Origin of the sequence: Alloalcanivorax venustensis ISO4, assembly GCF_015356855.1 — a bacterium.
In the GTDB taxonomy this organism is placed as follows: Bacteria; Pseudomonadota; Gammaproteobacteria; order Pseudomonadales; family Alcanivoracaceae; genus Alloalcanivorax; species Alloalcanivorax venustensis.
This window is the reverse complement of the sequence record NZ_ARXR01000016.1, coordinates 1-54,046: the sequence shown is the minus strand read 5'-3', so window position 1 is coordinate 54,046 and position 54,046 is coordinate 1. Positions and strand designations below refer to the sequence as shown.

General features: G+C 66.9%; 53 protein-coding genes, 1 tRNA gene and 1 pseudogene (1 of these 55 cut by a window edge). 24 read left to right on the top strand and 31 right to left on the bottom strand.

Annotated elements, in window-relative coordinates:
- On the top strand, window positions 1–905 hold the 3' portion of the coding sequence (locus ISO4_RS10535) for a PA0069 family radical SAM protein (protein WP_142949104.1). The gene continues 142 nt to the left of window position 1, outside the view; 905 of the gene's 1,047 nt are visible here — the last part of the coding sequence; its start codon lies beyond the left edge, outside the window; its stop codon occupies window positions 903–905.
- A gap of 77 nt (window positions 906–982) precedes the next feature.
- Window positions 983–1,624 carry an alpha/beta family hydrolase gene (locus ISO4_RS10530; RefSeq protein WP_194856172.1) on the top strand — a complete coding sequence of 214 codons (642 nt, stop codon included), beginning with the start codon at window positions 983–985 and terminating at the stop codon, window positions 1,622–1,624.
- Here ISO4_RS10530 and ISO4_RS10525 read toward each other — a convergent pair.
- Window positions 1,599–2,072 (bottom strand): hotdog fold domain-containing protein, encoded by a 474-nt coding sequence (locus ISO4_RS10525; RefSeq protein ID WP_142949102.1) that lies wholly within the window; start codon window positions 2,070–2,072, stop codon window positions 1,599–1,601. The genes ISO4_RS10530 and ISO4_RS10525 overlap by 26 nt on opposite strands.
- A 127-nt stretch (window positions 2,073–2,199) precedes the next feature.
- Here ISO4_RS10525 and ISO4_RS10520 point away from each other — a divergent pair, with 127 nt between their 5' ends.
- Window positions 2,200–5,082, top strand: a complete 2,883-nt coding sequence (locus tag ISO4_RS10520) for a DUF748 domain-containing protein (RefSeq protein WP_194856171.1) — start codon at window positions 2,200–2,202, stop codon at window positions 5,080–5,082.
- A complete protein-coding gene (locus tag ISO4_RS10515; protein ID WP_194856170.1) occupies window positions 5,082–5,828 on the top strand; it encodes a spermidine synthase family protein in 747 nt (248 codons plus the stop codon). The genes ISO4_RS10520 and ISO4_RS10515 overlap by 1 nt, the downstream gene beginning before the upstream one ends.
- A gap of 8 nt (window positions 5,829–5,836) precedes the next feature.
- Here ISO4_RS10515 and ISO4_RS10510 read toward each other — a convergent pair whose 3' ends face one another.
- Entirely contained in the window at window positions 5,837–7,753 is a 1,917-nt protein-coding gene (locus tag ISO4_RS10510; RefSeq protein ID WP_194856169.1) for a transglycosylase SLT domain-containing protein, read from the bottom strand.
- A 158-nt stretch (window positions 7,754–7,911) separates the two neighbouring features.
- Between ISO4_RS10510 and ISO4_RS10505 the strand changes: the two genes are divergently transcribed.
- Entirely contained in the window at window positions 7,912–8,877 is a 966-nt protein-coding gene (locus ISO4_RS10505; RefSeq protein WP_194856168.1) for a methyltransferase, read from the top strand.
- Here the strand turns inward: ISO4_RS10505 and ISO4_RS10500 are convergent.
- The 7 genes from ISO4_RS10500 to ISO4_RS10470 all read right to left on the bottom strand — a co-directional run bounded on the left by ISO4_RS10500 (window position 8,874) and on the right by ISO4_RS10470 (window position 15,444).
- Window positions 8,874–9,854 (bottom strand): NAD-dependent epimerase/dehydratase family protein, encoded by a 981-nt coding sequence (locus tag ISO4_RS10500; RefSeq protein WP_142949097.1) that lies wholly within the window; start codon window positions 9,852–9,854, stop codon window positions 8,874–8,876. The two genes, ISO4_RS10505 and ISO4_RS10500, sit on opposite strands and share 4 nt — an antisense overlap.
- A 60-nt stretch (window positions 9,855–9,914) precedes the next feature.
- Window positions 9,915–10,784: a DNA ligase gene (locus ISO4_RS10495; protein WP_194856167.1), complete on the bottom strand. Its 870-nt coding sequence runs from the start codon at window positions 10,782–10,784 to the stop codon at window positions 9,915–9,917.
- 367 nt (window positions 10,785–11,151) lie between these two features.
- Window positions 11,152–11,225: transfer RNA gene (locus ISO4_RS10490), tRNA-Gly, on the bottom strand.
- 100 nt (window positions 11,226–11,325) lie between these two features.
- Window positions 11,326–11,964 (bottom strand): peroxiredoxin, encoded by a 639-nt coding sequence (locus tag ISO4_RS10485; RefSeq protein WP_194856166.1) that lies wholly within the window; start codon window positions 11,962–11,964, stop codon window positions 11,326–11,328.
- A gap of 147 nt (window positions 11,965–12,111) precedes the next feature.
- Window positions 12,112–13,575: a DUF3336 domain-containing protein gene (locus ISO4_RS10480; RefSeq protein WP_142949094.1), complete on the bottom strand. Its 1,464-nt coding sequence runs from the start codon at window positions 13,573–13,575 to the stop codon at window positions 12,112–12,114.
- A gap of 126 nt (window positions 13,576–13,701) precedes the next feature.
- Window positions 13,702–14,736 carry an AraC family transcriptional regulator gene (locus ISO4_RS10475; RefSeq protein ID WP_194856165.1) on the bottom strand — a complete coding sequence of 345 codons (1,035 nt, stop codon included), beginning with the start codon at window positions 14,734–14,736 and terminating at the stop codon, window positions 13,702–13,704.
- 6 nt (window positions 14,737–14,742) lie between these two features.
- Complete coding sequence (locus tag ISO4_RS10470; RefSeq protein ID WP_194856164.1) at window positions 14,743–15,444, bottom strand: SIMPL domain-containing protein; 702 nt, start codon at window positions 15,442–15,444, stop codon at window positions 14,743–14,745.
- Window positions 15,445–15,533: 89 nt separating this feature from the next.
- Between ISO4_RS10470 and apbC the strand changes: the two genes are divergently transcribed.
- Window positions 15,534–16,622: an iron-sulfur cluster carrier protein ApbC gene (apbC, locus tag ISO4_RS10465; protein WP_142949091.1), complete on the top strand. Its 1,089-nt coding sequence runs from the start codon at window positions 15,534–15,536 to the stop codon at window positions 16,620–16,622.
- Between the two features lie 51 nt (window positions 16,623–16,673).
- Window positions 16,674–17,243: a dCTP deaminase gene (gene dcd / locus ISO4_RS10460; RefSeq protein WP_142949090.1), complete on the top strand. Its 570-nt coding sequence runs from the start codon at window positions 16,674–16,676 to the stop codon at window positions 17,241–17,243.
- Window positions 17,244–17,249: 6 nt separating this feature from the next.
- Here dcd and ISO4_RS10455 read toward each other — a convergent pair whose 3' ends face one another.
- From ISO4_RS10455 to purM, 4 genes are read right to left on the bottom strand one after another with little or no spacing between them, the layout of a single operon-like run.
- Window positions 17,250–17,966 (bottom strand): DUF3108 domain-containing protein, encoded by a 717-nt coding sequence (locus ISO4_RS10455; RefSeq protein WP_194856163.1) that lies wholly within the window; start codon window positions 17,964–17,966, stop codon window positions 17,250–17,252.
- The gene (locus ISO4_RS10450) at window positions 17,963–18,577 is read right to left on the bottom strand and encodes a DUF3108 domain-containing protein (protein ID WP_456151256.1); all 615 of its coding nucleotides are present in this window, start codon (window positions 18,575–18,577) and stop codon (window positions 17,963–17,965) included. Before ISO4_RS10450 ends, ISO4_RS10455 begins: the two co-directional genes overlap by 4 nt.
- Before the next feature lie 52 nt (window positions 18,578–18,629).
- Window positions 18,630–19,280 carry a phosphoribosylglycinamide formyltransferase gene (gene purN, locus ISO4_RS10445; RefSeq protein ID WP_142949087.1) on the bottom strand — a complete coding sequence of 217 codons (651 nt, stop codon included), beginning with the start codon at window positions 19,278–19,280 and terminating at the stop codon, window positions 18,630–18,632.
- Window positions 19,277–20,323: a phosphoribosylformylglycinamidine cyclo-ligase gene (gene purM, locus ISO4_RS10440; protein WP_142949086.1), complete on the bottom strand. Its 1,047-nt coding sequence runs from the start codon at window positions 20,321–20,323 to the stop codon at window positions 19,277–19,279. Before purM ends, purN begins: the two co-directional genes overlap by 4 nt.
- 139 nt (window positions 20,324–20,462) lie before the next feature.
- Here purM and ISO4_RS10435 point away from each other — a divergent pair, with 139 nt between their 5' ends.
- Both ISO4_RS10435 and hda read left to right on the top strand, forming a co-directional pair.
- Complete coding sequence (locus tag ISO4_RS10435) at window positions 20,463–21,542, top strand: DUF2066 domain-containing protein (protein WP_194856161.1); 1,080 nt, start codon at window positions 20,463–20,465, stop codon at window positions 21,540–21,542.
- 6 nt (window positions 21,543–21,548) lie between these two features.
- The gene (gene hda / locus ISO4_RS10430) at window positions 21,549–22,238 is read left to right on the top strand and encodes a DnaA regulatory inactivator Hda (protein ID WP_142949084.1); all 690 of its coding nucleotides are present in this window, start codon (window positions 21,549–21,551) and stop codon (window positions 22,236–22,238) included.
- On the opposite strand, the gene ISO4_RS10425 is transcribed toward hda, so the two are convergent.
- Window positions 22,216–22,536 (bottom strand): hypothetical protein, encoded by a 321-nt coding sequence (locus ISO4_RS10425; RefSeq protein WP_142949083.1) that lies wholly within the window; start codon window positions 22,534–22,536, stop codon window positions 22,216–22,218. The two genes, hda and ISO4_RS10425, sit on opposite strands and share 23 nt — an antisense overlap.
- Window positions 22,537–22,677: 141 nt before the next feature.
- Between ISO4_RS10425 and sthA the strand changes: the two genes are divergently transcribed.
- Window positions 22,678–24,078: a Si-specific NAD(P)(+) transhydrogenase gene (sthA, locus tag ISO4_RS10420; protein ID WP_142949082.1), complete on the top strand. Its 1,401-nt coding sequence runs from the start codon at window positions 22,678–22,680 to the stop codon at window positions 24,076–24,078.
- Here the strand turns inward: sthA and smrA are convergent.
- The 3 genes from smrA to ISO4_RS10405 form a co-directional block, all read right to left on the bottom strand.
- A complete protein-coding gene (gene smrA, locus ISO4_RS10415; RefSeq protein ID WP_142949081.1) occupies window positions 24,075–24,668 on the bottom strand; it encodes a DNA endonuclease SmrA in 594 nt (197 codons plus the stop codon). The genes sthA and smrA overlap by 4 nt on opposite strands.
- A 117-nt stretch (window positions 24,669–24,785) precedes the next feature.
- A complete protein-coding gene (locus tag ISO4_RS10410) occupies window positions 24,786–24,953 on the bottom strand; it encodes a hypothetical protein (RefSeq protein WP_185956926.1) in 168 nt (55 codons plus the stop codon).
- A gap of 106 nt (window positions 24,954–25,059) precedes the next feature.
- Entirely contained in the window at window positions 25,060–25,830 is a 771-nt protein-coding gene (locus ISO4_RS10405) for a glutathione S-transferase N-terminal domain-containing protein (RefSeq protein WP_228548053.1), read from the bottom strand.
- 242 nt (window positions 25,831–26,072) lie between these two features.
- Between ISO4_RS10405 and ISO4_RS10400 the strand changes: the two genes are divergently transcribed.
- Window positions 26,073–27,284 carry an acetyl-CoA C-acetyltransferase gene (locus ISO4_RS10400; protein WP_194856160.1) on the top strand — a complete coding sequence of 404 codons (1,212 nt, stop codon included), beginning with the start codon at window positions 26,073–26,075 and terminating at the stop codon, window positions 27,282–27,284.
- Between the two features lie 24 nt (window positions 27,285–27,308).
- On the top strand, window positions 27,309–29,486 hold the full coding sequence (locus tag ISO4_RS10395; RefSeq protein WP_194856159.1) for a 3-hydroxyacyl-CoA dehydrogenase NAD-binding domain-containing protein: 2,178 nt from the start codon (window positions 27,309–27,311) through the stop codon (window positions 29,484–29,486).
- Between the two features lie 83 nt (window positions 29,487–29,569).
- Here the strand turns inward: ISO4_RS10395 and ISO4_RS10390 are convergent, their stop codons facing one another.
- Genes ISO4_RS10390 through ISO4_RS10360 form a run of 7 tightly spaced genes read right to left on the bottom strand, consistent with a single transcriptional unit; the run spans window position 29,570 to window position 35,363 of the window.
- Window positions 29,570–30,877 (bottom strand): MSMEG_0569 family flavin-dependent oxidoreductase, encoded by a 1,308-nt coding sequence (locus ISO4_RS10390; protein ID WP_142949078.1) that lies wholly within the window; start codon window positions 30,875–30,877, stop codon window positions 29,570–29,572.
- A 25-nt stretch (window positions 30,878–30,902) separates the two neighbouring features.
- Complete coding sequence (locus ISO4_RS10385; protein ID WP_142949077.1) at window positions 30,903–31,187, bottom strand: MSMEG_0570 family nitrogen starvation response protein; 285 nt, start codon at window positions 31,185–31,187, stop codon at window positions 30,903–30,905.
- Window positions 31,168–32,190, bottom strand: a complete 1,023-nt coding sequence (locus ISO4_RS10380; protein ID WP_194856158.1) for a sll0787 family AIR synthase-like protein — start codon at window positions 32,188–32,190, stop codon at window positions 31,168–31,170. The genes ISO4_RS10385 and ISO4_RS10380 overlap by 20 nt, the downstream gene beginning before the upstream one ends.
- Complete coding sequence (locus ISO4_RS10375) at window positions 32,187–32,729, bottom strand: MSMEG_0567/Sll0786 family nitrogen starvation N-acetyltransferase (protein ID WP_194856157.1); 543 nt, start codon at window positions 32,727–32,729, stop codon at window positions 32,187–32,189. The genes ISO4_RS10380 and ISO4_RS10375 overlap by 4 nt, the downstream gene beginning before the upstream one ends.
- The gene (locus tag ISO4_RS10370; RefSeq protein WP_194856156.1) at window positions 32,726–33,871 is read right to left on the bottom strand and encodes an MSMEG_0568 family radical SAM protein; all 1,146 of its coding nucleotides are present in this window, start codon (window positions 33,869–33,871) and stop codon (window positions 32,726–32,728) included. Before ISO4_RS10370 ends, ISO4_RS10375 begins: the two co-directional genes overlap by 4 nt.
- Entirely contained in the window at window positions 33,828–34,868 is a 1,041-nt protein-coding gene (locus ISO4_RS10365) for a Nit6803 family nitrilase (RefSeq protein WP_142949074.1), read from the bottom strand. The genes ISO4_RS10370 and ISO4_RS10365 overlap by 44 nt, the downstream gene beginning before the upstream one ends.
- A gap of 12 nt (window positions 34,869–34,880) precedes the next feature.
- The gene (locus ISO4_RS10360) at window positions 34,881–35,363 is read right to left on the bottom strand and encodes an MSMEG_0572/Sll0783 family nitrogen starvation response protein (RefSeq protein WP_142949073.1); all 483 of its coding nucleotides are present in this window, start codon (window positions 35,361–35,363) and stop codon (window positions 34,881–34,883) included.
- Between the two features lie 290 nt (window positions 35,364–35,653).
- Here ISO4_RS10360 and ISO4_RS10355 point away from each other — a divergent pair, with 290 nt between their 5' ends.
- The 3 genes from ISO4_RS10355 to ISO4_RS10345 all read left to right on the top strand — a co-directional run bounded on the left by ISO4_RS10355 (window position 35,654) and on the right by ISO4_RS10345 (window position 38,149).
- A complete protein-coding gene (locus ISO4_RS10355; RefSeq protein ID WP_194856155.1) occupies window positions 35,654–37,045 on the top strand; it encodes an aminotransferase-like domain-containing protein in 1,392 nt (463 codons plus the stop codon).
- Window positions 37,046–37,140: 95 nt separating this feature from the next.
- Window positions 37,141–37,557 carry a PaaI family thioesterase gene (locus ISO4_RS10350; RefSeq protein WP_194856154.1) on the top strand — a complete coding sequence of 139 codons (417 nt, stop codon included), beginning with the start codon at window positions 37,141–37,143 and terminating at the stop codon, window positions 37,555–37,557.
- Between the two features lies 1 nt (window position 37,558).
- Window positions 37,559–38,149 (top strand): 2-hydroxychromene-2-carboxylate isomerase, encoded by a 591-nt coding sequence (locus tag ISO4_RS10345; RefSeq protein WP_194856153.1) that lies wholly within the window; start codon window positions 37,559–37,561, stop codon window positions 38,147–38,149.
- On the opposite strand, the gene ISO4_RS10340 is transcribed toward ISO4_RS10345, so the two are convergent.
- From ISO4_RS10340 to ISO4_RS10330, 3 genes are all read right to left on the bottom strand, one after another.
- A complete protein-coding gene (locus tag ISO4_RS10340) occupies window positions 38,146–39,831 on the bottom strand; it encodes an ABC1 kinase family protein (protein WP_142949070.1) in 1,686 nt (561 codons plus the stop codon). The genes ISO4_RS10345 and ISO4_RS10340 overlap by 4 nt on opposite strands.
- Before the next feature lie 85 nt (window positions 39,832–39,916).
- Window positions 39,917–40,423, bottom strand: a complete 507-nt coding sequence (locus ISO4_RS10335; protein WP_142949069.1) for a hypothetical protein — start codon at window positions 40,421–40,423, stop codon at window positions 39,917–39,919.
- Between the two features lie 456 nt (window positions 40,424–40,879).
- A complete protein-coding gene (locus tag ISO4_RS10330) occupies window positions 40,880–42,415 on the bottom strand; it encodes a cryptochrome/photolyase family protein (protein ID WP_194856152.1) in 1,536 nt (511 codons plus the stop codon).
- Between the two features lie 128 nt (window positions 42,416–42,543).
- On the opposite strand from ISO4_RS10330, the gene ISO4_RS10325 reads away from it, so the two are divergent.
- From ISO4_RS10325 to ISO4_RS10300, 6 genes are all read left to right on the top strand, one after another.
- Window positions 42,544–43,584 (top strand): AraC family transcriptional regulator, encoded by a 1,041-nt coding sequence (locus tag ISO4_RS10325; RefSeq protein WP_142949067.1) that lies wholly within the window; start codon window positions 42,544–42,546, stop codon window positions 43,582–43,584.
- Entirely contained in the window at window positions 43,571–44,455 is an 885-nt protein-coding gene (gene purU, locus ISO4_RS10320) for a formyltetrahydrofolate deformylase (RefSeq protein WP_142949066.1), read from the top strand. Before ISO4_RS10325 ends, purU begins: the two co-directional genes overlap by 14 nt.
- 130 nt (window positions 44,456–44,585) lie before the next feature.
- Complete coding sequence (gene rlmM, locus ISO4_RS10315; protein WP_194856151.1) at window positions 44,586–45,614, top strand: 23S rRNA (cytidine(2498)-2'-O)-methyltransferase RlmM; 1,029 nt, start codon at window positions 44,586–44,588, stop codon at window positions 45,612–45,614.
- A complete protein-coding gene (locus tag ISO4_RS10310) occupies window positions 45,607–46,845 on the top strand; it encodes an MFS transporter (RefSeq protein WP_194856150.1) in 1,239 nt (412 codons plus the stop codon). Before rlmM ends, ISO4_RS10310 begins: the two co-directional genes overlap by 8 nt.
- A gap of 10 nt (window positions 46,846–46,855) precedes the next feature.
- Window positions 46,856–47,101: a sulfurtransferase TusA gene (tusA, locus tag ISO4_RS10305; protein WP_142949064.1), complete on the top strand. Its 246-nt coding sequence runs from the start codon at window positions 46,856–46,858 to the stop codon at window positions 47,099–47,101.
- Window positions 47,102–47,194: 93 nt separating this feature from the next.
- Window positions 47,195–47,599, top strand: a complete 405-nt coding sequence (locus ISO4_RS10300) for an MAPEG family protein (protein WP_142949063.1) — start codon at window positions 47,195–47,197, stop codon at window positions 47,597–47,599.
- A gap of 16 nt (window positions 47,600–47,615) precedes the next feature.
- Here ISO4_RS10300 and ISO4_RS10295 read toward each other — a convergent pair whose 3' ends face one another.
- From ISO4_RS10295 to ISO4_RS17015, 3 genes are all read right to left on the bottom strand, one after another.
- Window positions 47,616–48,509 (bottom strand): carbon-nitrogen hydrolase, encoded by an 894-nt coding sequence (locus ISO4_RS10295; RefSeq protein WP_194856149.1) that lies wholly within the window; start codon window positions 48,507–48,509, stop codon window positions 47,616–47,618.
- Between the two features lie 64 nt (window positions 48,510–48,573).
- Window positions 48,574–49,605: an agmatine deiminase family protein gene (locus ISO4_RS10290; protein WP_255442489.1), complete on the bottom strand. Its 1,032-nt coding sequence runs from the start codon at window positions 49,603–49,605 to the stop codon at window positions 48,574–48,576.
- Window positions 49,598–50,299 (bottom strand): hypothetical protein, encoded by a 702-nt coding sequence (locus ISO4_RS17015; RefSeq protein WP_228548052.1) that lies wholly within the window; start codon window positions 50,297–50,299, stop codon window positions 49,598–49,600. Before ISO4_RS17015 ends, ISO4_RS10290 begins: the two co-directional genes overlap by 8 nt.
- Window positions 50,300–50,510: 211 nt before the next feature.
- On the opposite strand from ISO4_RS17015, the gene ISO4_RS10285 reads away from it, so the two are divergent.
- The gene (locus ISO4_RS10285; RefSeq protein ID WP_142949060.1) at window positions 50,511–51,746 is read left to right on the top strand and encodes a lipoprotein-releasing ABC transporter permease subunit; all 1,236 of its coding nucleotides are present in this window, start codon (window positions 50,511–50,513) and stop codon (window positions 51,744–51,746) included.
- Window positions 51,739–52,417 (top strand): annotated as a pseudogene (locus ISO4_RS10280) (ABC transporter ATP-binding protein). The gene ISO4_RS10285 and the pseudogene ISO4_RS10280 overlap by 8 nt, the downstream one beginning before the upstream one ends.
- Window positions 52,418–52,518: 101 nt before the next feature.
- On the opposite strand, the gene ISO4_RS10275 reads toward ISO4_RS10280, so the two are convergent.
- A complete protein-coding gene (locus ISO4_RS10275; protein ID WP_142949058.1) occupies window positions 52,519–53,028 on the bottom strand; it encodes a DUF2062 domain-containing protein in 510 nt (169 codons plus the stop codon).
- Between the two features lie 130 nt (window positions 53,029–53,158).
- Here ISO4_RS10275 and ISO4_RS10270 point away from each other — a divergent pair.
- Window positions 53,159–54,046: ComEC/Rec2 family competence protein (locus tag ISO4_RS10270; protein WP_194856147.1), on the top strand; the 888-nt coding region annotated here is incomplete at its 3' end.

Genomic DNA, 54,046 nt, shown 5'->3' with positions numbered 1-54,046 from the left:
ACCAGAGCCCGGACCTGCACTTCGACAGCAGCATCAACCCCTACCGGGGCTGTGAGCACGGCTGTATCTACTGTTTCGCCCGCCCCAACCACGCCTATGTGGACCTCTCTCCGGGGCAGGACTTCGAGGCCGAGATTTTCTGCAAGGACAACGCCGCCGAGGTGCTGCGCGACACCCTGCGCAAACCCGGCTATCGCTGTCGGCCGCTGGTGATCGGTACCGCCACCGATCCCTACCAGCCGGTGGAGCGCGAGCGGCTTATAACCCGGGAGATTCTGCAGGTGCTGGCGGAGTGCCGACATCCGTTCAGCCTGATCACCAAAAGCGCGCTGGTGCTGCGCGATCTGGATCTGATCGCGCCGATGGCCGTCGAGGGCCGGGCCTCGGTGGCGGTGTCGGTCACCACCCTGGACAACCGCCTCAAGAATCAGCTGGAGCCGCGTGCCAGCGGTGGCCGTGAGCGCCTGAAAACGGTGCGCGAGCTGGCCCGCGCCGGGGTGCCGGTGACCGTGCTGGTGGCGCCGTTGATTCCGTTTATCAACGATCAGGAATTGGAGGATATCGTCGAGCAGGTGGCGGCGGCCGGCGCCCGCAGTGCCGGCTATGTGGCCCTGCGCCTGCCCCATGAAGTGGGGCCGCTGTGGGAGGAATGGCTGCAGCGGCATTATCCGGAGCGGGCCGAACGGGTGATGTCGGCGCTGAAGGAAATGCACGGCGGCGCCAGCTACGACAGCCGCTGGCACCACCGGCAGCGCGGCCAGGGGCCGATGGCGGAACTGCTGGCGCGCCGTTTCCAGGTGGCCTGTCAGCGCCACGGCCTGGCGCCCCGGGAAAGTTTCACCCTGGACAGCAGCGCGTTCCGGCCGCCCGGCCTGGCCGGCCAGATGCACCTCTGGGAGGCCTGATAGCGCCCGCGTTTACAGGGGAGTCGGGATCGGCCACATTGTGGCTCCGGTTTAACCGCACAAAGGAATCAACGCCGATGCCGGAACTTCTCTGGAACCGCGCGCCAGCCACGCCCGTCGCCACCCTGGTGCTGGCCCACGGTGCCGGCGCGCCCATGGACAGCCCGTTCATGGCGACCATGGCGGGGCTGCTGGCGGAGCGCGGCATCGAGGTGGCGCGCTTTGAGTTCGCCTACATGGCCCGGCGCCGCGAAGAAGGCATCAAGGCGCCGCCGGATCGTGCCCCCCGGCTGATGGCGTGTTTCCAGGCGGTGCTGGACGAGGTGCGCCGGACGGCGCCGGGCCCGGTCTGGGTGGGCGGCAAGTCCATGGGCGGACGCATGGCGACCATGCTGGCGGCGGACCCGGACACCGCCCCGGACGGGTGCGTGGTGTTCGGCTACCCCTTCCATCCCCCCGGCAAACCGGAAAAGACGCGGCTGGATCATTTCCCGGCGCTGGCGGCGCCGGTACTGATTTGCCAGGGGGAGAGGGACCCGTTCGGCAAGCCCCCGGAAGTGGCCGGCTACAGCCTGCCGTCCCGGGTAACCTTGCACTGGGTGCCCGACGGCGATCACGATTTCACGCCGCGCAAACGCAGCGGCATCGACCCGCGGGCGAACCTGGCCGGCGCCGCCGACCGGGCCGCGGATTTTATTCGCGGGCGGGTTTCTCGGTGACCCACAGGTGGATCGTGCCTTCCACCACCACGGTGCCGTCGTCGCGGTACGCGGTCACCGTCACGGGCAACTCGGGGCCGTTTTCCCAGGCGCCCGGCGCGACCTCGGCGATGGCGGTGATGTCCGAGGTGGCCTTGGCGGTATAGCGAACGTCCATGCCTTTGGGAATCCAGCGCAGGTGCTTGGGAATCGACGCTTCCGCCAGCGCCCCCATGGCGGCTTCCATGGCGTTGCATATGGCGATCACGTGCACGGTGCCGATATGGTTCTCCACCGCCCTGCGCTTCTTGAAGGTGACCTTGCAGTAATCCGGACGCAGCTCCGCGATCAGCGGTTTGATGGTGCCGAAATAGGGCGCCTTGCGGCTGAACATGATGGAAAAAAGCCGGCGACCGCGGGGCAGTTTCGCCGCTTTTTGGTACATCTTGAGTAGATAGTTGTCGCTCATGGCGGCCTCCTTGGAAAAGGCTGAGTGTGAACCTTGCCGCCGCCGGCGCAATGGCCGCCGGGGCGACCTGTTCACGGCGTTAATGCTAGACTTTGCGCTTGCGCAATCGGCCAGAGGGAACGACGACATGGACACACCGATACAATGGTGGCGCTCGCGGGGATGGGGCGCCCGGATTCTGGCGATTCTGGCCCTGTTGTATGTGTTGTACGCGCTGACGGTGTTTTTGATTCTGCCCGGCTGGGCGCGTGGGGAGATCGAGCAGCGGTTATCCGGTCTGCTGGGGCGGGACGTGACCGTGGAAGAAGTGCGGCTCAACCCGCTGACGCTGTCGGCCACCGCGGAACGGTTCCGGATCGCGGATCCGGACACCGACTTCCTGGCCCGGTTTGACCGCCTGTACGTGAATACCTCCTTCTGGGCGTCGCTGTTCCACTGGCGCCCCTGGGTCAGCGGTGTGGACCTGGCCGGCCTGGAGGTCCGCCTGCGCCGGGGCGAGAACGGCACCCTCAACCTGGACGACATCGTCACCCGCCTGCGCGAAAGCGGCGAGGAGGACACCGCCGACGAGCCCCCGCCGGAAGACGAAGCCTCCGGTCCGCCCGCGTTCACCATCAGCCATCTGCGCCTGTCCGAAGGCCGCGTGACGCTGAACGACGTGTCCGGCAGCGAGCCCAGTTCCCTGACTCTGCCGGTGGCGTTCAGCATCGAGGACCTGACCACCCGGGGCGTGGGTGAAGAAGACAACCTTTACCAGATGCACGTCGAAGGCCCCGACGGCGGCACCCTGGATTGGCGCGGCCGCTTTGTGTTCGAGCCGCTGACCGTGGAAGGCCGCCTGCAAATGGACAAGGTGGACGTGGCCGCCTTCACCCGTTTGCTGGAGCCGCATTTTCCGTTCCAGGTGCCGTCCGGCATGCTCGGGCTGGCGGCGGATTACCGCTACGGCACCGGGGACGGCGAAGGCCTGACCGTGGACAACGGCCGTTTCCAGCTGGACCGGCTGCGTATTCTTCGCGACGGTAACGAGGCGCCCAGCTTCGAGGTGCCCACCCTCAAGGTGGACGGCGTCAGCCTGGATCTCACCAAGCGCCGTGTCAGCGTGCCGGAAGTGACCTTGACCGAGCCGGCGATGCGGGCGGTGCTGACCGGCGAAGGGCTGGACCTGGCCACGTTGTTTTTGCCGTCCGATCCGGACCGGGCCCGGGAGACCCGTGAAAAGGTGCGCGAGGAAGCGGACCAATCCGCCGAGCGGATCCGCGAAGGCGAGGCCTGGGCCGTCACCCTGGACCGGTTCAAGGTGGAGAACGGCAGCGTGGTGTTCCGCGACCAGACCCTGCCCGAGCCGGTTGAAGTAACGCTCAGTGAAGGGGCTCTCAACCTCACCGATTTCCGCGTCGAGGACAGCGTCCGCTGGCAGTGGGAGGGGAGCGCCGTGCTGGCGGAAAGCGGCCGCCTGTCGCACTCCGGCACCGGGCAGCTTGCGCCGCTGAAGGTGTCCGCGGATCTCGACCTTGAGGAGTTGCCGCTGACCACGCTGTCACCCTGGCTCGCCAACGCCGTGCCGTTGACCATCGAGCAGGGCCGCGCCGGCGGCGAGCTGGCGCTCACCGTGGCCGGCGATACGCCGGATATCACCGTCACCGGCCGTGCCAGCGTGGCGGACGCCGACATCCGCGAAAACGGCCGCGAGACCCTCAGCGTGGCGCGTTTGGCCGCCGACGGTTTGAGTGTCAAAACCGCCGACCGTCGCGTAACCGTGGACGGCCTGGCCGGCCGCGGCATTGATTTTCGCCATCTTCTCGACGAGCAGGGCCGCGGCTTGATGACGCGCCTGGCCGGCGACGATGACGGCGAGGACGACGGTCCGGCCTGGCGGGTGATGCTCGGGCGCGTGTCGGTGGAAGAGTCCCGGCTGGCGCACCGGGATAACACTCTGACCCCGGATTTCGACGTCACGCTGGAGCAGTGGAGCGGCGTCATGGAAAACTTCGACACCGGCTCCGGCCGCGCCCGGCTGGAGACCTCGGGGCGCGTAAACGGCCAGGCCCGCCTGCGCGCCCAGGGGGATCTGGCGGTGAGCCCGCTGTACCTGGACCTCACCGGGCAGCTGGACGGCTACGGCATGGAAACCCTGACCCCGTTCACCACCCGTTATCTGGGCTTCGGGGTCGAGCGCGGTCGTCTGGACGTGGACACCGAAGTGTCGATCGAGGACGGCCAGCTGGACAGCACCACCAAGATCGCCGCCGACAAGTTCTACCTGGGCGAACGGGTGGACAGCGAGCAGGCGCTGGACGCGCCGGTGAAGCTGGGCCTGTCGGTGCTGCGCGACAGCTCCGGCATGATCCGCCTGCCGGTGACCATCGCCGGTGATCTCAACGACCCGGGGTTCAGTGCCGGCGGCGTGGTGCTGCGGGTGATCCGCAATGTGCTGGTGAAAGCCGCCACCGCGCCGTTCTCCATGCTCGCCAGCCTCGCCGGCGGCGGCGACGACGACCTGCAATACCTGCCTTTCCGGGCCGGCGACGACCGGCCCACGGGGGAGACGCGCGATAAGGTGGCGCGCCTGGCGGACATTCTTAAGGACCGGGATAACCTGACGGTGATCCTCACCGGGCAGGCCGGTGACGACGACCGGCGCGCGCTCGGCGAAGCCGAGGTGGTCGACGACCTGGGCGGTGACTGGCCGGGCCTGGACACCGCGCTCACCGGCGAAGACTGGCGCGAACGTATCCTCGACACCTATGAGGACCGCCTGGACCGCGACCGGGACACCCTGGAAGGCGACAGCGACGCCGATCGCGCCCGGGAAGCCTGGCGGCGGATGCTGGAACAGGCGGCCGCCGAGGTGGACGACGAGACCCTTCTGGAGCTGGCCGGGGAGCGGGCCCGGCAGGCCCGTGACCGGCTGATCGAAGAGCACGGCCTGGCCGAGGACCAGGTGCGGCTGGGCGATCCCCGCGCCGACGGTGACGTGACCGGGGTGGGCCTGGGCGTCGACTCCTGATGGCGGTGGTCTGGCAGCGTCAGGAAGACGGTGTGCTGTATCAGGTACACCGCCGCGGCGACCGCATGCGCCTGTTCGCCAACGGTGTGCAGCACTCTGAGTTCCACCCCAAGCGGCTGGTCACCGGCAGCGTCTGGGACCTGCTCTGGTTGCCGGCGCTGCTCAGTGAGCCGCAGCGCTTCCGGCGGGTGCTGATTCTGGGGCTGGGCGGCGGCACCCTGCTGCCGCCGATACGCGAACTGCTGGCCCCGGACAAGCTGATCGCGGTGGAGCTGGACCCGCACCACCTGGCGGTGGCCCGCGAGGTGTTTTCGGTGGTGGGCGAGGGCGAGCAGACCGTGCTCGGCGACGCGGTGGCCTGGCTCAATGCCTACGACGGCGAGCCGTTCGATCTGATCATCGAAGATCTGTTCGCCCCGGATAACGAGGCGGTGAGCCGGGCGGTGCCCGCCGACCGGGCCTGGGTGCGGACCCTGGCCCGGCACGTCAGCGCACGCGGCACCCTGGTGATGAATTTCGGCGATTTCACCGAATACCGGCAAAGCCACGCCGCCGACCAGCACACCATGAAAGGCTGGAGCAGCCGCTTCCGGTTATCCTGCGGCGACTGCCACAACGCGGTGGTGGCCTTAACTCGCGACCCGGCGCGCAGCGTGCATCTGCGCCGCCGCCTGCAGCAGGACGCCCGGCTGGCGCCGCTGCTGCGCCGGGGGCGCCTGGATTACCACATTCGCCAGCTCGACTGAGCCGGCGCCTAATCCATCATCGCCAGGGAGTAGGGCGTGCCGCGCTCGTCGGGCCGCAGCAGCACCAGTTGTTCCCGGTTGCCGTGCAAGCCCTGGAACAGCACCCGGTAGGTGAGCACCGCCTGCACGTATTCCCGGGTTTCATAGAAGGGAATGGACTCGATCCAGACGTCCGCCGGCACCGCGTCCTCTTCCTCGGCGAGCCAGTCGTCTACCCGGTGCGGGCCGGCGTTATAAGCGGCCAGCGCCAGTACCCGGTTGCCGTTGAACCGCTCCAGCAACTCCGCCAGATAACGGGTGCCCAGGGCCACGTTGATGTCCGGGTCCATCACCTGGCGGGCGTCGGGCGGGGTCTGGCCGGCGTCGCGCGCCACTTTGCGGGCGGTGCCCGGCATCAGCTGCATCAGGCCCTGGGCGCCCACCGGGGAACGGGCGTGGGGGTAAAACGCGCTTTCGCGGCGCGCCACCGCCATGCTCAGCCAGGGGTCCAGATCGTGGCGACGGGCGGCGTTCACGAACAGGTCCCGGTGCGCGGCCGGGAAGCGCCAGGCCAGCACGTTCCAGGCACGCGCCTGAATCGACGCCTGCACCACCAGGTCGTACCAGCCTTGCTGCAAGGCGTGCTGCGCCAGCTTGCGGCGCTGCCCCTCGCTGCTGTGCCAGAGCATCCAGTTCCACTCGTCCCAGGCCAGTTGCGGCTCGTCGATCTCCCGCAGCAGCGCCACCCGCGCCAGGCCCGGTTGGGTCGGGGCACTGTCGTCGGTGGCCGGCGAGGCATTGCTGAACACCGGGGCCTGGCCGAGCCGTTCGGCGGCCAGGAAGCCATAGAAGTTACGCTGCCCGGCGGCACGGCCCCAGTGGGCGCGGGCTGCCTCATCATCGCCGTTCTCCTCGGCGGCACGGCCCAGCCAGTACTGCCAGCGGCTGTCGTCGCGCGCCGCCGCCGGCAGGCGGGCCACCCAGTCAGGCAGCTCGTCCCAGCGCTGTTCGATCACGCTACGCCGGGCGCGCTGGTCCAGGGTGTCCGCGCTGCCGTTGTTGGCCAGCCAGCCGTCCAGCCATTGGCGGTTCTCTTCAATGCCGCGAATGGTGGAGTACCAGGCAATGCGCTCCGCGGCGCGCTCGCGCAGGGCCGGGTCCTTGAGACCCAGGTTGGCGCTTTCCTGTTCAAACAGTTCCCGGGCGCGCACCGTGTCGGTGTAGGCGAGACGGCGCAGGGCGGCGCTGAGCAGTTGTTCACGGCGTTCATCACCGATGCCCTCGGGCAGCTCGCGCAGCCGCTCCGGGTCCCGGTGCAGGCGGCCCAGCCACTCGCCGGCGGTGGCGTCCGCGCCGCTCTGCATGTCGGCCAGGTAGCTCATCAGGCCGGTGGCGCCCTGGTCGAAGGCGAGCAGCAGACGTTCCCAGATCTCCTGTTCGCCGATCACGCCCTGGTCCCGGGCGGCTTCGAACAGCGGGTCGCAACTGGACGGTCTTGAGCTGCCGGAAAGCCAGAGCTCGCGAACCTGCGGCAGCACGCCCTTGTCACCGTTTTCCCACTGGGCGCGCAGGTAATAGCAGCGCAGCTCGGTGCCCCGTGGCGCGCGGTCGTAGACCTTCAGCACGTCGCGCCAGCGCGATTCCTTGGCGTAGGCCACCAGGGCGTGCTGGCGGATATCGTCGGGCAGCGGCGAATCCGGGTAGCGCTCGCCGTATTCCACCACGCGCTGCGGTGAGAGATCGGGCAGGGCGGCGCGCAGCCGGTGGAATTCCAGGTAAGCCTGCAGCGGGTGATCGTCGGACAGGCGTTTCTGTGCCTGCGCCAGACCGTTCCAATCATCATTGCGGGCGGCGTGCAGCGCTTCTTCAAACACGCTGTCGCTGTTATCGGCGCAGGCCAGGGACGCCACTAGAATACCAATAGCCAGAACTGCGGAACGGACCATCCTTTGCCTCCACAACATCATCTGATTCGCGCATTCTAGCGGTAGGAAAGCACCCGGGGCGTGGTGTTTATGTAAAACTTCAAGCGCGCCGTGAAGGCCGGATTTATCCCCCGGGGCCGGGTTTGTTTATACTGCCCGATTTGCCGAGGCGCCAAGCGATGGAAAACAGCACACGGTTACTGTGGCGACAGGAAGAGAGCCTGGCCGGACGGCGGGTTCTGGTGGTCGACGCCAACGACCCGGAGCTGGCCGACTTGCCCGCCGAGCAGGTCTATCTGCACGCCGACGATTACACCGTCGGTGCCCACCAGTGGGCGCCTCTGCCCACGCTCCCCGAGGACACCGATCTGGTGATCCTGCCGCTGCCGAAATCGTCGGAGCGCCTGGAACTGTTGCTGCGCGGCCTTGCCGGCAGCGTCGAGGAACCGCTGGAGGTGTGGCTGGTGGGGCCGGCCAAGGGCGGCATCCGCGGCGGCGTGACGCGGCTGTCCCGGCACGCCGACGCGGTGACCCTGGTGGACAGCGCCCGTCACTGCAAAGTCTATCGCGGCGCCTTGCGGCCGGGGCCGGCACTCTCCCTGGAGCAGGTGGAAAGCGTGGTGCGCGTCGACGACCTGGACGTGATCAGCTATCCGGGGGTGTTCAGCCACGGCCGCCTGGACGAAGGCACCGCCCTGTTGCTGCAGGCGCTCGCCGAGGCGGCGCCCCGCGGCAAGGCGTTGGATATGGGTTGCGGCTGCGGGGTGATCACCGCCGCGCTGGCCCATGCCGGCTGCAACGTGACCGGCACCGATGTGAGCGCCACCGCGGTGGCCGCCGCCTGCAGCACCCTCAACCGCAACCACTTGCAGGGCAAGGTGGTGGGCGGGGACCTCTACGGCGGCGTGGAGGGGCGTTACCAGACCCTGGTGACCAACCCACCGTTCCACGACGGCCGTGACCGCACCATGTCGATCACCCGGCGCCTGATCGAACAGGCGCCGCGCCATCTCGAGGAACACGGTGAATTCTGGATGGTGGCGAACCGCGAGCTGCCCTATGTGCAGTGGCTCGACGCCGCCTTCCGGCACGTGCAGGTGGTGAGCGAAACCAACCGCTTTCGCGTCTACCGGGCGCTGCGCTAAAGGCGCCCGGTCTCGCGCATCCAGTCGATGCAGCGGCGCAGCATGGTTTCCAGCGGCACCGTGGCGTCGAACCCCAGCTCCTGCACCGCTTTGCTGCCATCCGCGTGAACCCGGCTGGTGACCAGCGCCACCTTCTCCGGGGTCAGGCGCGGTTCCTGCCGGGTGAACAGCCCGCCGACCGCGTAGACCTGCCCGGCCAGCCGCAGCAGCCAGACCGGCATCGGTTTGCGCGGCGTGGGCCGGTCGAGCAGCCGGCCGATGGTGTTGGCCAGCTCCAGAAAGCTGGCCTCGACGCCGGCAAGAATATAGTTCTCGCCGCGCACTCCTTTCTCCACCGCCGTCAGGTGCGCCCGCGCCACTTCCTCCACCGCGCAGAAGTTACCGCCGCCGGGCGGCACGCCGGGCAGCTTGCGCTGCTCGATCAGCGTGATCATCTGCGACCAGTTGTGGGTGTCACCGGCGCCGATAATGCCGCAGGGGTTGAGAATCACCGCGTCGAGACCGTGCTGCATACCGTGACGGATCTCTTCCTCGGCCAGATACTTGGTGCGGTTATAGCCGATCCAGTCGTCGGCGGCGTTGGACGGTGACGCCTCGTCGATGGCCTCGTCCTGGATGCCCCAGGCGGAAATCGAGGAGGTATGAATAAAGCGCCCGGCCTGGTTGCGCAGCGCGGCGGTGATCAACGCCCGGGTGCCCATCACATTGTCCTGGTACTGGCGCTGGTTCAGGTGCCGCCAAAGGCTGGTATTGCCCGCCACATGGAACACCGCGTCCACCGCCGGCGGCATCACCAGGGTGACTTCCGTGGCGTTGTCCATCGGCGCCTCCACCACTTTGACCCCCAGGGCGGACAGGGCCGCGCCGTCGCTGCCGGGGCGCAGCAGGGCGGTCACTTCCCAGCCGGCGTCGAGCAACTGTCGGGTGATATGGCCGCCCAGAAAACCCCGGGCACCGGTAATAAAAGCGCTGGGCATAGCGCGCACTCCTTGTTTCGGTGTGCTACTTATCGCCCAGCGGGCGCCGTCCTGCAACCCTCAGCGGATAAAGCCCGGCCCCTGCCGCCGCACCCGCAGAAAGCTGGGGAAGCGCGGCAGGCCGTGGCGCGTGCGGCCATAAAACTTGTAGGTCACCAGGCTGCCGATCGGCGGCGGCTCCGCCCGCTGGGCGTCATTGAAACCGCTGCCGAGACGAAAATGCTGCCCGCTCGCGGTTTCCACCAGCAGCGCGCCCATCTTGCCTTCCAGCCGCCCCTCGCCGGGCAGATGAGCCACCACCCGCGCCTCGGCGTCCTGGTAGGGCTTCACCTTGAGCAGATCCGCCGAGCGGTAGCTGCGGTAGGGGGCGTCGCCCCGGTGCAGCATCAACCCTTCGCCGCCGGCTTCGATCACTTTCTCCAGGCGCCGGTCGAGCGCCGCCCGGTCGGGGACCTTGAGCTGGCGCACCAGACGCAAATGCGGATTGTCATGGTCCTTGAGCAACCGGCGCAGGGTTTGCAGGCGTTCGTCGAAGGGGCCCGCCGCCCGGGGCAGGTCGAACACCATGTAATAGACATCCCGCCAGTGCTCCGGCCCGGTGTCGTGGCGATTGATCAGGCCCACCATGCGGCTGAAGGTGCCGCGCCCCATCCACAGCTCGCCGTCCAGGGGCTGCTCCGGGAAGCCCCGGGTGAACGCCGCCGGCACATCGAAGCGGTTGCCGTGGCGGGAAATCAGGTCTTCGCCGTCCCAGTAGGCGCGCACGCCGTCAAACTTTTCGCTGACCCAGTAGCGGGAAAGGTCCGCTTCCCCCTGATAGACCCGGGCCTGGGTCAGCGCCGGCACGGTGCGGCCGTGCCCGACACTGGCCACCACCACGCCGAACGCCAGCACCGTGGCCAGTACGAAAAGAAAAATTGCACGAGACATCCTTGTCCCCTCCCATCAATAAACGGAAGTGGTCAGTCTCCAACAATCGGGGACGGGGCTCTGTCGGCCAGGGCTGAAATTGCTGTAAGCCAGAACGGCAAGTTTTGAACGCGATTGATTAAGCGCTCCGGAACATTCTACGAAGCCGGAGCTTTGTGGGAGCTTGCCTTGCAAGCGAAAGGGCGGCAAAGCCGGCCGGCAGGATCCCAGAGACGTTGATGGTGCTGCCGTCAGAAATCTCTCTGGCATCCTGCCGGGAGCTTCGCTCCCTTTCGCGGGCCGGGCCCGCTCCCACAACTCCGTTTCCATTCGCAGGCAGGCGGCTCCAGACACAAAAAAAGCCGCGCTAGGCGGCCCTTCTCATGTCTGGAGCGGGTGAAGGGAATCGAACCCTCGTATGCAGCTTGGGAAGCTGCCGTTCTACCATTGAACTACACCCGCGAACGGCGGCTATTACACCGGGATTCCCGCGCCCTGTCCAGCCGGTTCCGCACAATGTGAGCGCGGGTCCGGCCGCGATAGGGCGCGAGGCCCTGGCGCATCAGCTCTTCTTCGGCTGCTTCACCATCCGCAGGTACGGCTTCTTCTCGTCCCAGCCTTCCGGGAACAGCTTGGCGGCGGCCTCGTTGTCCAGCGAGGGCACGATGATCACGTCGTCGCCGTCGTTCCAGTTCACCGGGGTGGCCACCTTGTAGCCGTCGGTGAGCTGCAGGCTGTCGATCACCCGCAGGATTTCATCGAAGTTACGGCCGGTGCTGGCCGGGTAGGTGATGGTCAGGCGGATCTTCTTGTTCGGGTCGATCACGAACACGCTGCGCACCGTCAGGGTGTTGTCGGCGTTGGGGTGAATCATGCCGTAGGCCTGGCTCACGGAGCGGTCCGCGTCGGCCAGCAGCGGGAAGTTCAGCGCCGAGCCCTGGGTTTCCTCGATGTCGCCGCACCAGGCGTTATGGTCCTCGAGGGGGTCCACGGACAGGCCGATGACCTTGGCGTTGCGCTTGTCGAATTCAGGCTTGAGGCGGGCCACTTCGCCCAGCTCGGTGGTGCACACCGGGGTGAAATCCTTCGGGTGGGAGAACAGCACCACCCAGCTGTCGCCGGCCCAGTCGTGGAATGAGATCGGGCCGTCGGTGGAATCCTGTTTGAAATCCGGGGCGGTATCGCCGAGTTGCAGTGCCATGGGTGTGTCTCCTGGTCTCAGTACGAATGCGATGTTGTTTGGCTGGTGCTAAGAACATAGAGGCTTCCGGCCGCCCTTTAAAGGGGGCCAGTCATAATCAATCGCGCTAAGCAAATAGCACCCCGCGGCGCGGGGTGCCGGTGGCGGTCAGCCGTTGGCGGCCACGCTGAGACGGTTTAGGGTGCGTTCTTCCAGGCGGTCGAGACGCTCCCGGCAGGCACGGAAGGTGCGGCTGATGCGGGTGGTGTTGTCGATCATCGCCAGCTTCGGCCAGGTGGTCTGTTCGCCGGCGCGAATGAAGGCGCGCACGTCTTCCAGCGACGGGTTGCTGAGCACGCGCAGGGCGTTGCGCGGCTGGCGCGGCGGGATCAGGTTGATGTCGCCGATGTAGCGTTGCTTGACCACGGTCTGCGCCTTGTCGACCACCAGCCCCAGGTCGTTGGAGCGCACCCGGCGGCGCACCAGGTCAAGCGCGTAGTGCAGGTTCATGGACACATTGCGGATCGCCCAGTCGCTGAGGGTGCTGAGGCTGGAATCGGTGCTTTCACTGCGCGGCAGGAAGGGCACCACATGCGGGTTGGTCTGGCTGACGATCGAGTGGTTGACGCCGAACAGCCGCGACAGGCGGCGGATCGGCAGATCGTCCTGAATCGAGCCGTCGACGAATTTGCGCCCGGGGATATAGGGCACCCGCTCGCCGTCCAGGTTCTTGGCCCAGAGGCTCACCGGCGGGTAGATGCCGGGGATCGCGCAGCTCGCCAGCGCCGCTTTACGGATCAGCACATTGGGCGAGGTGCGCCAGTTGAGCAGGCGGCTCTGCTGGTTGCGGTCGTAGGGGCTGACGGTGATGTTGATCTCGCGGCCGGTCTTTCGGTAGGCCTCTTCGAACGTCAGGTCCTTGATGTTCTCTTCCAGACAGGCTTCCAGGTGGTCGCCGTCGAGCACCGGGGTGCCGCGCAGCAGGCCTTTCCAGCCGATCGCCTTGAACGCTTCCAGGTAGATGTTTTCCGGTTCCAGCTTGGCGGCCAGTTCGTCGTTGTCGTGGGTGCCGACCACGGCGGCGACGATGCTGCCGGCGCTGGAGCCGGAGATCACCGAGGGCAGCAGGCCCTGCTCCCAGAGGGTTTTCGCCACGCCGATGTGGAACAGCCCGAGGGCGGCGCCGCCGGAGAACATCAGGCAGCTCTGCCCGAAGGCCTGGCCGGTGGTTTCGAAGAAATCGAGTTTTTGCTTGAGCCCGAACTCGGCGAAGTCGCCGTCGCAGAGGTAATCCAGGGCGGTGCACACCTCTTCCAGATAGCGCTCGATCAGCCGCTTGGTGCCGATGCGGCTGTGACCGTAGAGGGCGGGGTTGGAGATATTGCCCAGATTGCCGTGCAGGCCTTCATGCAGGTGAAAGACCAGTTTGTTGACGTCGTTGCGCTCGCGGGCCTGGCGGATCTGCCACAGGCGGTTACGGATCAATTCGTAATCGTAGTGGGGCGAGCGGTCGATGTCTTTCCACTCGTCGGCGCCGCCGAGCCGGTCGTATTCACGGCTGGCACGGCACCATTCGTCGTAGCTGCTGGCTTGCGCGATAGCGCGCTCAAGCTGCTTGAGCGTGCGTTTCATGCGGTTCTCCCTGGCGGATACTGTTTTTATCGTTGTCCCCGAGTCTAGCCTCGCCGGACCGGCCCCTGATGCCCGGATTGTCCGACAAACGCGTAATATTGCCATCAGGTAATGTAAATATTGTGGCTATTCGCCGTCGCTGTCCATGCCACGACGGTACTGCCCGGGTGTGACGCCGGTATGGCGCTTGAAACTGCGCTGGAAGCAGCGGATGTCGGCGTAACCCAGGTCCGCGGCGATCTCCGCCTGTGGGCAGCGGCTCTCCAGCAGACGGGCCTTGGCGCGCTCCAGGCGCACGCTGTCGAGGATTTCCCGCCAGCCGGTGCCTTCCGCGACCAGATGCCGGTGCAGGGTGCGGGTGTTGAGCCGCAGGGCGTGGGCCACCTGGTCGCGGTCGGGGAGGGGGCCGCCCAGCGCCGCCTGCAGGTAATGGCGCACGCGCAGCGACAGGCTGGTGGCGATGCCCAGGGTTTCCAGGTGCCGGGCGGCGTGCTCTTCCAGGGGGCCCAGCTGGTGGGGTTCGGGCCGGCGCGGCGGGCGGGCGAGCATGTCGCGGTCGCCGATCAGCGCCGAGTAGGGCTGGTTGAAATCCACCGGGCAGCCGAACAGGCGCTGGTATTCCCCGGCCTGCCGGGGATCGTCCGGGCCGGGGTGCTCGAACCACACCCGTTCCGGGTTGAGCGCTTGATCGTCGGCGAGCCAGCGGGTGTAACGCAGCCAGCCGGCGAAAACGGCCTCCACCAGATGGCGCCGCACCGGCTGGCGGCTGCAGCGGGGATACCAGAGTATCCGCGATTCATTGCCGCGCAACCGGGTTTCCACGCTGCCCAGGTCGCCGACCCGCTTCTCGTAGCGCGCCACCTTGGCGAGGGCCTCCAGCAGGGTGCTGGCGCTCAGGGCGATATAGCCGAGCACGTTGAACACGCCCGGCGGGAGACATTCACTGGCGTGCAGGCCGAACAGCGGATCACCGCTGCGCTCGGCCAGTTCCGCGATCAGGGCTTCGAAGCGATCGCCCGGCACATGCAGGTCCGGCAGATCCAGCGCCCGCGGGTCGATGCCCGCCGCCGTCAGCGCGCCGGCGCTGTCCACGCCGGCGGCCCGGCCCGCGGCAAGATAGGCGCGCAGCCCGGCCGCGGATACAAAGCCTAGCGGACCCATGGGTGATCAGTTCAGCTCGAAGGTGATCTGAACGCTGGCGGTCACGTCCTGCTCGCCGGGGCGGTAGCTCTGCGAGGCGTCTTCCTTGGCCATGGCGGCGCGCATCGGCACCGGGCCGGGCACGTTATAGCCCTGGGCGTTGATCTGCATCGCCTCGCCCAGCTCGCGGCCGGCGGCCCGGGCCAGGATTTCGGCCTTTTCACGGGCGGCGCGCACCGCCTTTTCCAGCGCCTGGTTGGCCAGCTCGTCGGCGTTGCTGATTTCACTGCCGCCCGGACGCACTTCCTTCAGGCCCAGGCCGGCCAGGCCGTCCGCCAGTTCCGCGTAGCGCTCCACTCCGGAGGTGCGGAAGCTCACTTCACGGCTCACCTGATGGCCGATCAACTTGCGCTCCGGCTGGTATTCCCACTCCGGGGCGATCTGGATGTCGCTGGCGGTGATGTGCTTGTCGTCGATTTGCAGCTGCTTGGCCAGATCCAGCATCGCCTGCACCTGCCGGTCCACTTCGTCCTTCATGGCGGCCACGTCGTCGCTGCGCTCGCGGGCCACGGCCACCAGATTAAAGATATCCGGGCGCGCCTTGATGGTGCCCTCGCCGGAGACACTGACGGTGTCGCGCTCCGCGATCGGCTGGCCGTTGTTGCCGCCGCAGGCGGTGAGGACCAGCGCGGCCAGCAGGCCGGTGAAAAGGTGGGCGGTCTTCCTCATGGGGGTTACTCCTTGTGATTAAGTGCGTACGGCCCTTGGTTGTGGACTGCGCTAACTCTATCATCCCCTCCTGAGTTGCAGGAGGTACCATGACGCGTATTGAGCAGGCGGTTAGACAGTCCCTGGGTGAAATCATCCCCGAGGAACTCGGCGTCGACCTGGTTTCCGCCGGCACGGTGACGGAAATCGAGGAACAGGAGGGGCGCGTGCGTCTGGTGGTGCACCCCGGGTACCCCTGTGCTTCGCGGTTGCCGGCGCTGCGCCGGGAGATCGAGGAGCGGGTGACCCCGCTGCTGGAAGGCCGTGAGCTGGCGCTGGACCTGTCGGTGCGTATTAAACCGCACCGGGCCCAGCACGACATGCCGGCGATGATGCAGGCGGCCAATGTGATCGCGGTGGCCTCCGGCAAGGGCGGGGTGGGCAAATCCACCACCGCCGTGAACCTGGCCCTGGCGTTGCACGCGGAGGGCGCCAAGGTGGGCCTGCTGGACGCGGATATCTTCGGGCCCAGCCAGCCGATCATGCTCGGCCTGCCCAAGGGCACCCGCCCGGAAACCCGCGACGGCAACGCCTTCGTGCCGGTAATGGCGCACGGCATCCAGACCATGTCCATGGGCTACCTGGTCACCGAGCAGACCCCGGTGGTGTGGCGCGGGCCCAAGGCCAGCGGCGCGCTCACCCAGATGATGCAGCAAACGCTGTGGCACGATCTGGATTATCTGATCGTCGACCTGCCGCCGGGCACCGGGGACATCCAGCTCACCCTGGCGCAGAAAATTCCGGTGGCGGGCGCGGTGGTGGTCACCACGCCCCAGGACATCGCCCTGCTGGACGCGATCAAAGGCGTGGAGATGTTCCGCAAGGTGGATATCGGCGTGCTGGGTATCGTCGAGAACATGGCGGTGCACATCTGCTCCAACTGCGGCCACGAGGAGCATGTGTTCGGCCAGGGCGGCGCCGACCGCATGGGCCGTGACTACGATACCCCGGTGCTGGGCTCGCTGCCGCTGTCGCTGCGCATTCGCGAGCAGGCGGACGGCGGCACCCCCACGGTGGCGGCGGACCCGGACAGCGCCGAGGCCCGCCTGTACATGGATACCGCGCGGCGCATGGCGGCGCGCCTGTCCCTGACCCGCGAGGGGCGGCGCGCGTTTCCCAAGGTGGTGATGCAGCACTGAATTCCGGGTACCATTCACCGTTTAGGGTTGCCGAACCGATAAAGGATTCCAATGAGCATCAAGTCCGACCGCTGGATCACCCGCATGGCCACCGAGCACGGCATGATCGAGCCGTTCCAGGCCGGCCAGGTGCGCGCCGATGCCAACGGTGAAAAACTGATTTCCTACGGGGTTTCCAGCTACGGCTATGACGTGCGCTGCGCCGACGAATTCAAGGTGTTCACCAATATTCATTCGGCCACCGTGGACCCCAAGCATTTCGACGAGAAAAGCTTCGTCGACATCAAGGGCGACTACTGCACCATTCCGCCCAACTCCTTTGCCCTGGCGCGCACCGTGGAGTACTTCCGGATTCCGCGCAGTGTGCTGACCATCTGCCTGGGCAAATCCACCTACGCGCGCTGCGGCATCATCGTCAACGTGACGCCGCTGGAACCGGAGTGGGAAGGGCACGTGACGCTGGAGTTTTCCAACACCACCAATCTGCCGGCGCGCATCTACGCCCACGAGGGCGTGGCGCAGATGCTGTTCCTGGAATCCGATGAAGAGTGCGAGACGTCGTACAAGGATCGCGGCGGTAAATACCAAGGCCAGCGCGGCGTGACCCTGCCGCGCACCTGATCCGGCCTAGTCGGGCGTGGGGCCGTTGTATTCGGTCATGATCAGTTCCCCGTGCAACAGCGCGCTTTCAATGTGGCGCGCTTTGACCACCATGTAGCCCACCTCCGGGGCCACCCAGAACAGGGTGCGGCGGCTCTCTTCCTTGTCTTCTTCCCGTTTCTTTTCCACCACGAGGGTGTCCAGATCGCCCATCGGCGTGTCGATGGTTTCCCGGTCGATAACGATGAAGTGATGCTCGCGGATATCGTCACCGTACACACTGGTGGCGCTGTATTCCTTGTCGCCGGTGGCGAACACGCAGCGCGCGCGCAGCAGCATGCTGAGCTCATCCAACGCCTGGTCGGGAATCGGGAAGGATTCGTCGCCGGAATCCGATTCGCTCACCGCCCGGCCCTGTTCCCAGTTGAAGTCGGTGTCGTGGTAACGGTGCTTGCCGAAGCCCTTGAACTCGTGGGTGTAGCGTTCGGTGCGGGGGGCGCAGTCGTTCCAGCGGAACCAGCTCTCCTCGCGGTTGTTGAGCAGCCAGGAGTGGGCTTCGAAGCGCATGTGGTAGCGGTCTTCGCCGCTGGCCGGCTCCAGCACCAGGTCGGCCTTGATCGGGGTGGGGATTTTGTTGACGTAGATGCGGTATTCGGCGGAGAAGGGCGGCAGCGAAGCGCCCGCCGCCAGGGCCGGTAACAGGCTTGCCGCCACCATCAGGGCCAGGCCGCTCAGGTATCTCATGGCAGGCTCTCCAGGTTCATGACGTGGCGGCCGTCGTCGTTTTCCTGCACCAGTTGCACCAGGGTGTAGTCGTTGCCGGGGGCGAACCACAGCCAGGTTTGCCGCTCACTGTCCGCTTCGCGCAGCCGCCGCACCTTCACGGTGGCCACGTCCTCGCCGTCGATTTCCAGCGTTTCGCGGCCTTCCACTTGGAAGCGCTGCGTCTCCACGCCGCGCTCGTCGGCCACGTTGAGGGTGATGTCCCGGTCGCCCCGGGCCAGGCGGCACTGCAGCGCCAGGGTCAGGGCGATCTTGTCGGTGGCCGGCTCGTCCACCGCGTAGCGGTAGGGCTCGTGCTCGGTGCGTTCGCTGGTGGCCTGCTTGTCCGCGATGCGCAACTCCGCCGCCTTGACCCGGCCCAGGCCTTCCCGGTGGTAGCCGTAGTAGTGGGTTACGGGCAGGCACCCCTGCCAGGTGAATACCGAGGTTTCGCGGATTTCGCCGAGAAAATTACTGGCCGACACTTCCATTTCCCAGCGCTCGCCGCCGGCCTTGGACAGCGTGCGTTGGGCGCCCACGGTGAACGGGAAACCGGCGGCTTTCAGCCGGTACTGGGTGTTGAAGCTCTCCACCGGAGATTCCGCCAAAGCCGGGGTCGCGGCCAGCAGGCCGGCGAGCAGCAGGCTAGCCGTGCGTGTCCATCTGAAAGCCCTGCGCGGGCAGGCGTTCGCCATCCAGTTCCACTCCCTGGTCGGTCATCTGTAAGCGCTGCTGCGCACGCCAGCGCAATACTTGAGGGTACAAGCGATGTTCTCGCGCTTGAACCTTTTCTGACAGGGTTTCGGCGGTATCGTTCGCCGCCACCGGGAAACGGGCCTGGGCGATCAGCGGGCCGCCGTCCAGCTCGTCGGTGACGAAATGCAGCGAGCAGCCGTGCTCGCGGTCGCCGGCTTCCAGCGCCCGGGCGTGGGTGTTGAGCCCCGGGTACTTGGGCAGCAGGGAAGGGTGGATGTTGATCAGCCGGCCCTGGTAGTGGCGCACGAAGCCGGGGCTGAGAATGCGCATGAACCCGGCCAGCACCACGGTATCGGCGCCGTGGGCGTCGATGCGCTCGATCATCGCCTGGTCAAAACTGGCGCGGTCCGGGAAGCCCCGGTGATCGATCGCCTGCGCCGGCACGCCGGCCCGCTCGGCGCGGGCCAGGCCGGCGGCGCCGGCTTTGTTACTCAGCACCAGGCTGACCCGGGCGGGCAGTTCCCCGGCGTCGATGGCGTCAAGAATGGCTTGCAGGTTGGAACCGGTGCCGCTGATCAGCACCGCAAGCCGGTGGGTCATGACGCCAGGCCTTCCAGGGATACTTCGGGTTCATCATTGTCGCTGGCGTGGATGCCGCCGATCACGAAGGCGTTTTCGCCGCTGGCTTCCAGCAGCGCCAGGGTCTGGTCCACCTGCGCTTCCGGCACCACCACCACCATGCCGACGCCGCAGTTGAAGGTGCGGTACATTTCGTTGGTCGGCACCTGGCCCTGCTCCTGGAGCCAGCGGAACACCGCCGGCCACTGCCAGGACTGGGTGTCGATCACCGCCCGGGTGCCGTTGGGCAGCACCCGCGGCAGGTTTTCCGGCAGGCCGCCGCCGGTGATGTGCGCCAGGGCGTGCACCGGCACCTGCTTGATCAGCTCCAGCAGGCTTTTCACGTAAATGCGGGTGGGCGCCAGCAGGTGCTCCATCAGCGGCTTGCCGTCCAGGTCATCGGTGTCGTCGGCCTGCTCGAGAATACGCCGCACCAGGGAGTAGCCGTTGGAATGCGGGCCGGACGCGCCCAGGCCGATGATGGTGTCGCCGGGCGCCACCTTGCTGCCGTCGATGATGCCGTCGCGTTCCACCACGCCGACGCAGAAGCCGGCCAGGTCGTAGTCCTCGCCCTCGTACATGCCGGGCATTTCCGCGGTCTCGCCGCCGATCAGCGCGCAGCCGGCCTGCTCGCAACCCTCACCGATGCCGGAGACCACCCGCGCGGCGGTGTCCACGTCCAGCTTGCCGGTGGCGTAGTAGTCGAGGAAGAACAGCGGCTCCGCGCCGCCCACCACCAGGTCGTTGACGCACATCGCCACCAGGTCGATGCCCACGGTGTCGTGGCTGTCGTGTTCCATGGCCAGACGCAGCTTGGTGCCGACGCCGTCAGTGCCGGCCACCAGCACCGGGTTCTTGTAGCCCTCGGGCAGGGCACAGAGCGCGCCGAAGCCGCCCAGGCCGCCCATCACTTCCGGGCGCAGGGTTCGCTTGGCTATCGGGCCGATGCGCTTGACCAGGTCATTACCGGCATCGATGTCCACGCCGGCGTCGCGGTACGTCAGCGGCCGTTTTTGTTCGCTCATGGCAGGCTCCAGGAAGGTGAGGGCGCGCTATTCTAGCAACCGCCGTCCCTGCGGGGGAACCGGCGAGTGGATATTCGCCAGCGCCGGCCATATCAGTGATAATGTCGCGCCCTGAAGTTCTCTGATTCGGAATGGTTCGATGTATCGCTTGCTGTTAGGCCTGATTGTCGGGTTTCTGTGCGTTTCCCCCGTGTTCGCCGCCGATGCCGGCGAAGTGTCGGTGCCCCTGGAGGGCGAGCAACCACGGGGCGCGGAGGCCCGTGAGCAGGCACTGCGGCAGGGCCTGGAAACGGTGATCCGGCGGCTCACCGGCCGCGACCAGGTGGCGGATCTGCCCGGCGTCGCAGGCGTTCTCGAGGACCCGTCGCGCTGGTTGATGCGCTACGCCTACGACGGCGGCACGCCGCCGCGCCTGAACGCGGTGTTCGACGACCGCGCGCTGGTGCGCCATTTGTCCGACCAGGGCGCGCCGGTCTGGAGCGGCGAGCGGCCGCCGGTACTGGTGTGGCTGGTATCGGAAGGCACTGGCCAGGGCCGCATGGTGGCGGCCAGCGACCCGCTGGCGGAAAAACTCACTTCGGCGGCGGCCCGCCGCGGCGTCTCCCTGACGCTGCCCGAGTGGGACCAGCGCGACCGGGACACGGTCGCCGTGGCCGATATTCGCGGCCGCTTCGACGGCCCGCTGCTGCAGGCTTCCCGCCGTTACGAGACCGACTGGGTGGCCACGGCGGTGCTCTATGACAGCGGCCAGGGCGGCGCCACCACCCTGAACTGGCGTTTGCTGCAGGACGGCGATGCAGTGGCCAGCAGCCGCGACCGCGCCGACGACAGCGGCGCCGCCCTGTACCGCCTGGTGGATGTGATCGCCGACCGCATCGCCGAGCGTTACTCGGTGCGTTCCGGCGCCGGCGACGGCGGCGATGGGGCCGACGATGGCGAGCCCTCCGAGCCGGCCGGCGACGCGCTGGTGGACCGCTCCGGCTGGATCACCGTGCGCGGCGTTCAAAGCCTGACCGACTGGCAGCGGCTGCGCCAGGCGCTGTCCGATCTGGGGCCGATGCGCTCGGTGGCGCTGCGGGTGGCCAGTGACGACCGGGTTCAGTTCGAGGTGGATTTCGCTGGCGGTCGCTCGCAATTGATACGCAGCGTCACCGGCGTGGGGGGGCTCAGCGAATGCGAGGAGCCGGCCGCCGAATCACCCACGTTCTGTTTCCGCTAGCCGCCCGTGACCGGTCAACTGCCCCTCGCCCTTGAGCTGCGTGAAGGCCACGCTCTGGAGAACTTCCACGCCGGGCCGAACCGCGCCGCCTGGGCCACGGTGTCCGCCGCCGGCGACGGCGACGAGCGTCAGGTGTTCGTGTGGAGCGCCGCCGGCCAGGGCCGCAGCCATTTGCTCGAAGGGGCGGTGCGCCGGGCCCAGGAGCAGGGCCGCGACGCCTGCCTGCTGCCCGCCGCCGAACTGCTGCCGTTGGTGCCGGACGTGCTGGAATCCATGGAGCAGTTTCAGCTGCTGGCGGTGGACGACGTGGATCTGTTCGCCGGCCACCGGGAGTGGGAGGAAGCGCTTTTCCACCTGTATAACCGGGTGATGGCCCTGGGCGGCACCCTGCTGTTCAGCGCCGGCGCATCGCCGGGCGGCGTGCCCTGGGGCCTGCCGGACCTGGCCACGCGGTTGGCCGCCGGCCCGGTGTTCCGGCTGCAGCCCCTGGAAGAGGACGACCTGGTGACCCTGCTGATCGAGCGCGCCAACGAGCGCGGCCTCAAGCTGGGCGGCGACGTGGCCCGCTTCATGGTGCTGCGCAGCGAGCGGGCGCCGGCGGCCCTGATTCAGCGGCTGGCCACCCTGGACCGGGTGGCCCTGGCCCGCCAGCGGGCGCTGACCATTCCTTTCGTCAAGGATGTGTTCGGCTGGTGACCGTGGCGCCGCGCGCCCGGTCCGGCTTGAGCAGCTTGCGGCGCAGCCCTTCCCAGACCAGAGCGCCGACCACCATGCTGATCAGAATCAGCACCAGTTTGGGCAGGCTCGCCAGGGTCCAGAACAGCACGTCGATGGAGGTGGTTTCCAGGTTCTGGGCGATCACGATCAACACCAGGATCAGCAGCAGAATCTGCAGCGCGCCCAGCGGATGACGGCGTAGCCAGCCGCCGGCGCCGCGCGCGGTGCGCCCCAGTGGGGACGATGAGTGCCGGGTGTCATAGGGGTCCGTTTCCATAGATCGGCTCCTTCGGTTCGCTGCGGGCAGTTCGCGTGCGGCGATACTGTAAAGAAGTTCCAGACTATCACGGTCTCGGTCAAGTATTTATCAAGGCGCCTCCCGGGGAGGCGCGGGCGATGCGGGAGGTAACAGCCAGTTATGGATATCAGCTCCGGATGGGATCTAGTGGTGCTGGGCAGCGGCCCGGCCGGGGAAGCCGCCGCCATGCAGGCGGCCAAAGGGGGCCTGCGCGTCGCCATGGTCGACCGTGACGACCAGATGGGCGGCAACTGCACCCACTGGGGCACGATTCCCTCCAAGGCGCTGCGCCACCAGGTGCGTCAGGTGGTGCGCTCGCAGCGCAACCCGTTGCTGCGCGGGCTGATCAGCCCGCGCCAGGTGCGCTGGCAGGATCTGATTCAGCGTTCCCGCGAAGTGGTGGACAGCCAGGTTCAGGTGCGCACCGATTTTTACGTGCGCAACCGGGTGCGTTTGTTTAACGGCCAGGGCCGTATCGAAAGCGCCGGTGAAGTGCGGGTGGACGACCAGGCCGGCCGCCAGTGGTCCCTGCGCACCCGCAACATTCTGATCGCCACCGGCTCGCGGCCGTACCGCCCGGCGGACGTGGACTTCGACCACCCGCGTATCTACGACTCCGACACCATCCTGGAAATGAAGCACACGCCGCGCAATATGATCGTCTACGGCGCCGGCGTGATCGGCTGCGAATACAGCTGCCTGTTCACCGGCCTGGGCATTCGCGTGGACCTGGTCAATAACCGTCAGCATCTGCTCGATTTCCTCGACGCGGAAATCTCCGACGCGCTCAGCTACCACCTGCGCGACCAGGGCGCCACCATCCGCCACAGTGAGGAATACACCCATATCGAGGCGGACGATGACGGCGTGACGCTGGTGCTGCGCTCCGGCAAACGGCTGCGCGCCGACGCCTTGATGTGGAGCAACGGCCGCTCGGGCAACACCCAGAACATCGGCCTGGAAAACCTGGGCCTCAAGCCCAACAGCCGTGGGCAGCTGGCGGTGGACGAGCGCTATCAGACGGAAGTGGCCGGCGTCTACGCGGTGGGCGACGTGATCGGCTGGCCGTCACTGGCCAGTGCCTCCTACGACCAGGGCCGGTTCTGCGCCCAGGGCATCGTCGAGGGCGGCCCGGTGAAACAGGTCACCGACGTGCCCACCGGTATCTATACCATTCCCGGCATCAGCTCCGTGGGCCGCACCGAACAGGAGCTCACCGAGGCCCGCGTGCCCTACGAAGTGGGCCAGGCGTTTTTCAAGAATCTGGCGCGGGCGCAGATCACCGGCGAGCGGGTGGGCATGCTGAAGATCCTGTTCCACCGGGAAACGCTGGAAGTGCTGGGGATTCACTGCTTCGGTTACCAGGCCATGGAAATCGTCCATGTGGGGCAGGCGGTGATGCGCCAGCCCGCCCCCAACAACACCCTGCATTATTTCGTCGACACCACCTTCAATTACCCGACCATGGCGGAGGGCTACCGGGTGGCGGCGATCAACGGCATGAACCGGGTCAGCCGCTAGCGCTGGGCGCGGCTGCGCTCGTGGAAGAATTCCCGGGTTCTCTGGCTGGCGCCGGTGGACTTGCGCAGCAGCGCCAGGGTCACGCCGGCGCCGCCCCGGTTGGCCGGCGCGCTGTGAAACGCCAGCACCTGCTCGAACTGCTCCAGCCAGAACAGCACATAGCTTTTCAATAGCGCCGGGCGCTCGCTGTGCTCGCCCTTGCCGTGGCTGATCAGCACCGTGCGCAGCCCGTTCTGCTGGGATTCCTGGATAAACAGATAGACCCGGTCGCGGGCCTCCACCAGGCGTACCCGGTGCAGATCCAGGGTCGCCTGGGGCTCGTACTTGCCCAGACGCAGCTTGCGGTAGACGCCTTCCTGCACGCCGTTCTTCTTCAAACCGACAATATCGTAGGGGCCGGCCTGGGGGACCTGGTCGGGCAGGGTCAGCGGGTTGGGATCGCGGTCCGGGCGGGCCACCGCGGAGGCGCGGCGCAGGCGCTGGGTCAACGTGGGCTCACCGCGACGGAAGTCGCGCACCCGGTCGTCTTCCTTGAGAGGCGCCACACCGGTCATTTCCTGACGGAATAAATCATCGTCGAAGTCGGCCATGGCCCCTCTCCTTTAAAGAAGTGTGAACCCCAATCCTACCAAGACGACGCGTCAAAAGGGAGCCAGGGCGCATGCGGGCATGTTCCCTGGGGTGTGCCTTTGCGGGGACGGAAAAGGTCAGTGCGTGTGGCGCTGGGGTCGGGACCGTCCCGCGGGAGCCGGGTCGTCATCATCCAGGTGATGGCGCTGTTTCTTGGCTTCCCGTTTACGACGCTCCTTGTCGGCCCGCTCGTGTTCTTCCCGCCATTCCTGGGCGTCGTAGTCATCAAATTGGCGACGACTCATGTTCGGTACTCTCTATATCACAGTGGCTATGTCGCAATATCGATATCGCAATAAACTGAGTCTTATATAGCACCGAAAGCGGCCCCGGAGAAGGCCGCGTTGCGATTTAACGCGCGTAGGTTTCCTGCAGGTAGTCAAGAATGTGTCCGGACTCAAAGTGCTCCTCGCCGGTGTTGGGATCAATCAGATAGGGAATCGCCACGCGGCCGGTGCGGGCCACCAGTTCCTGGCGGTGGCGCTGGCTCGGCTGGTAGTCCATGTCCAGCGCCGCGCGCACCTGCGGCAGCAGCCAGTCCTGCCACTGATCGCGTCCGCACTGGCGCACCAGGAACGGCAGCTGCAGCTCGCACAGCCGCTCGCGCACCAGCCGCGCGAACGGGCTGGCCTCGAAGGAATACAGAATCAACGGTTCCTTGGCCGGCTCGCTGTCCTGGCTGCGCAGGCCGCGCCCGCCACGCGGTAGCGAGGCGGCGAACGAACTGGCCGTGCGCAGGGTGCGCAGACGCCAGGCGGCGGGTGCCGGGCGGCCGCCGTACTCGCGGTACAGGTAATCGATAATGTCGGCGGATTCGTACAGGTCCACGCCGGTATTCGGGTCCATCAAATACGGGAACAGCTGCTTGCCACCGAGCCTTTCCACCAGCGGCCGGTAGCGGTCGCCGCCCTTGGGGCAGGGGTAGATCAGCACGTCCAGGTCCAGGTCAGTGAGCGCTTCGCGCACCAGACGGCAGAACGGGCAGCCCTCCATGTCGTACAGCTCCAGCGGCTCGGCGGGTTGCCGGCCGGCGGGCCGGGTGGCGATGCCACGGCCTTGCTGGGCCAGAGTGGAGGCCAGGGAACGGGCGACGTCCAGGGTGCGGGGCAGGGGTGAGGCCATGGGTAACTCCTTGATCGGTTGACGCTACGCTAGGGCCTGTCGCCCGGGCCCGCAATGGCCGTGCCGCCGTCGGCGCGGGCGTTATCGGAAAGGGCGTGTCCTTTCCGCTCAGGGCCTTTGAGCACTCCTGTCATTGTTGAGGCGCCGCCGGTGGGGCACTCTGAGCGCCTGATTTTCACAGGAGCCGGCGCTCCCGATTGGCGGGCGCCGCCGGCATTGGCCCAAGGCGAGAGGAAGGTTACATGACCGAAGCCTATATTTATGACGCTATCCGTACCCCGCGTGGCCGGGGTAAGCGGGACGGCTCACTGCACACCGTTAAACCGCTGGACCTGGTGGTCGGCCTGATCGACGAAGTTCGCGGCCGTTTCCCCGATATGGATGTGAACCGCATCGACGACGTGCTGCTCGGCGTGGTCACTCCGGTGGGCGACCAGGGTGCCTGTATCGCCAAGACCGCCGCGCTGGCGGCGGGCCTGCCCGATACCGTGGCCGGTTACCAGCTCAACCGTTTCTGCGCCTCCGGCCTGGAAGCGGTGAACACCGGTGCCCAGAAAGTCGCCTCCGGGTGGGACGATCTGATTCTCGCCGGTGGCGTGGAAGCCATGAGCCGCATTCCCATGGGCTCCGACGGCGGTGCCTGGGCCATGGACCCGATCACCAACTATGAGACCGGCTTCGTGCCGCAGGGCATCGGCGCCGACCTGATCGCCACCATCGAGGGCTTCTCCCGCCGCGACGTGGACGAGTTCGCCGCCGAGTCCCAGGCCCGTGCCGCCAACGCCTGGGAAAAGGGCTACTTCCAGCGCTCCGTGGTACCGGTGAAGGACCGCAACGGCATGACCGTGCTGGACCGCGACGAGCACGTGCGCGCCGGCACCACCGCCGACGTGCTGGGCAACCTCAACCCGTCCTTCGAAGTGATGGGCGAAATGGGCGGCTTCGACGCCGTGGCCCTGCAAAAATACCACTATGTGGAGAAGATCAACCACGTGCACACCGGTGGTAACTCCTCCGGCATCGTCGACGGCGCCGCCCTGGTGGTGCTGGGCAACGAGCAGGTGGGCAAGGACTACGGCATGAAGCCGCGCGGGCGCATCGTCGCCACCGCGATCAGCGGCGCCGACGCCACCATCATGCTCACCGGCCCCGCGCCGGCCTGCCGCAAGGTACTGAAGAAAGCCGGCATGACCGTGGACCAGATGGACCTGGTGGAAATCAACGAAGCCTTCGCCTCGGTGGCGATGCGTTTCATGCGCGACATGGGCCTCGACCACGACAAGGTCAACGTCAACGGCGGCGCCATCGCCATGGGCCACCCGCTGGGCGCCACCGGCGCCATGATCCTGGGCACCGCGCTCGACGAACTGGAACGCCGTGATAAGAAATTCGCCCTGTGCACCCTGTGCGTGGGCGGCGGCATGGGCATCGCCACCATTATCGAGCGTCTGTAAACCCAACGGATTCGGAGAAAGAGTATGAGTGAAGCCCTTAGCGGTAAAGAGAGCACCATCCGCTGGGAACAGGACGCGGATAACATCGTTACCCTGATCCTGGACGATCCCCAGCAGTCCGCCAATACCATGAACGAGCGCTACATGCGTTCCATGGAAGAGATGGTCGCCCGTCTGGAGAAAGAAAAAGACCAGATCGCCGGCGTCATCGTCACCTCCGCGAAAAGCACCTTCTTCGCCGGTGGCGACCTCAACGACCTGATCAAAGTGACCCCGGAACACGCCGCCGAATTCGCCAAGGGCGTGGAAGCCGGCAAGGCGCAACTGCGCCGCCTGGAAACCCTGGGCAAACCCGTGGTCGCGGCGCTCAACGGCACCGCCCTGGGCGGCGGTCTGGAAATCGCGCTGGCCTGCCACCGTCGTATCGCGCTGAACAATCCGAAAGCGCAATTCGGCTTCCCGGAAGTCAGCCTGGGCCTGCTGCCCGGCGCCGGCGGCGTGGTGCGCAGCGTGCGCATGCTGGGCATCCAGAACGCCCTGATGCAGGTGCTGATGCAGGGCCAGCGGCTGAAAGTGGAAAAAGCCAAATCCGTGGGCATCATCGACGAGGTGGTGGACAGCCAGGAAGAGATGCTGGCCAAGGCCCGCGAGTGGATCAAAGCCAACCCCAAGTCCAAGCAACCCTGGGACGAAAAAGGCTACAAGATTCCCGGCGGCACCCCCAGCACCCCGGCCATGGCGCAGAACCTGCCGGCGTTCCCGGCCAACCTGCGCAAGCAGCTGAAAGGCGCCAACTACCCGGCACCGCGCAACATCATGGCGGCCGCCGTGGAAGGCGCCCAGGTGAGCTTCGACGACGCCCTCACCATCGAAGGCCGTTACTTCGTGGAACTGGCCTGCGGCCAGGTTTCCAAGAACATGATCACCGCCTTCTTCTTTAACCTGCAGGCGATCAACGCCGGCGCCAGCCGTCCCAACGACGTGCCCAAGTTCAAGGCCGAAAAAGTGGCGGTGCTGGGCGCGGGCATGATGGGCGCGGGTATCGCCTACGTCACCGCGCGCTCCGGCGCCCAGGTGGTGCTCAAGGATATTTCCACCGAGAACGCCGAGAAGGGCAAGGCGTATTCCGCCAAGCTGCTCGACAAGGAAGTGTCCAAGGGCAAGATGAGCAAAGAGAAGAAAGAAGAAATTCTCGCGCGCATCACCCCCACCGCCGATCCGGCGGACCTGGAAGGCGTGGACTTCATCGTCGAGGCCGTGTTCGAGAACACCGAGCTCAAGCACAAGGTGTTCCAGGAAGTGGAAGACGTGGTCAAACCCGATGCGGTACTGGGTTCCAACACCTCCACGCTGCCGATCACCGGCCTCGCCAAAGGCGTGAAGAAGCAGGAAAACTTCATCGGCATCCACTTCTTCAGCCCGGTGGAAAAAATGCCGCTGGTGGAAATCATCCGTGGTGAAAACACCAGTGATGAAGTGCTCGCCAAGGTGTTCGACTACACCCTGCAGATCAAGAAGACGCCGATCGTGGTCAACGATTCCCGCGGTTTCTTCACCAGCCGCGTGATCGGCACCTTCATCAACGAAGCCATCGCCATGGTCGGTGAAGGCCAGAACGCCAACTCCGTCGAGCAGGCCGCCACCCAGGGCGGCTACCCGGTGGGCGCGCTCAAGCTGATCGACGAAATCAACATGAAGCTGTCGTTGAAGATCGCCGATGAGTACAAGGAAGCGGCCAGCAAAGGCGAAGGCGCCAACCAGGCCCATCCCGCCCTGGCGGTGATGGAGAAGATGGTTCGCGAACTGGACCGCCCCGGCAAGCTGGACGGCAAGGGATTCTACGAGTATCCGGAAAACGGCAAGGCGCACCTCTGGCCGGGCCTGAAAGAACAGTTCGGAGAAAAAGAAGCGATTCCGTTCCAGGACATGCAGGAGCGCATGCTGTTCGCCGAAGCCATCGAAACCGTGAAGTGCTTCGACGAAGGCGTGATCGAATCGGTGGGCGACACCAACATCGGTTCCATCTTCGGCATCGGCTTCCCGGCCTGGACCGGCGGCGTGGTTCAGTACATGAACCAGTACGACGGCGGCCTGCGCGGCTTCGTGGCCCGTGCCCAGGAACTGGCCGATACCTACGGCGAGCGGTTCACGCCGCCCAAGTCGTTGGTGGAAAAAGCCGAGAAAGGCGAAATCTTCAAGTAAGCCAACCCTGGCGGCGCCGTTCTCCCGGCGCCGCTGTTTTGTCCTGTTTTTATTTTCCGGCCCCGCCTTTTGGTGGGGCTTTTTTATGGCCGACAATTTTGTGTGGTGTTGTGGGAGCGGGCCCAGCCCGGCCCGCTCGCACAGAGCTCATCAGCCAGGTGGTCGACCACGTGTTCGGCGTCCTCGGCGATGGCGTAGATGCGTCCGGAGCCCCAGGTGTGCTGCCAGGGCAGGCCCAGGAAGTAGAGGCCGGGGCTGGCGGTGACGCCGCGCTCGTGTTTCGGGTAGCCGCTGTCGTCGAAGGCGGCCGGCACCTTGATCCAGCTGAAATCCGGCGCGTAGCCGATACACCAGATCACCGTGGTGATGCCGGTGGCGTCCAGGTCCAGGCGGGTGGGGTGGTCCGGTGCCGGCTCCCACACCGGGCGGTAGGGCGCTTCCGCCGGCGCGTCGATGTTGTGCCGCGCGATATGCTCGTCGATGCTGGCCTTGATGCGGGCGTTGGTGGCGTCGGCGTTGTCGAGGTTTTCCCTGAGGTCGTGGCCGAACAGAATCCGGCCGCCTTCCAGGTCTTCCAGGCGCCCGTACAGGCGCATGCCTTCCAGGGCGAAGCGGCGCAGGTCGATGTCGCGGCCGCCGTCGCGGCCGGTGACGTAGTGGTTGGCCTTTGCTTTGACCTGATCCTCGCTGAGGTGCTCGCGCACCGGAATGCGGTAGTGGCCCATGTCGTCCAGCCAGGCGACCACGTCGCGGCCCCGGTAGAAGCGCGAGACCCGCGGCGCGGGGCCCACCGCCAGGTGCACCTCGCGGCCGGCCAAGTGCAGGTCCTCGGCGATCTGGCAGCCGGACTGGCCGGTGCCCACCACCAGCACCGGTCCCTCGGGCAGGGCGTCCGGATTACGATAGGCGGAGGCGTCCAGCTGGGTCAGGTGGTCGGGCAGGGCGTCGGCGCAGGGCGGCACCTTGGGCTGGTGGTAGACGCTCACCGCCATGATCACCCGGTCGGCGCTCAGCGCGCCCCGGTCGGTGCGCACCCGGTAGCCGCCGCCGGATCGCGGCGTGACCTCCTGCACGGTGACGCCTTCCCGCAGCGGCGGCGAAAAGGCAGCCCGGAAGCGCTCCATCCAGGCGACGATCTGGTCCTTGACCATGAAGCCGTCCGGGTCGTCGCCGTCATAGGGGTGGCCGGGCAGCCGGCACTGCCAGTTCGGCGTGACCAGGGAGAAGCTGTCCCAGCGTTCGTTTTTCCAGGCGTGGAAGGCCTGGTGCTTTTCCAGCACCAGATGGTCGATGTCATGGCGGCACAGCCAGTAGCTGGCGGACAGGCCGGCCTGGCCGCCGCCCACCACGATCACCGGGTAGTGCTGTCCTGCGAAAAAGGGCGTGGTCATGGTGGCTCCTTTCATTGATTAAGTGTCAGCCAATGCGGGTGACGGTGACGCGGGCGTCCTCGACACCGGCGAACTGCCGGCCCCGGGTTTCGATCGCCAGCAATTGGGTTTCCGCGCTGCTGCAGCGGAAACCGAACTTTTGTTCCACCCGGTCCGCGGCCAGGGTCAGCGCCTCGCGGCTGAGGCGCAGGAATTCCGGCAGCGGGTAGTCTTCGCCGCTGCGCAGATAGTCGTGGATCACGGTGGAAGGGGAATAACAATGGCTTTCGCTCTGGTCCGGCCAGCGGACGTCAAAATGCACTTCGGGCATGGTGGGCTTCAGGCTCGGGTTGAATAGCGGATTGAAGGGCGGGCGCGCCGATAAAAGGGGTGCGCCCCAGATCCCAGAACAGGCCGGTTTCTTCCTCCAGGGAGAGGGTGAGACGGTGGCCGGGGTGCACCCGGCCCACGTCGGCGATCGCCAGATCGCGCTGGCGGAACAGGCCGGTGACCGCGTCGCGGTGGGCCTCGGGCACCGCCAGCACGAAGCCGTAGCTGGGGAAGGTGCTCAGCCAGCGCGCCAGGGGCACATCGGCGGGCCGGGGCAGGGCGTTCAGTGCCAGGTGGCCGCCTACGCCGGAGCACTCCAGCAACATCAGGGTGGTGCCCACGAAGCTGGCCATGCTGATGTCCTTGGCGGCGCGGCACAGGCCGCGCTCGGCGATCAGCGGCAACAGCTCCAGGTCGCCGCGCAGCCGCTCGCCGGGGGCGTCGCTGCTGGCGTCCCAGTTGTGGCTGTCCGGTTCGCCGGGGCCGGCCGGCCGATAGGCGCCGCGCAGGTCGCAGGCCACCATCAAATGGTCGCCGGGCCGGGCATCGAAACTGGTGAGCAGGCGTTTGGCGCGGCCGATAATGGCCACCGACAACTGCGCCCGGTCGTTGTGGGCGTTGCTGTGGCCGCCCACCACCGGCACCTGGTATTTGCCGGCGGCCCGGCGCAGCCCCGCCATGATCGCGTCCGCCTGATCGGCGCCGGCGCTCCACAGCGCGTCCACCACCGCCGTGGGCCGGCCGCCCATGGCGTAGATGTCGCTGACGTTGACCATCACCCCGCAATAGCCGGCGAAATCCGGGTCCCGCGCCACGAAGCCGTTGGGGAAGCCTTCAATGGCGAACAGCAGGTAGCCGTCGCCGTCGGCCAGGACGGCGCAGTCGTCGCCCACCGGCACGGCGCCGTGCGCGGCCTCCAGGTCGCGCAGCATCGGCGCGATATCCTGCTTGTGCTGGAACGCCGGGCTGTCACGCAGGGCGTCCATCAGGGCGGTGAGGGTCATGAGGCCCTCCTGCCCACCGCCACCAGCGGCAGGGTGCCGCCGTGCACCGGCGGATAGTGGGCCAGATCGGCGCGCATCAGCACGTGCGGCCTGCCGTGCAGGTCGAGACTACGCAGGGTGCGCCAGTGCAGGCTTTCGAACAGCGCCTGGTTGGCGGCCTGCACGGTGGCGAAAAAAGCGTTACAGCCGCGCGCATGGGCGCTGCCCACCGCCAGCCGGATCAGCGCGCTGCCCAGATGGGCGTCGCGCCGGTAGCCCGGCGCCACCGCCAGCCGGGAGCCGTACCAGATGCCGGGCCGGTCGTTGTGGATGCGCACCGTGCCGACCACCTCGTCCGGGCCGCCCGCCAGGTAGGAGAGCGCCACCAGGGTGGTGGCGTGTTGGTCCAGGGCGTCCCGGTCGTGGTCCTGGAACAGCCCCTGCTCCTGGCAGAACACGCGGCGGCGCAGCGCGGCGGCGGCGCGCTGCTCCCAGGCCTGGTCCGCCACTTTGACGGCGTACTCCCGGGGGCGGAACGGGGTGACCGGTTCCAGGATCATGACAGGCTCTCCAGATCCGCGGGCACCTGGTTGGAGGCGTCCTCGAAGGTCGACAGCGACGAGCAGGCGCCGCAGCGTCCGCAGCCGGCCTTGATGTCACGGGAACGCAGGTCGCCGTCGCGCAGCATGGCCGCCAGCGGTTCCAGGATGCTTGCCATATGGGCGGAGGACGGCGACGGGTGGTTCGCCAGCGGCGTGCCGGAGATTGGCACGAACGGCACCACGAACGGATAAACCCCGAGGTCGATCAACCGCCGGCAAAGCGCCAGGGTGGTTTCCGGGGTGTCGCCCAGTCCGGCCAGCAAATAGGTGCTGACCTGGCCGCGCCCGAACACCGCCACCGCCTCGGCGAAGGCGTCCATGTACTGCGCCAGGCTCACCGAGGCCTTGCTGGGCATGATTTTCTCGCGCAGCGCCGGGGTGGCGATTTCCAGGTGCATGCCCAGGCTGGCCACGCCGCTGTCGCGCAGGCGCCGGAACCAGGCCGGGTCGTCCGGCGGCTCGCATTGCGCCTGGATCGGCAGGTCCACGGCGGCGGTGACGGCGGCGGCGCTGTCGCACAGGATGCGCGCGCCCCGGTCCCGCAGGTTGGGGGTGCCGGTGGTCATCACCATATGTTTGACGCCGTCCAGCGCCACCGCCGCCCGCGCCACCTCGGCCAGCTGCGCCGGGGTTTTATGAGCGATGGTGCGGCCCTCCTTGAGCGACTGCTCGATGGCGCAGAACTGGCAGGAGACCTTGCGGTTGTTATAGCGGATGCAGGTTTGCAGCACGGTGGTGGCGAGCACGTCCTTACCGTGCAGGGTGGCGATGTGCGAATAGGGCACGCCGTCGTCGGTGCGCAGGTCGTAAAAGCGCGGTGTCGGGGTGAACGCCAGCCGGGCGATTTCCCGGCCCTCCCGGGACAGGGCGGCGCCGCCGTCGTCGCCGGCGGTGCCCAGGCTGTACGGTGACTGATCGGCGCCGGCGGTGTGCACCGGGATCATCACCACCCGGCCATCGATCGATAGCGCCTTGTGGTCCGAGGGGCCGGCGCCGCCGCGCCGGCTGGGGGCGCCGTGGCCGGCGTCCTCCAGGCGTACGCCGCGGGTCTGCAGCTCATTGATGAGCTGTTCGGTGGACAACGCTTTGCTCGCGGTCATCGCTATCGCTCCTCTCGGACGGAGATTGGAAAGTGGCCACGGTGGGCGCCTGGTCGTCCGGTTTCGGGACGTCGTGCCAGGTGGCCGCCGGCCGCCGGTCGATCATCAGGCTGAGCAGTTCCGGGCGGGCGTAGTGGCCCACCGAATCCATCATCCGTTTGCGTTTCAGAATCAGCGCCATGTCCAGGTCGGCCATGCACAGGCCTTCGCCTTCGGTGATCGGCTCACCCAGCACCTTGCCCTCCGGGGACACGATCATGGTCATGCAGCCGCCGCGCAGGGCCTTTTGCTGGGCCGGGTCGTCGGTGATCGATTCAATCTGGTGGTCTTCCAGCCAGCCGGTGGCGTTGACCACGAAACAGCCGGATTCCGCCGCATGGTGGCGCATCGCCGCCTCGATCTGGTCGGCGAACACCTGGCCGACCATGGAACCGGGAAACTGGGCGCAGTGGATTTCCTCGTGCTGGGTCATCAGCGCGTAGCGGGCCAGGGGGTTGTAGTGTTCCCAGCAGGCCAGGGCGCCGATGCGCCCGACGCCGCTGTCCACCACCTTCAGGCCGCTGGCGTCGCCCTGGCCCCAGATCATGCGCTCGTGGTAGGTGGGCGTGATCTTACGGCGCTTGAGCAGCAGGCGGCCGTCGCGGTCGAACACCACCTGGGTGTTGTAGAGCGTGCCCCGGTCCCGTTCGTTGACGCCCAGCACCACCACCATCGAATGGCGGGCGGCGAGGGCGGCGACCCGGTCCAACTCCGGGCCGGGCACCGTCACCGCCTGTTGGTAGAGGGCAAGGTGGTCCGCGCCGGAGAACGCCGGGGCGCGCACGAACGAAAAATACGGGTAGTAGGGCAGCAGGGTTTCCGGGAAGACGATCAGTTGCACGCCCCGCCCGGCGGCCTCCTCGAGGGTGGCGCACACCTTGTCCAGCGTGCCCCCGGGGGTGCGCAGGTCCGGCGCGATCTGCGCCGCCGCCGCCCGTACCGTTGCGGCTTCGTTCATGGCGCCGCTCCCTCAGGTGGTCCAGGTGTCGAGGATGAAGGCGCCGTCCCGGCGGTGCAGCAGCACCAGGTCCAGCACGTCCAGGGGATTGATTGGTCTGATCCCCTCAATCAATGAAGGCTCGCCGTGGCCGTACAGCGCCTGAAGCGCGAACCGGCAGGCGTACACCTTGCCGCCTTCCCCCATGAACTTGGTGATCTGGTTGTTGACCGCCATATGGCCGGGGAACGCCTCGTCGCCCAGGGTCGGGAAGCCACGCTGCACGCCCAGGGTGACACCGGGGCCGTACAGCAGCACCGAGGTGTCGAACCCTTTGCGCTGCAAGCGCGTGGCCTGCAACATATTGACCAGCCCGATGGACCCTTCGAACGCCACGGTATGGAAGGTCACCAGGGCTTTCTCCCCCGGCTCCGCCTTGACGTCCTCGAACACCTTTTCTTCGTAGTCGACGAAAAAATCGCCTTTCTGATGCGCTGCTTTCTCTACGGTGGGCATAACCGTCTCCCATGCTTTGAGGATGCTTTTGAGGTTGATCGAAGGCGACGCCCAGGGCCGCGCTCCGTAACCGTTCAATTGCAATCAATATGCCAACCAATAGATGAAATGATTGATTGGTCCGGGACGCTGTGGCTCAATGGGCGGCGAATCCCGTGGTGCCGCGAGCCACCGGCCGGCGGGCAACCAATCAAAGCGCCGGGCGGCGCCCACCCTGGTGAGCGACACTGGTGCACGGGGTGGTTCCGATCAGTGCGAAAAGGCGCCGCCACATGGCGCGGAGTGAGTCCATGACCTCTTCCCAGGAGGCCTGGCGACCGGTTCTCAAGACCAGCGGCCAGCCAGTCTATATTCGTATCGCCGACGCCATCGGCGACGACATCCTGGCCGGCCGGCTGGGGGTCGGCGAGCGCCTGCCACCGCTGCGGGATCTGGCCGAAACCCTGCAACTGAACTACGCCACCGTGTCGCGGGGCTACGGCGAGGCGCAGCGCCGTGGTCTGATCTATTCGCGGGTCGGGCAGGGCTCCTTCGTGTGCCGGCCGGGCCGCGCCAGCCGCCGCAGCGCCAGCGCCGACCGGGCGGTGGACATGACCATGAACCTGCCGCCGGAACCCCGCGACCCGCTGCTGCGCGAGCGCATGGAAGCCGGGCTGCGCGCCCTGGGGCCGGACCTTCAGCCGTTGATGCGCTACCAAGAATTCGGCGGCTCCATGGAGGACCGCGAAGCGGCGGTGGCCTGGCTGGAGCGGCGCCCTTTGACGGTGAGCGAGGACCGGGTGCTGGTGTGCCCCGGGGTGCAAAGCGCCTTGCTGGCGGTGCTCGGCAACCTGGCCCGGCCCGGCGACGTGGTGCTGTGCGAGGCGCTGACCTACCCGGGGCTGCGGGCCATTGCCGGGCAGCTGGGCCTGCGTTTGGTGGGGGTGCCGCTGGACGACGACGGCATTGATCCGGACGCGCTGGCGAAGCTGTGCGCGGAACATCATCCCAAGGCGTTGTATTGCAATCCGGTGCTGCTCAACCCGGCGGCGGTGACCTTGAGCGACGAGCGCCGCCACCGGGTGGTGCAGATCGCCCGCCGTCATAATCTGCCGATTATCGAGGACGACGCCTACGGTCTGCTGCCCAGCCACCGGCCGCCGGCGTTGGCGGCGCTGGCGCCGGAACTGACCTATTACCTGTGCGGATTCAGCAAGTCGTTGGGGGCGGGGTTGCGCATTGCCTACCTGGCGTTGCCCTCGGCCCGGTTGCGCTCGCGGCTGGCGGTCACCCTGCGCGCCACCACGGTGATGGCGTCGCCGATTACCGCGGCGCTGGCGTCCTGCTGGGTCCAGGACGGCACCGCCGACCTGGCCCTGACGCTGACCCGCCGCGAGTCCCAGGCGCGCCAGGAACTGGTCGCGGAGATCCTGGCCGGTGCCGACTACCGGTCGCACCCGGAGGCCTTCCACGTCTGGCTGCGGATGCCGCCCGCCTGGAGCCGGGTGGCGTTCGCCGCGCGGCTGCGCGCCCAGGGCATCAATGTGGTGGTCAGCGACGCCTTCGCGGTCAACGGCAAGCCGCCGGAAGCGGTGCGGCTTTGCCTGGGCGGCCCCGCCAGCCGCCAGGATCTGGGCCAGGCCCTGCATGTGATCGCCGACGCCCTGCAACAGCCGGGCGCCGCCAGTGCCGGCTTTTTCTGAGCGGTCCGTACTTTCGGAGGGCTGGCCAACGCCGGCCCGATGCGGAATGCTTGACGCTTGTCCGCATGGGTTATAACAACAGGGGGATAGTCGCCATGGCCGACCAGGACCAGGTGCGCACCTTGATGCAGGCGCCGTTTTTGCGCTTGCTGGGGGTGGAAGTGGACAGTATCGAGCCGGGCAGGGTGGTGTCCCGCCTGCCGGTGCGCGAAGAGCTCAATCAACAGAACGGCTATGTGCACGCCGGCGCGGTGGGCACCCTGGCGGATCACACCGCCGGCGCCGCCTGTGGCACGCTGCTCGACGACGGCCATATGCCGTTGACCGCCGAGTTCAAGGTCAATCTGCTGCGCCCGGCCCTGGGCGTGGCGCTGGTGTGCGAGGCGGCGGTGCTGAAAATGGGCAAGACATTGACGGTGGCGGAGTCCGAGGTGTTCGCCGAGGACGGCAACGGCGGCCGAAAGCTGATCGCCAAGGCCACCGTGACCCTGGCGATCGTGGCGGTGCGCTGATATGGCGGATCTGGAATTCTGGTTCGATTTCGCCAGCCCCTACGCCTATCTGGCGGCGGAGACCATCGAGCCGGCCGCCGCCGAGGCGGGCGTGCGGGTGATCTGGAAGCCGTTCCTGCTGGGCCCGATTTTCAGCGAGCAGGGCTGGACCGATTCGCCCTTCAACCTTTACCCGGCCCGGGGCCGCTACCTGTGGCTGGATCTCCAACGGGAGACCCGGCGCCTGGGCATTGCCTGGCGCCGGCCGGCGCGCTTCCCGTTCAACAGCACCCTGGCCACCAAAACCGCCACCTGGATCGACACCGGGTTCCGGCTGCCGGCGTATTGCCGGGCGGTGTTCCGGGCCGGCTTCGCCGAGCGCCGTGATCCGGCCACGCCCACGGTGATCGAGGAGTGCCTGCGCCAGGCCGGGCTGGACCGCGCGCCCCTGGACCGGGCGCTGGCGGAAGGCGGCGGCGAGCGCACCCGGGCCGACGTGGCGGCGGCCCGCCAGCGGGATATTTTCGGTGCCCCGTCGTTCGTGGTGAACGGCGAGCTGTTCTGGGGCAACGAGCGCCTCGGCGCGGCCCTGGAGCGCGCCTGGGTGGATTAGAACTCCGCCCGCGGTACCAGGCCCCAGCGCTGCCACCAGGGGAGCGGTTCGGGTGTCGCCGCCTGCCGAGGAGTGTCGCCGAGGGTTTCCGGCATGGTCAGATAACGCAGCACCAGACGGCCGATGTCCAGGCGCGGCTGATAATGCAGAAACAGGCCGCCCAGGGTGCCGAACACCCGCGCCAGCATCACGAACTCCGCCGGTATTTTTTCCACCGGGTCGTCCTCCATGCGGATCAATAGTGCGCGCACCTGTTCCATCAGTGCCTCCGGGCCGGGCCACTGCGTGCCGGCGGCGCCGGTCTCCACCATGGCCACCCGTATCTGATCGAGCAGGGCGTCGGTGAACGCCAGCAGGGTGTCCGGGCGGCCGCTGCGGGTGGCGAAGCCGAGCTCCGCCAGGGTTTCCGCGATCACCGTCCGTTCGCCGACAATGGCGGCCTGCAGCACCCGGAAGTAGCCGCGCCGGTAGGCCTCCGGCAGCGTCATGGTGCAGCCGAAGTCGAGCACCACCACACGGCCGTCGTCGTCGACCATCAGGTTGCCCGGGTGCGGGTCGGCCTGGAACACGCCGCCCACCAGCACCTGACGGAACCAGGCGTCGAGCAGGGCGTGCAGGATGCCGCTGACGGCCTCCTGATCACCGCGTTGGTGGTGTTCGTCGAGCACCATGGTGAGCTTGCGCCCGCGAACGAACTCGCTGGTCAGCACGCGTCGCCCGCACAGGCTGTCGACCGTGGCGGGGACGGTGACCGCCGGTTGCGCCGCCAGCTGGGCGCGCACACGACGCATGGCGTCGGCTTCGCCCGGGTAGTCCAGTTCGTCGCGGACGGTACGCTGGATTTCCCCGATGATGGTGTCGAAATCCATCGGCGGCAGGGCGCCGCGCACACTGTCGATGAATACCTTTAACAGTGTCATATCCAGCTCGATGACCTCATCCAGACCGGGGCGCTGGATTTTCACCGCCACCTCGCGGCCATCCGCCAAGCGGGCTTTATGCACCTGGCCGATGCTGGCGGCGGCCAGCGGTTCCGGATCAAAGTGCTCGAACAGCTGCTCCAAGGGGGCACCGAACTCCTGCTCGATCACGCCGCGCACCGCCTCAAAGGTTTCCGGACGGGCCTGGTCCTGCAGCTGGGCCAGTTCTTCCACCCAGGCGGCGGGCAGCAGGTCCGGGCGGCTGGACAGGATTTGCCCGATCTTGAGGAAGGCGCCGCCCTGTTCCAGGGAGGTTTTGCGGAAGCGGCGCGCGTTCTTGCGGTGCAGGGAGGTCAGGGCCGCCTCCTGCATGCTGGAGGGCAGGAACGCCGAACGCGTGCCCCAGAGCCGGTAACTGGCCACCACCCGGGTGAGCATCCAGCCGGTCACCGACAGCCGTTTCAGCCGGGCGGGCCAGCGCTTCGCCTCGCGGGCCAGCTCCTGGCATTCGCCGGCCACGTCCCCGGCGCCGCTCTCGATGGCGCGCCAGGCGGACACGGCCTGCTGCGCCAGCTCGCGGCCCTGCCAGGCGGTGCGTTCAATGGCTTTCAAGGTGCCTTCCATCACCGCCAGCCAGGCGCGCAGGCCGCTGTCCTGCTGGTGGCCACTGAAGGCTTTCAGTGCCGGCCAGTGGCGCTCGTGGCTCTCGACGTCGGCACGGTCGGTAGTGTCGGTGGCGGTGGCTTGCCGGGATACGGTCATAGGGACGCCCCTTGTCATTTAATGTATTACAAAATAGGGCAGCAGGGGGCGTCTGACAATGGTAATGTGAACACTTGTTACAAAATTACCCGGCGGGGTCTTTGTCGAGGCAGGCCTGGCACAGCCACACCACCGGGGCGGCGGGCTCGGTGGTCAGTCCGCGCAGCGCCTTTTGCCCGCGGGAGAGGGTGACACCGCACTGGGTGCAGTGCGTGGGCTTGTTGACGATCACTTCCTGCCAGGCGTCCACGGCCTCGAGCAGGGCGCGGGCCACGGTGCCGCCCTGGTCGGCGGGCACGAAGGTGGCCGGCGCGCGGGCCTGGCCCTTGGCGGCGGAGGCGAGGCGGCGGGCGTCCCGGGCCACGTTGTCCACCAGTTGCGAGGAATCGGCGACGATGCCGTCCACCAGCCGGAAGCTGTCTTCCAGCACATTGCGGATCAGGTGGGACACCGTCACCCGCTCCCGCTCGGCGGCGTGGCGCAGGCTGTCTTCCAGGTCCTGGGGCACGCGGGTCTGGATCACCCGGTCCTTGCGTTCACTCTCCGGCGCCGGCCGTCTTCCACGGCGGCTTTTACGCGGCTTGTCGGTCATGGTGGTCGGTCACGGCTTGTTGGTTCGAGTCACCACAATGTACTACAAAAAAGTTCGTTACGCTTTAGAGGGAGGTTGTTTCCAGCTTGAGTCTGGTTCTCTCCAGCTGGGGACGCGGGTCTGTGTTAGGCCCTTCCGGGAACGCCGTGAATACGTCCCTGTAGGCTCCCTGTCGAACGTCCTGTTCTCCAGGGTCCCGGAAGGGCCTAACACAGACCCGCTCCTTAGCTAGCGTCACCATCCCGGGTCATAGCTGGCGCCGAACCTTTCTGCAAAGGTCCGGGCGGTGTTGTGACCCGTGGCGGTTCCGCTGCCAAGTGAGCGGAGCAATGGTGGTGCCTGGAGGGACCTATTTGGCCAGGGATGGCCAAATGAGAGCGCCCACGGACGGCTTGAGCGATCCCGGAAGGCACCACCATTGCTCCGCGTCTCGGATACGGAGCTCCGAAAGGCTCCCTAAAGGTGTTCGGGATCCTCGAGCAGGGTGTCGGCGCGGGCCAGGATCGCGTCCCGCTTGCTCTCGGCCATGCGGCCCCAGGCTTTGTAGATCATGCTCATGCGCGGGTGCTTCTCGAAGCGCCGCCGGTGGCGGTGGATGAAATGCCAGTAGAGGCTGTTGAACGGGCAGCTGTTGTCTTCCTCGGCGCTGCTCACCTTGTAGGGGCAGTCGCCGCAGTAGTCGGACATGCGCTGGATATATTTGCCGCTGGCGGCGTAGGGCTTGGAGCCCAGATAGCCGCCGTCGGCGTGCATCACCATGCCCAGGGTGTTGGGCAGCTCCACCCATTCGAAGGCGTCCGCGTAGACCGCCAGATACCATTCGTGGATCTGCTTCACGTCCACGCCCAGCAGCAGGGCCAGGTTGCCGGTGACCATCAGCCGCTGAATGTGGTGGGCGTAGGCGTGTTCGCGGGTGGCGCGCACCGCTTCGGACACGCAGCGCATGCGGGTCTCGCCGCTCCAGTAGAACCAGGGCAGGTCGCGGTGGCTGGCGAGCCGGTTTTCTTCCCGGTAGTCGGGCATCAGCAGCCAGTACAGGCCGCGCACGTATTCGCGCCAGCCCAGTATCTGGCGGATGAAGCCTTCCACCGCGTTGAGCGGCGCCTTGTCTTGCAGGTAGCGCTGCTCGGCGGCCTCGCACACCGCCAGGGGATCGAGCAGGCCGGCGTTGATGTACTGGCTGAGCACGCTGTGAAAGAGAAAGTCGTCGCCGCTGTCCATGGCGTCCTGGTAGTCGCCGAAGTGGGGCAGGGCGTGGTCCAGAAAGTGACTCAGTGACGCCTGCGCCTGCTCTTCGGTGACCGCGAACCAGAACGGTTGCAGGTCGCCGAAGCGGTCGGGGAAGCGGGCTTCCACCAGCTCCAGCACTTCCCGGGTGGTGGCGTCCGGGGTGAAGCGCTTGGGGCCGGGGGGCGGCGCTTCGCCGTCGAAGCGTTTGCGGTTTTCCTTGTCGAAGTTCCAGCGTCCGCCCAGCGGCTGGCCGTCGGCGTCCATCAGCAGGCCGGTGGCGCGGCGCATGGTGCGGTAGAAGTATTCCATGCGCGGCTGTTTGCGGCCCTCGGCCCAGTCCCGGAAGGCCTCGGTGGTGCACAGGAAGCGCCGGTCATCCAGGATGCGCACCGTGCACCCGAGCTTCTGCGGCCACTGGCGCTTCATCGCCTCGAGCAGCCGCCATTCGCCGGGGGCGGTGACCAGCAGTTGGCGGGCGCCGCTGTCGCGGCGGCTGGCCAGCAGAGCATCGGTGAGGTCCTGATGGTCCTGGTCCAGGGTATAGTAGTCCACCCGCCAGCCGTCCTGGCGCAGGCGATCGGCGAAATGGCGCATGGCGGCGAACAGGAATGCAATCTTCTTGCGGTGGTGGGGCACGTAGTCGCACTCGCCGGCCACCTCCGCCATTACCACCCGGTCGCGGGCCGGGTCGCCTTCGGCCAGGCTGCTGAGATGGGGGCTGAGCTGGTCGCCGAGAATCAGTATCAGGCGGGGTGCGGCCATGGTGGCGGTCCTTGCGCGATGGGTTGACCTACACAGGGTAGCGCTGGGCGATGAAGCCCGGGTCAAAAGTATTTATCATGGGGCGCTTGTCCGATGGGGGCAGGGCACGTGACGTTTCAGGATGGCCAATGATTCAGCGAAGAACAATCAACGTACAGCGGGTGGTGAAGGTGCTGCAGGGCGCCGCCCGCGGTGGCGTGAGCATTCCGGCGCTGCTTGACCAGTGCGGTATTGAGCGGCGCGTGCTGGAGGATCCGGACGCGCGCATCGAGCGCGATACCTTTATCCGTTTGATGTTGCTGGTCATGGAGCAGACCCAGGATGAGTTCCTGGGCTTCGGGCAGGGCCGCAAGTCCAAGCCCGGCACGTTTTCGATGATGGCCCACGCGGTGGTCAACTGCCCCAACCTGGAAGCGGCGGTGGACCGGGGGATCCGTTTCTACAGTTTGTTTGACCTGAGCGTGGACAGCCGACTGCTGCGTGACGGCGACCAGGCCGCTCTGATGGTGCGCGTGGACCGCCGGCTGGATTTCCGCGATGTGATCATCGAGGCGATGCTGTTCCTGTCGCTGCGTTTTATGAGCTGGCTGGTGGGCAAGGCGGTGGAGCCGCAGGCGGTGTACCTGGACTACGAGCCGGTGCGCGAGGACGACGAATACCGCTTTATGTTCGACTGCCCGACGCACTACAACAGCGACGTCAACCAGGTGGTGTTCCCGGCGCATTTTCTCGACCTGCCGCTGGTGCAGAACGAGCTGTCGCTGTCCAAGTTCCTGCGCGACTCGCTGGCTCAGTTGTTCGACGGCAACGTGCACAACGTGGGGCTGCCGGCGCAGATCCGCGCGATCATCTCCAATGAGTACGGCAACCATTTTCCCGACTTCGGCGAGATCTGCGAAAAGCTCGGCATGACGCCGCAGACCCTGCGTCGCCGTCTCAAGGAAGGCAACACCAGCTATCAGGAAATCAAGGATTCGATCCGCAAGGACGCCTCGGTGTATTACCTTTCCAAACCGGAACTGAGCATCGACGAAATCGCCCTGCTGATGGGTTTCAGCGAGGCCAGTTCTTTCCATCGGGCGTTCAAGAAGTGGACCGGTCAGACCCCGTCCGCCTACCGGCGCGACCATTTTGGCAATCCACACGGAGACATTCATGAACCCCGCTGACAAACCCGAGGACGCGGCCACCGCCCGTCTGCTGGTGACCTGCCCGGATCAGCCCGGCATCATCAGCGCGGTGTCCACGTTTCTGTACAACCACGGCGCCAACATTACCGACCTGGATCAGCACTCCAGCGATCATCAGGACGGCACTTTCTTTCTGCGCCTGGAATTCCAGACCCCGGGGCTGGATTGCAGCCACGAAGCGCTGGAGAACAACTTCCGCAACCGCGTCGCCAACCGCTACGGGATGCAGTGGCACATCAGCTACGCCGCCGATAAAAAGCGCATGGCGGTGCTGGTATCCCGCCATGACCACGTGATCATGGACCTGTTGTGGCGGGTGTCGCGGGGCGATCTGCCGGCGGTGATTCCGATGGTGATCAGCAACCACGACGACCTGCGCGGCGAAGTGGAGCGTTTCGGCATTCCCTACCACCATATTCCGGTCACCCGGGACAATAAGGAAGAGGCGGAAGCGCAGGCATTGGAGCTGTTGGAAGGGCAAGTGGACGTGATCGTACTGGCCCGCTACATGCAGATTCTCAGCCCCACCTTCGTGGCCCGGCACCCGCACCGCATCATCAATATTCACCACTCTTTCTTGCCCGCCTTCGTCGGTGCCAACCCCTATCAGCAGGCCCACGACCGGGGCGTGAAACTGATCGGCGCCACCAGCCACTACGTCACCGAGGACCTGGACCAGGGGCCGATCATCGAACAGAACGTGCAGCGCGTGTCGCACCGCCATTCGGCGGCCGAGCTGCGCGGCCTGGGCCAGGACGTGGAGCGCCAGGTGATGCTGCGCGCGGTGCGCTGGCACCTGGAAGACCGGGTGATCGTGGACGGAAACAAGACCGTTGTTTTCGTCAAGTGACGAAAACAACGGTCAGTTAATAGTTAACAGTGAATAGTTAATAGCGAAAACCCGGCTTCGGAGCCGCCCCGCTGTTAACTGTTAACTGTTAACTGTTCACTATTAACTGCTCACCAACAGTTGTCGTTTTATGGAAACTTTTCTGGCCCTGTGCCGGCCGGGGTTCGAGTCGGATCTGGCCGCGGAATTCACCGAGCGTGCCGCTGATCTGGGCGTGGCCGGTTATCCGCGCGCGGACAAGAACAAAGGCTACGTGCTCTGGTACAGCCAGCAGGGCAGTGTGATGCCGCTGCTGGATACCGGTCTGGTGTTCGCGCGCAGCCTGTATCCGTGCCCGGATCGCTTTGAGGACCTGCCGGACACCGACCGCATCGGCGCCCTGTGGCCCTCGTTGCGGGCGCTGGGGCCGTTCAGCGAGCTCTATCTGGAGCACGCGGACAGCAATGACGGCCGCGAGCTGGCCCGTTTTCTGCGCGGCTTCCGCAAAGCGCTGGAGCCCCGGCTGCGTAAGGACGGCCTGCTGCGCAACAACGCACGACAGCGCCTGCATCTGTTCTTCGATGACTCCCGCAACGGCCTGATCGGTGTCAGCCCGGCGGAGCTGCCGTTGCCGGAGAGCGGCCTGATGCGCCTGCGCCTGTCGCCGGAAGCGCCCAGCCGTTCGGCGCTCAAGCTGGAAGAGGCACTGCTGCGTTTTTGCGGGCGGGGCCGGCCGCCGGGTCTGCACACCGCCGTGGACCTGGGCGCGGCCCCCGGCGGCTGGAGCTGGCATCTGGCGCGGCTGGGCATCAAGGTCACCGGCGTCGACCATGGCCGGCTGGACGCGCGCCTGATGGACGAGTACCCGGTGCGCCATGTGGCCGGCGACGCCTTCACCTGGCGCCCGGAGCGGCCGGTGGATCTGGTGGTCTGCGATGTGGTGGACAAGCCGGCGCGCACCCTGGCGCTGATGCAGAAATGGCTGCAGCAGGGCTGGGCCCGCACCGCCTTGTTCAATCTCAAGCTGCCGATGGCGCGCCGCTACCGGGAGGCCGCCACCTTGCTGGAGCGCCTCCAGGAAGGGCTGTCGCGGCAGTACCCCGATGCCCGCATCCAGGCCGCGCACCTCTATCACGACCGCGAGGAAATCACCGTCTGGGTGGACTGCCGCGATGCCTGAAGCGCGGCGGCCGGCGCTGCCGGTGCTGCTGGGCACCCTGGCGGTGCTGTATTTCCTGCAGGGCCTGCCCGCCGGCCTGCTGGCCAAGGCGGTGCCGTCCCTGGCCCGCGAGAGCGGCCTGTCCCGGGAGTGGATCGGTCTGCTGGGCCTGGCGGCCGCGCCCTGGGCGCTGAAGTTCCTGTGGGCGCCGTGGGTGGACCGGCTCGGCCGGGGCCGCCCCGGCCACCGCAAACGCTGGGTGATCGGCTGCCAGGCGCTGGTGGTGCTGATTCTGCTGCTGCTGTCCTTCACCGAGCGGGCGGTCTGGTTCGCCGACGCCTTTCCGCTGCTGTTACTGCTGTTGCTGCTGCTGAACACCGCCAGCGCCACCCAGGATATCGCCGCCGACGGCCTCGCCGTGCGGTTGCTGCGTCCGGAGTGGCGCGGGCCCGGTAACAGCGTTCAGGTGCTGGGCTACAAGGTCGGGCTGATTCTCAGCGGTGCCCTGTTGCTGATGGCCAACGACTGGATCGGCTGGCGCGCCAGCCTCTGTTTGCTGGCGGCCACGGTGGCGTTGTTGCTGATACCGGTGGCGTTGTTCCGCGAACCCCTGGAGACGTCGCCCTCGACCCCAGCGGCGGAACGGGCGTCGCGGCACTGGTGGTGGCGCCAGTGGCAGGGCTTCTGGCGCCGCCCCGGCTTGCTGCTGTGGGTAGTGATTTTGCTGGGCTACAAGGTCGGTGACGGTTTCGGCACGCGGATGATCAAGCCGTTCCTGGTGGACCAGGGCTGGAGCCAGGCGGCCATCGGCCGGTTGGATCTGGTGGCCTCGCTGACCGGTTTACTGGCGGCGGCGCTGGCCGGCCTGCTGATGCTGTGGCTGAGCCGCAAGGCGGCGCTGATCGGTTTCGGCGTGCTGCAGGCGCTGGCCTTTGTCGGCTGGTGGGCGGTGGCCGCCGGCGCGGCGGGCTGGGTCTGGCCGGTGGCGTTGTTCGAGCAGTTCGCGGACGGCCTGTCCACGGTGGCCCTGTTCGTGGTGATGATGGACTACTGCCGCCGTGACCGGGAGGGCGGTGACTACACCCTGCAGGCGTCGGTGTACCTGATGGCGGTGGGCCTGTTTACGCTGGGCAGCGGCTTCAGCGCTTCCGCGCTCGGTTACGCCGGCCATTTCCTGCTTGCGGCGGGCCTTGGCGGCTTGGTTATAATAGCGGCCCTTTTCTGGCGCCCGCCGCCGCAACGACTGGGCTGACCGCACTGTTATGACCGATACCCCGCACGCCGAACACCACCTCGACGCCACCGGCCTGGTTTGCCCGGAACCGGTAATGCTGCTGCACGGCAAGGTGCGCGACATGGGCGCCGGCGAGGTGCTGGAAGTGCGCGCCACCGATCCGTCCACCGAGCGGGACATTCCCAAGTTCTGCCAGTTTCTCGGCCACACCCTTCTTGAGCACCGCCAGCAGGGCGAGCTGTTTCTCTATTGGATCGAGAAGAAGCGTGCTTAGCTACACTCGGTAACGTCATTTTTATTTTCGCTGTGTCATTTTGGGAGGCTGGGGCCTCGGCCCGTCCTTCCCAATGCGATAAGGAAAATAACAATGACCGGATTTACGGCTCTGCTGATTTTCGTGATTCTGAGTTTGCTGCTGGCGATGACCTACGCCGGCTACCGGGTGCCGCAGATTTTTCTGGGGAACAAAAAGGCCAACCACTGGGAGCGCAATCAACCGGTGGATGACCCGGCCTTTTTGGTCCGTGCCAAGGGCGCGCATCTGAATTGCCTGGAAAACCTGCCGCTGTTCGCGGCCCTGGTGCTAACGGCCGCGGCCACCGGGCAGAGCGCTGTGGTGGACGGGCTCGCCGGCGTGTTCATCTTCTGCCGTCTGGGACAGAGCGCCGCGCATTTGATCGGCACCAGCCTGCCGCTGGTGCTGGTCCGCGCCACCCTGTTCGTGGCGCAGGTACTGATCATGCTGTACCTGGCCTGGATGCTTATGCCCTAGTCGGTCCCGGTAGCAGTCAGTCCCGATAACGCTTGGTGAGGTCCTGGTAGGCGTCCACCCGGCGGTCCCGCAGGTAGGGCCAGATGCGGCGCACCTCTTCCGAGCGTGCCATGTCCAGGTCCACCACCAGGGTTTGTTCCTGGTCCCGGTCCGCCCGCGCCAGGTATTCGCCCTGGGGCCCGCACACGAAGCTGTTGCCCCAGAAGTCGATGCCGCCGTTGCCGTCCGGGCCGGGTTCAAAGCCGGTGCGGTTGGCGACCAGCACCGGCAGGCCGTTGGCCACGGCGTGGGCGCGCTGCACGGTGATCCAGGCGTCCAGCTGGCGGTTCTGTTCTTCCGGGTCGTCGCTGCGGTCCCAGCCGATGGCGGTGGGGTAGAGCAGCAGGTCGGCGCCGGCCAGCGCCATCAGGCGGGCCGCTTCCGGGTACCACTGATCCCAGCACACCAGCAGCCCCAGCTTGCCGACGCTGGTGCGGATCGGCGTGAACCCGGAATGGCCGGCGTTGAAGGTGGCGTCGCCGGGGGTGAAATAAAACTTCTCGTAGAAGCCCGGGTCGTCGGGGATGTGCATCTTGCGGTACAGCCCGGCGAGATGGCCGTCGCTTTCCAGCACCACGGCGGTGTTGTGGTAGAGGCCGGTGGCGCGTTTCTCGAACAGGCTGGCGACAATCACCACCTGCAGTTCCCGGGCCAGCGCCCCCAACGCGTCGGTGCTGGGGCCGGGTACCGTTTCCGCCAGGTCGAACATGGCGGTGTCCTCGCTCTGGCAGAAATACAGGCTGCGGTGCAGCTCCTGGAGCATCACCAGCTGGGCCCCCTGGGCCACGGCCTCGCGGATCTTGTCCATGGAACGGGCCAGGTTGGCGTCCAGGTCGGCGGTGTTCTGTTGCTGTATCACGGCAACGCGCATGTGGGTGTCTCTTCCGGTGCGGTTTTGGAAAGTCGGAGTTGTGAAAAGGATAGCAGTTTCCGGCTCAGGCCAGCACACCCTCGGGCAGTTGCATGGTGATGCAATGCAGGCTGCCGCCCTGTTCGATCAGCGGCCGGCAGGGGATGCCCTGCACCTGGCGCTCGCCGGCCACGGCGGCGAAGGCCTTCAGGGCAGCGTCATCGGTGTCGCAATCGTACAGCGGCACCAGGATCTTGCGGTTGGTGATCAGGAAGTTGGCGTAGGTGGCCGGCAGCCGCTCGCCGTCGTCGCTGTACTGGGCGCGGGCCATGGGCAGCGGCACCAGGTCGAGCCCTTCGCGGCCGGCCAGCTCGCGCAATTGCGCGGCCATCGCCGACAGCGCCGGGTAATGGCTGTCGTCGGGGTCGTCGCAGTGCACATAGGCGAGGGTGGTGGCGTTCACGAAGCGCGCCAGGGTGTCCACGTGGGCGTCGGTGTCGTCGCCTTCCAGGTGGCCGTGGTCGAGCCACCAGATGGTGTCCACGCCCAGGGATTCCCGCAGCCGGCTTTCCAGCGTCGCCTCGTCCAGTGCCGGGTTGCGGTTGGGGTTGCGCAGACAGGCGCGGGTGGTGAGCAGATGGCCGTGGCCGTCGGTGTCGATGGCACCGCCTTCCAGGACCAGGTCCTGCGTATGCAGGGTCACGCGCCAGGGCAGGGCGCGGTTGAGCCGGTCGTCGAGGGCCGCTTCGAATTTGCCGCCCCAGCCGGTGAAACGGAAATCCAGCAGCACCGGCGCGCCGTTTTCCTGCACGGCGATGGGGCCGAAATCCCGTGCCCAGGTATCGTTGTAGTCGGCGATGCGGATGCGCAGCCGGCGGCTGTCGGCGCCGCTGTCGTCGATCAGTGTCCGGGCGGTCTCCGCCGCTTCACTGTCGCGGCATACCAGCAGCACCGCTTCGTGGTCGAGCAGCGCCTTGATCAGGGCAAGATAGGTGTCGCGTGCCGGGGACAGCCGGCCGGCCCAGTCGGTGTGCTCGTCGGGCCAGGCCAGCAGGATGCCCCATTGGGGGTGCCACTCCGGTAACAGGCGGCGCTCGGTGTGGCGGTGATCAGTCACTGTCCTGGTCTTCCCGGGGGTCGTCCACGACGATGCGGCCGGTGGCCGGATCGAAGCGGAAACGTCCGTCGCTTGCTTTATCGCCTTCGGCGGCGTCGTCCGAGGCGCCGTCATCGGTGCGCTCCCGGGTGTCGTCGTCGGCGTCCTCTTCGGCACGTTCGTCGGAATCCTTCTCGGCACGCTCCTCGGCGCTTTCCGCTTTGGCGCGCACCGCGGTGCTGCCCGGCGCGGAATCGGATTCGGAACTGGCTTCGTCGTCCTCTTCCTCTTTATTGCGCGGCGGATCGAAGGTCTCCACCTCGATATTGGTTTCCTGCTCTTCCTCTTCCGTGGGCGGCTCCTCGCCGTTGGCCGGAGAAATGCCCACTTCCGCTTCCAGGGTGGAATGCGCCTCCGAGGCTTCGCCCGGCGCGTCGCCGGCTGGGGACGGCTCGGCCGCCGGCGCGCGTTCTTTTTCGCGCACGCTGTGCAGGCTGGTGTCGTTTTCAAAATAGACACTGAAGCCGTCATAGTCCCAGCGCGTGATCGGCGGTTTACCCACCGACGGCCGGGTATGCCGGGGTTCGCCGAATTGCGCGCGCACCTCGGCCTTGCTCAGGCCGCGGCCGGGGATGTCCTGGTCCGACGCGGCCAACGCCGTGGCCGGCCAGTACATCGTGGTCGCCAGTGCCAACGCCGTGAATATCTTGCCCATTACCTCTTCCCCCTTGGATAAGCCGGTACTGATAGTACGGACAGCGTGAACCTCTGTTCAAGTAAAACGGTGTTTAGCCTTGCCCGCGCCGCCGCCCGCGTCGACGATTTTTTGTGGTGCCGGGATTGAATCAAATCGCCGTTGTGTGGTCGCGGATAGTCGTCACAAAGCGACTGGCACAGGCCGCCGTTTTAGTGCTTAAATGCGCGCCATGTTTCGACCCTTTGCCCTGTTCGTGGGTCTGCGCTACACCGGCGCCCGGGCCCGCAATAGTTTCATCTCCGTGATCACCCTGATCTCCGCGCTCGGGCTGATGCTCGGTGTCGCCGTTCTGATCACCGTTCTGTCGGTGATGAACGGCTTCGACCGGGAACTTCAGACCCGCATTCTGGGGATGGTCACCCATTTGTCCGTGCACGGCCGCGAGCCGGTCACCGACTGGCAGGCGCTGGCCGACCAGGTGCGTGACTACCCGGGCGTGGAAGCGGCGGCGCCGTTCATCAAGCTCGAGGGCATGCTCACCTACGAGGGCAACGTGGCCGGGGTGCTGGTCAACGGCATCGAGCCGGAGGCGGAGAAGGACGTGTCCATCGTCGATGAGATGATGTGGGACGGTGACCTCCAGGATCTGCAGCCCGGTGAGTTCGGTATCGTGCTGGGTTACGCGCTGGCCCGTAAGCTGGGCGCCGAAACCGGCGACAAGATCACCCTGGTGTTGCCGGAGGCCAGCGTGTCCCCGGCCGGGGTGATGCCGCGCTTCAAGCGTTTCACCGTGGTCGGCCGTTTCCGGGCGCGGGCCGAGGTGGACAGTCTTTACGCCTATGTGGCCAACGAGGACGCCGCCCGGCTGGAACGCCAGCCCGGCACCGTCGAGGGCATTCATCTGCGCCTCACCGATCTGTTCGCCGCGCCGGAGATCGGCTGGCAACTTCAGCAGGCGCTGGGGCCGGACTACTACACCAGCGACTGGACCCGCAGCCACGGCAACCTGTTCCAGGCCATCAAGATGGAAAAGAGCATGATGACGCTGCTGCTCAGCTTCATCGTCGCCGTGGCCGCGTTCAATATTATTTCCAGCCAGGTGATGCTGGTCACCGAGAAGCGCGGCAACATCGCCGTGTTGCGCACCCTGGGCGCCTCGCCGGGCACCATCATGCGCATCTTCATGGTTCAGGGCACGGTGATCGGCCTGGCCGGCACCTTCCTGGGCACCGTGCTCGGCGTGCTGCTGGCCACCAATGTGAGCGAGGTGGCGGCCTGGGTGGAAGCCACCTTCAACACCCGTCTGTTCGATGCCTACTTCGTCAACTATCTGCCGTCGCAGCTGAAATGGAGCGACGTCACCGTGATTGTCGGCATCGCCATGCTGATCAGCTTCTCGGCCACGCTGTATCCATCCTGGCGTGCCAGCCGGGTGCGACCCGCGGAGGCCCTGCGCTATGAGTAACGGTGAACATCAGGAGTCGGTGCTGGAGGCCCGCGGGCTGGTCAAGCGCTACCCGGAAGGCCGTGGCGAGCTGCAGGTGCTCAACGGCGTGGAGCTGACCGTCCGCCGGGGCGACATCGCCGCCATTATCGGCACCTCCGGGTCGGGCAAATCCACGCTGCTCAACCTGCTGGGCGGGCTGGACGTGCCCAGCTGGCCAGCCGCTGGCCGGTCTCAATGACCGGGCGCTGGGGCGGCTGCGCAATCATTATCTGGGCTTCGTGTACCAGTTCCACCATCTGCTGCCGGAGTTCACCGCCCGGGAGAACGTGGCCATGCCGTTGCTGATCCGTGGCCTCAAGCCGGGGGAAGCCGCGCAACGGGCCGAGCGACTGCTGGATCAGGTGGGCCTGGCGCCGCGCGCCGAGCACAAGCCGGCGCAGCTGAGCGGCGGCGAGCGGCAGCGGGTGGCGATCGCCCGCGCCCTGGTGACCGACCCGGCGCTGGTGATGGCCGACGAGCCCACCGGTAACCTGGACGAGCGCACCGCCGACCAGGTGCAGGACCTGATGCTGGAGCTCAACCAGCGCCTGGGCACCGCTTTCCTGGTGGTTACTCACGATCATCACTTCGCGGGCCGCTGCCAGAGCCGCCACGAGCTGCACGACGGCCTGCTGCATCCGGTGGCCTGAGCCGCCGGCGCACAACACCTTCCGTTTTTTCCTTCCCGGATTATCGCCGCTGGCTGACAGGCCGGCGGCGCCGTCGCCGTTAGGCTGTAGGGATCAGCGCGTTACTGCTGCCGCTGCCGGCGGCGGGCACGAAGATTCCAACTGCGCACCACCGCCAGCCGCCAGAACAGTTTGACGGTGAAATAGGAAGCCAGACCGGCGATCAGCGCGCAGGTCAGCGAGCCGATCCACAACGGCACCAGCTGCTCCACGAACCAGGCGACATTGATGGCGTGGTCGGAGCTGGGCGTGAGCCCGGTCATCCAGGCGCCCACCCGGTAGGTGAAATAAAAGATCGGCACATAGGTGACCGGGTTGGAAATCCACACCAGCATTACCGAAAGCGGCAGGTTGCAATGGAAGCGCACCGCCAGCAGGGCGGCCAGGCCCATTTGCAGGGGAATCGGCAGCAGCCCGGTGAACACGCCGATAAAGGCGGCCCCGGCCAGGGAGTGGCGGTTTATGTGCCAGAGGTTGGGGTCCGACAATACCTCTCCCAGGAAGCTCAGGGATTTGTGTCCTTTGAGGCGATCCGGCGAGGGCAGGTATTTGCGGAACAAATGTTTGGGCATGTGAAACTGCAAGGTCCCTGGAAGACGGGCGCTATTATGCCGACCCGGGCGGCGTACGCCTACATCGACCTGTGACTGAGACGCCGCGCCGTTACATGGAGGCGTGATCATAACAACCCGGTGAGCAAGGATGCGATACTGGTTTTCCCCTGCGGCGATGATCGCGGCGGTCTGGAGCGGCCTCTGGTGGCCCCTGGCGGCGCTCGCGGTGCTGGCGGTGGCGCTGCCGCGCGGGCGCGGCTGGTGCCTGCTGCTGGCCTTGTCCTGGGCCCACGGGCTGCTGGCCCTGGAGCAGGGGCTGGATCGCCGGCTGCCGGAGTATCTGAACGGCACCCCGTTGACCGTGGAAGCCCGGGTGGTGGGGCTGCCGGTCACGGACACGCGCCGCCGCTTCGGCGAGACCCTGCGCCGCCAGCGGATGATTCTGGACCTGCGCCTGGCCGTCGACGAGCGGCCCTGGCCGGGCCGCCACCGGGTGCGGGTCACGGCCTGGGCGCCGCTGCCGGCGCTGGAGGCCGGCGACCGGCTGCGCGGCAAGGTGCGCCTCTTCTTTCCCCACGGCTGGTACAACCAGACCGGGCCGGACCGCGCCCGTTTCGATCTCGCCGACCGCATCGACGCCCGTGGCGTGCTCACGGCGGTGATCCGCCAGCGGGGGCGGCCTGACAGCCTGGACGCCCGCCGCGCCGGTCTTTCCCGGCGCGTCAGGGAGCTGCTGTCCGCCAGTCCCGCGGGTGCCGCGGTGATTCCGGCGCTGGTCACCGGCGACCGCCGTGGTCTGGAGCCGCCGCTATGGCGGCTGTTCCAGGACCTGGGCACCGCCCACCTGCTGGCCATTTCAGGCCTGCACCTGACGCTGGTCACCGGCCTGCTGTGGGGGTTGGGGCGCTGGCTGCTGGCGCCGCTGCTGTGGCTTGCGTGCCCGCCGGCGCGGCGCTTCAGCCTGCAGCAGTGGGCCTGGGCCCCGGCGCTGGCCGGGGCGCTCGGCTACGCGGCGCTGGCGGGCTTCGCGCTGCCC

What these genes read in the sequence shown, in the direction of transcription:
- ISO4_RS10530 (WP_194856172.1), top strand. Translation starts at nt 983, where the DNA reads ATGCCGGAACTTCTCTGGAACCGCGCGCCAGCCACGCCCGTCGCCACC.
- ISO4_RS10525 (WP_142949102.1), bottom strand. Translation starts at nt 2,072, where the DNA reads ATGAGCGACAACTATCTACTCAAGATGTACCAAAAAGCGGCGAAACTG.
- ISO4_RS10520 (WP_194856171.1), top strand. Translation starts at nt 2,200, where the DNA reads ATGGACACACCGATACAATGGTGGCGCTCGCGGGGATGGGGCGCCCGG.
- ISO4_RS10515 (WP_194856170.1), top strand. Translation starts at nt 5,082, where the DNA reads ATGGCGGTGGTCTGGCAGCGTCAGGAAGACGGTGTGCTGTATCAGGTA.
- ISO4_RS10510 (WP_194856169.1), bottom strand. Translation starts at nt 7,753, where the DNA reads ATGGTCCGTTCCGCAGTTCTGGCTATTGGTATTCTAGTGGCGTCCCTG.
- ISO4_RS10505 (WP_194856168.1), top strand. Translation starts at nt 7,912, where the DNA reads ATGGAAAACAGCACACGGTTACTGTGGCGACAGGAAGAGAGCCTGGCC.
- ISO4_RS10500 (WP_142949097.1), bottom strand. Translation starts at nt 9,854, where the DNA reads ATGCCCAGCGCTTTTATTACCGGTGCCCGGGGTTTTCTGGGCGGCCAT.
- ISO4_RS10495 (WP_194856167.1), bottom strand. Translation starts at nt 10,784, where the DNA reads ATGTCTCGTGCAATTTTTCTTTTCGTACTGGCCACGGTGCTGGCGTTC.
- ISO4_RS10485 (WP_194856166.1), bottom strand. Translation starts at nt 11,964, where the DNA reads ATGGCACTGCAACTCGGCGATACCGCCCCGGATTTCAAACAGGATTCC.
- ISO4_RS10480 (WP_142949094.1), bottom strand. Translation starts at nt 13,575, where the DNA reads ATGAAACGCACGCTCAAGCAGCTTGAGCGCGCTATCGCGCAAGCCAGC.
- ISO4_RS10475 (WP_194856165.1), bottom strand. Translation starts at nt 14,736, where the DNA reads ATGGGTCCGCTAGGCTTTGTATCCGCGGCCGGGCTGCGCGCCTATCTT.
- ISO4_RS10470 (WP_194856164.1), bottom strand. Translation starts at nt 15,444, where the DNA reads ATGAGGAAGACCGCCCACCTTTTCACCGGCCTGCTGGCCGCGCTGGTC.
- apbC (WP_142949091.1), top strand. Translation starts at nt 15,534, where the DNA reads ATGACGCGTATTGAGCAGGCGGTTAGACAGTCCCTGGGTGAAATCATC.
- dcd (WP_142949090.1), top strand. Translation starts at nt 16,674, where the DNA reads ATGAGCATCAAGTCCGACCGCTGGATCACCCGCATGGCCACCGAGCAC.
- ISO4_RS10455 (WP_194856163.1), bottom strand. Translation starts at nt 17,966, where the DNA reads ATGAGATACCTGAGCGGCCTGGCCCTGATGGTGGCGGCAAGCCTGTTA.
- purN (WP_142949087.1), bottom strand. Translation starts at nt 19,280, where the DNA reads ATGACCCACCGGCTTGCGGTGCTGATCAGCGGCACCGGTTCCAACCTG.
- purM (WP_142949086.1), bottom strand. Translation starts at nt 20,323, where the DNA reads ATGAGCGAACAAAAACGGCCGCTGACGTACCGCGACGCCGGCGTGGAC.
- ISO4_RS10435 (WP_194856161.1), top strand. Translation starts at nt 20,463, where the DNA reads ATGTATCGCTTGCTGTTAGGCCTGATTGTCGGGTTTCTGTGCGTTTCC.
- ISO4_RS10425 (WP_142949083.1), bottom strand. Translation starts at nt 22,536, where the DNA reads ATGGAAACGGACCCCTATGACACCCGGCACTCATCGTCCCCACTGGGG.
- sthA (WP_142949082.1), top strand. Translation starts at nt 22,678, where the DNA reads ATGGATATCAGCTCCGGATGGGATCTAGTGGTGCTGGGCAGCGGCCCG.
- smrA (WP_142949081.1), bottom strand. Translation starts at nt 24,668, where the DNA reads ATGGCCGACTTCGACGATGATTTATTCCGTCAGGAAATGACCGGTGTG.
- ISO4_RS10410 (WP_185956926.1), bottom strand. Translation starts at nt 24,953, where the DNA reads ATGAGTCGTCGCCAATTTGATGACTACGACGCCCAGGAATGGCGGGAA.
- ISO4_RS10405 (WP_228548053.1), bottom strand. Translation starts at nt 25,830, where the DNA reads ATGGCCTCACCCCTGCCCCGCACCCTGGACGTCGCCCGTTCCCTGGCC.
- ISO4_RS10400 (WP_194856160.1), top strand. Translation starts at nt 26,073, where the DNA reads ATGACCGAAGCCTATATTTATGACGCTATCCGTACCCCGCGTGGCCGG.
- ISO4_RS10395 (WP_194856159.1), top strand. Translation starts at nt 27,309, where the DNA reads ATGAGTGAAGCCCTTAGCGGTAAAGAGAGCACCATCCGCTGGGAACAG.
- ISO4_RS10390 (WP_142949078.1), bottom strand. Translation starts at nt 30,877, where the DNA reads ATGACCACGCCCTTTTTCGCAGGACAGCACTACCCGGTGATCGTGGTG.
- ISO4_RS10385 (WP_142949077.1), bottom strand. Translation starts at nt 31,187, where the DNA reads ATGCCCGAAGTGCATTTTGACGTCCGCTGGCCGGACCAGAGCGAAAGC.
- ISO4_RS10380 (WP_194856158.1), bottom strand. Translation starts at nt 32,190, where the DNA reads ATGACCCTCACCGCCCTGATGGACGCCCTGCGTGACAGCCCGGCGTTC.
- ISO4_RS10375 (WP_194856157.1), bottom strand. Translation starts at nt 32,729, where the DNA reads ATGATCCTGGAACCGGTCACCCCGTTCCGCCCCCGGGAGTACGCCGTC.
- ISO4_RS10370 (WP_194856156.1), bottom strand. Translation starts at nt 33,871, where the DNA reads ATGACCGCGAGCAAAGCGTTGTCCACCGAACAGCTCATCAATGAGCTG.
- ISO4_RS10365 (WP_142949074.1), bottom strand. Translation starts at nt 34,868, where the DNA reads ATGAACGAAGCCGCAACGGTACGGGCGGCGGCGGCGCAGATCGCGCCG.
- ISO4_RS10360 (WP_142949073.1), bottom strand. Translation starts at nt 35,363, where the DNA reads ATGCCCACCGTAGAGAAAGCAGCGCATCAGAAAGGCGATTTTTTCGTC.
- ISO4_RS10355 (WP_194856155.1), top strand. Translation starts at nt 35,654, where the DNA reads ATGACCTCTTCCCAGGAGGCCTGGCGACCGGTTCTCAAGACCAGCGGC.
- ISO4_RS10350 (WP_194856154.1), top strand. Translation starts at nt 37,141, where the DNA reads ATGGCCGACCAGGACCAGGTGCGCACCTTGATGCAGGCGCCGTTTTTG.
- ISO4_RS10345 (WP_194856153.1), top strand. Translation starts at nt 37,559, where the DNA reads ATGGCGGATCTGGAATTCTGGTTCGATTTCGCCAGCCCCTACGCCTAT.
- ISO4_RS10340 (WP_142949070.1), bottom strand. Translation starts at nt 39,831, where the DNA reads ATGACCGTATCCCGGCAAGCCACCGCCACCGACACTACCGACCGTGCC.
- ISO4_RS10335 (WP_142949069.1), bottom strand. Translation starts at nt 40,423, where the DNA reads ATGACCGACAAGCCGCGTAAAAGCCGCCGTGGAAGACGGCCGGCGCCG.
- ISO4_RS10330 (WP_194856152.1), bottom strand. Translation starts at nt 42,415, where the DNA reads ATGGCCGCACCCCGCCTGATACTGATTCTCGGCGACCAGCTCAGCCCC.
- ISO4_RS10325 (WP_142949067.1), top strand. Translation starts at nt 42,544, where the DNA reads ATGATTCAGCGAAGAACAATCAACGTACAGCGGGTGGTGAAGGTGCTG.
- purU (WP_142949066.1), top strand. Translation starts at nt 43,571, where the DNA reads ATGAACCCCGCTGACAAACCCGAGGACGCGGCCACCGCCCGTCTGCTG.
- rlmM (WP_194856151.1), top strand. Translation starts at nt 44,586, where the DNA reads ATGGAAACTTTTCTGGCCCTGTGCCGGCCGGGGTTCGAGTCGGATCTG.
- ISO4_RS10310 (WP_194856150.1), top strand. Translation starts at nt 45,607, where the DNA reads ATGCCTGAAGCGCGGCGGCCGGCGCTGCCGGTGCTGCTGGGCACCCTG.
- tusA (WP_142949064.1), top strand. Translation starts at nt 46,856, where the DNA reads ATGACCGATACCCCGCACGCCGAACACCACCTCGACGCCACCGGCCTG.
- ISO4_RS10300 (WP_142949063.1), top strand. Translation starts at nt 47,195, where the DNA reads ATGACCGGATTTACGGCTCTGCTGATTTTCGTGATTCTGAGTTTGCTG.
- ISO4_RS10295 (WP_194856149.1), bottom strand. Translation starts at nt 48,509, where the DNA reads ATGCGCGTTGCCGTGATACAGCAACAGAACACCGCCGACCTGGACGCC.
- ISO4_RS17015 (WP_228548052.1), bottom strand. Translation starts at nt 50,299, where the DNA reads ATGGGCAAGATATTCACGGCGTTGGCACTGGCGACCACGATGTACTGG.
- ISO4_RS10285 (WP_142949060.1), top strand. Translation starts at nt 50,511, where the DNA reads ATGTTTCGACCCTTTGCCCTGTTCGTGGGTCTGCGCTACACCGGCGCC.
- ISO4_RS10275 (WP_142949058.1), bottom strand. Translation starts at nt 53,028, where the DNA reads ATGCCCAAACATTTGTTCCGCAAATACCTGCCCTCGCCGGATCGCCTC.